Origin of the sequence: Amycolatopsis sp. NPDC051102 (assembly GCF_040682815.1) — a bacterium.
Taxonomy (GTDB): domain Bacteria; phylum Actinomycetota; class Actinomycetes; order Mycobacteriales; family Pseudonocardiaceae; genus Amycolatopsis.
The window spans coordinates 115133-170891 of record NZ_JBFBBT010000010.1 but is presented as its reverse complement, the minus strand read 5'-3'; the positions used below and the strand labels follow the sequence as shown (position 1 = coordinate 170891).

The following is a 55759-nucleotide window of genomic DNA, read 5'->3' as shown; positions in this document are numbered from 1 at the left end:
TCGACGTGATCGGCCCGCTCACCGAACCGGGCCCCGACGCCTTCCACGTCGTCGTCCCGTCCTTGCCCGGCTTCGGGTTCTCGACGCCGTTGAGCGGCCCCGGCTGGGAGCTGGCCCGGACGACGGACGCGTTCGCCGAGCTGATGACCCGCCTCGGCTACGACCGGTTCGCCGCGCAGGGCGGCGACATCGGCGCGGGCGTCACCGGCCGGCTCGCGGCGCTGTACCCGGACCGCGTCGTCGGCACCCACGTCAACAGCGACCGCGGCACGATTGCGCTGGCCGGCGAGCAGCTGCCGATGCCGGACCACCTGTCCGAGGCCGAACAGTCCGAACTGGACACCGCCCGGGCGGAATGGCGGGCCGGCCGCGGTTACCTGGACATCCAGTCGCACAAGCCGGAGACGATCGTGGCCGCGCTCACCGATTCCCCGGTCGGGCAGCTGGCCTGGATCGCGGAGAAGTTCGAGGCGTGGACCGGCCCGGACGGCATCGACCGCGACCGGCTGCTGACCAACGTGAGCCTCTACTGGTTCACCCGCAGCGGCGCGAGCGCGGCCCGGTTCCTCTACGAGGCGGCTCACTCGGGGCACGGCTGGCTGGCGCCGTCGGACGTCCCGGCGGGCTGGGCGGTGTTCAACAGCTCGCCGGTGGTCCGCCGGATCATGGACCCGGAGGAGAAGATCGCGCACTGGTCGGAGTTCGCCTCGGGCGGCCACTTCGCGGCGATGGAGGAGCCCGAGCTCCTCGTGGCCGACATCCGCACGTTCTTCCGCGGCCTGCGGCCGTGAAAGTCCGCGCGCTCAACCGGGCGCTGCTCGCGCGGCAGCACCTCCTCGACCGGGCCGCGCAGCCGGTCGCCGCGGTGCTCGGGCACCTCGTCGGAATGCAGGCACAGGCCCCGCTCGCACCGTACGTCGGGTTGTGGACACGGATCTCGGGCTTCCGGCCGGAAGAACCGGCCGCGTTGATCACCGGGCGTGCCGCCGTGCGTGCGTCGCTCATGCGAGGGACGGTCCACCTCGCCCTCGCCGAGGACGCGCTGATCCTGCGGCCGCTGATCCAGCGCGTCGTGGCGAGCGGCTACACCGGGCACTTCGGCGGCCGGATCGGCGACGCCGACCTCGGCGCGGTGGCGGCCGCCGGGCGGGCGTGGCTCGAGGAACGGCCGCGCACCCGGCGGCAGCTGCGGGATCTCCTCGCCGAACGCCGGCCGGAGCACGACGCCGAAGCGCTCTCGTACGCGGTCGGCTACTTCGTCCCGACGGCCCAGCTCCCGCCCCGCGGTGTCTGGGGCTCGACCGGTCCGGCCGTGCTCACGACCTTGGACGGCTGGCTCGGCCGCCCCTTGGCCGAAAAGCCGCCGATCGAGGACGTCGTACGGCGCTACCTGCGCGCGTTCGGCCCGGCGTCGGTCGCCGACGTCCAGGCGTGGTCGGGGCTGACGAAGCTGCGGGAAGTCGTGGAGCCGATGGAACTGCGGACGGTGCGCGCGGAGTCCGGCGAGGTGCTGTACGCGGGTGCTCCCGCCCGGCCGGCGGGTCCCGCTGCCGCCCGGCAACGGCGCATCGCGGGGAACGCTGCTGGTGGACGGCTTCTACCGCGCGGACTGGCGGTTGCACGGCACGGGCCTGGAGGTCTCGCCGCACGATCGGCTCTCGACGGCGGAGCGGGCGGAGATCGAGGACGAGGCCGCGCGGCTGCTGGAGTTCCTCGACGCGAGGGACCGGCCGGTCCGGATCACCGGGAGCTGACCGCGGCGCCCGGCCGGGCCGGATTCACCGAAAGCCGGCCGCCGGACCTCTGCGCTGGGCCAGAATCGCCGGTGTGCAGTTCGCCATCCTCGGGCCGGTCGAAGCCCGCCGTGCCGACGGGACCCCGGTCGCCCTCGGCGGGCCGCAGCTGCGCGGGCTGCTCGCCTTGCTCGCCCTCGATGCCGGGCGGGTCGTCAGCGCCGAGCGGCTCATCGACGGCCTGCACGGCGAGCACCCGCCCGAGGGCGCGGCCGAGGCCCTGCAGTCCCAGGTTTCGCGCCTGCGGCGGCGGCTGCGGGACGGCGGCGCGCCCGACGGCCTGGTCGAATTCACCCCGGCCGGGTACCGGCTGGCCGTCGATCCCCAGGACGTCGACGTCCACCGGTTCGAACGGCTCACCGCGCAGGCTCGCGAGACGCCCGACCCGGCCGGGGCCCTGGAGCTGCTGGACGAGGCCCTCGCGCTGTGGCGGGGGCCGGCGCTCGACGGGCTCGCCGACCCGCCGCGCGCGGCCCGGCTGGCCGAACTGCGGCTGGCCGCGACCGAGGACCGCGTCGAAGCCGCACTCGCTCTCGGCCGGCACGACCGGCTCGTCGCCGAACTGTGGGAACTCGCCCGCGAACACCCGCTGCGCGAACGGCTCTCCGCCCAGCTGATCCGGGCCCTGCACGGCAGCGGGCGGTCCGCCGAAGCCCTGGCGGTGTTCGCCGGGATCCGGGAACGGCTCGCCGACGAACTCGGCGCCGACCCGTCGGCCGAGCTTGCGAACGCGCACGCCGCGGCCCTCCGGGCCACCCCCGTCCCGGCGCGCCGGGTGCCGGTGCCGCTCACCGGGTTCGTCGGCCGCGTCGAACTCGACCGCCTCACGACGGCGTTGCGCGAAGCCCGGCTCGTCACGCTCACCGGACCGGGCGGCGCGGGCAAGACGCGGCTGGCCGTCGAAGCCGCGGCCCGGGTGGCAGGCGAAGTCTGCTTCGTCGAACTCGCGGCGACCACCGACGTCCCGCGTGCCGTCCTGGCCGCCTTGGGCCTGCGGGAACAGGGCGTGCTGACCCCGGGCGCGCCCGCCGACCCGGCCGACCGCCTCGCCGCCGGGCTCGCCGACCGGCCGCTGCTGCTGGTCCTCGACAACTGCGAACACGTCGTCGCCGAGGCCGCCCGGCTGACGCGGCGCCTGCTGGGGGAGTGCGCCGGCCTGCGCGTCCTGGCCACCAGCCGGGAGGCGCTGGGCCTGACCGGCGAGACGCTGGTGCCGGTCGGCGCCTTGCCCGCCGACGCCGCGGAACGGCTGTTCACCGACCGGGCCGCGGCGGTCGCCCCCGGCGAGGCACCCGCCGCCGGCGCGGTCACCCGGATCTGCGCCGCCCTCGACGGCCTCCCGCTGGCCATCGAACTCGCCGCCGCCCGGCTGCGGACGCTGTCCGCGGACGACGTCGCCGCCCGGCTCGGCGACCGGTTCGGCCTGCTCTCGCGCGGCGACCGGACCGCCGAACCGCGGCACCGGACCCTGCGCGGTGTCGTGGAGTGGAGCTGGGACCTGCTCGACGCGGACGAACAGCTCCTGGCGGGCCGGTTCGCGGTGTTCGCCGGCGGCGCTCGGCCGGCCGCCGTCGAACGCGTCTGCGATGTTCCCGACGCGGTGCTCACCGGGCTGGTCGAGAAGTCCCTCGTCGAGTTCGACGGCCGCCGGTACCGGATGCTGGAGACCATCCGCGCGTTCTGCGCCGAGCGGGGCGACGACCGGCGCGCGGCGCACGCGAAGTACTTCCTGGACTTCGCGTGCACCCACGAGCCGAAACTGCGGGGCGCCGACCAGCTGACGGCGCTGGCCGAGCTGACCGCCGAACACGCCGACCTGCACGCGGCCCTGCGCTGGAGCGCCGCCGAAGCCCCGGAAACCGCGTTGCGGCTCATCGCGGCCCTGTCCTGGTACTGGTGGCTGCGCGGGGTGCGCAGCGAGGCGACGCCGATTGCGGACGCCGTGCTCGCCGCCGTCGGCCCCGAGCCGCCGCCCGGGCTGGCCGAGGAGTACGTCCTGTGCGCGATCCACGCGTCGGCCACCGACGTCGCGATCGAGCCGATCCTGCAGCGGCTCGACGGGCCGCTGCGGTACCCGTACCTCTTCCTGCTGTGGGCGTTTTCCCCGCGTACCAAAGCCAAGGAGGGCGAACGGCTGGCCGCGTTGCTCGGCTCCGACGCCTGGTCACGCGCGTTCGCGCGGATCGGCGACGGCCTCGGCGCGCAGTACGGCGGCCGGATCGCCGAAGCCGAAGCGCACTTTTCGGCGTCACTGGACGCCTTCCGCGTCCTGGGTGACCGCTGGGGCGAGGCGAGCGCGCTGGAGAAGCTCGCCGAGTTCGCGGACTGGCGCGGCGACCACCCGCGGTTCCGCGCGCTGATGGACGAGTCCGTCCGGCTGGCCGGCGAGCTCGGTGCCACCGAAGACGCGGCCGACCTGCTGTGCCGCCGCGCCGACGGCGTGCTGCGCGCCGGCGACGCCGAGGCGGCGCAGGCCGACTACGAAACCGCCGCCGAGCAGGCGCGCGCCGCGGGCACGCCGTTGACACTGGCCCGCGCCCGCGGCGGGCTGGGGGAGATCGCGCGGCGCGCGGGCGACCTGACGACGGCGCGGCGCTGGTACTCCGCGGCGCTCGCCCTCGCCACCGACCCGGTGACCGGCGGCGAGACCCGCATCCGGCTGCACACCGGCTTCGGCTGGACGGCGGCCGCCGAGGGCCACCTCGACGAGGCGACCGAACTGCACCAGGAAGCGCTCGCCACGGCGTTGGAGCACACGAACCTGCCCGGTGCCGCCCAGGCGATCGAAGGACTGGCCGGGGTGCTCGCCGGCCGCGAGGAGGACGAACGCGCGGCGTTCCTGCTCGGCGTGGCCGTCGGGCTGCGCGGCGCGCCCGTCACCGGGGACGCCGACGTCGCCGGGGTGGCCGGGCGTGTCCGGGCGCGCATCGGCGCCGAGGCGTACGCCAAGGCGTTCGGGCGGGGCCGGGAAATGCCGCCTGAGCAGGCGGTCGAGGAGGTCGGTCAGCGGCGGTTCGCGCTCGGTTCGTGAGCGGTCAGCGGCCTCGCCGATGCTTCGCGGCATGACGAAGAACATCCTGATCTCCGGCGCCAGCGTCGCCGGCCCCGCCCTCGCCTGGTGGCTGCACCGCCACGGCTTCCACGCCACGGTCGTCGAGCGCGCCCCGAGCCTGCGCGAAGGCGGGTACAAGGTCGACATCCGCGGCGTCGCGGTCGACGTCGTCCGCCGGATGGGCCTGCTGGCGGAGGTGCACGCGGCGAGCACGGACATGCGCGGCGCGGCGTTCGTGGACAAGCGCGGCAAAGAGCTGGCCACCCTCGACGCGGACACGTTCGGCTTCCGCCACGGCGACGACACGGAGATCCTCCGCGGCGACCTGGCCCGGATCCTGTACGACGCCACCCGCGGCGACACCGAGTACCTCTTCGGCGACTGGATCACCGGGCTCGACCAGCGCCCCGACGGCGTCGAGGTGACGTTCGCCCACGCCGCACCCCGCCACTTCGACCTGGTGGTCGGCGCGGACGGCCTGCACTCGGGCGTCCGGGCGCTGGCGTTCGGCCCGGAGGAGGACTACCTGCGCCGCTTCGACGCGTACATCTCCATCGCGACGGTCCCCAACAGCTTCCAGCTGGACCGCTGGGAACTCCTGCACTCGGCGGCCCCGGGCAAGATGGTGAACGTCTACAGCACGGCCCGCTCAGCCGACGCGAAGGCGGCGTTCTGGTTCACGGCGCCGCCGATGCCCTACGACCGCCGTGACGTCGAGGGCCAGAAGGCGATCGTGGCGGACCGGTTCGCGGACCTGGGCTGGCAGATCCCGGCCCTGCTGGAGGCCATGCGCGAAGCGGACGACTTCTACTTCGACCCGGTGTGCCAGATCGTCATGGACAGCCTGTCGACCGGCCGGGTGGTCCTCCTCGGCGACGCGGGCTACTGCGCGTCCCCGGCCTCGGGCCAGGGCACCAGCCTGGCCTTGGTCGGCGCGTACGTCCTGGCGGGCGAGCTGGCAGCGGACTTCTCCGAGGCGCTGACCCGCTACGAGTCTTCGATGCGGCCGTTCATCGAGAAGAACCAGGCGCTGGCGAAGACGGCGTTGCGCGGGATCATCCCGCAGTCCCGGGCGTTCGCGTGGTTCAACACCCGGATGATCAGGCTGATGCCGTACCTCCCGGGCCGCAACCGCGTCCTGGAGCAGATGTCCCGCCCGATCCGCGAAGCGGCGAACGCCTTGGAGCTGCAGGACTACGCGGCTAGTGCAGGGGATCGTGCCCCCAGTTCATGAGCGAGTGCCGCCAGGTGGTGTCCTTGACGTCTCCCGACGGCCGCTGCGCCAGGTGCCGGTGCACGTACCCGACGACCTTGCGCATGTGCGCGAGATCGTCCCCGGTCAGGTCGTCCTTCTTCTTCCGCAGGATCTCCGCGATGCGCCGGCCGGACTTGTGCCCGATCGACTCGCTGTCCTTGTGCTGCCCGGCCGCCTTCGACTCGTCCGTCTCGAGCCAGTCGTCGAGCTGCTTGGCGGTCATGTTGACGCTGCCGGCGAACTCGCGGCGCGTTTCCTCGTCGTCCATCCGGGACGCTTACCCGCGGTGATCACCGATAACCCACCGCAGCCCGCAGGTCAGCATCGGGAGGGTGAACTCGCCGTCCGCCGTTTCCGGTGCACCGGCGAGAAAAGCCCGGATCCGGCGGAGCGTGTCCGCGCGCTCCGGTTCCGGCATGACCAGCACGCCGGCCCGGGTGGTCAACGCCGCCACCAGGGAATCGGCCGTGCGGCGCTGGCCGTGCGGGAACTCGGCCCGCTCCGGCTCACCGAAGCCGTCGGTCCCGCGCAGGAGCCCGGCTGTTTCGGCGCGCCAGCCGGTCGGTGTGTCCCGCGGGCCGATCACCGCGCTTCCGGCGGCGCGCGCCAGCCCGGCCACCCAGCCGACCCGGTCGTCCACCACGTTCCACAGCCCGGCCAGGACTCCGCCCGGCGCCAGGACCCTGGCGATCTCGGGGCCCGCGACGGCCATGTCGAACCAGTGCAGGGCGTTGCCGGCCACCACCGCGTCGACGGACGCGGCGGGCAGCGGGATCGTCTCCGCGCTGCCCGGCCGGGCGCGGACATCCGGCTGGGTCCGGCGCAGCTGCGCCAGCATCGCCGGGTCCGGCTCGACCGCGGTCACGTCGAGGCCCAAGGCCACCAGCGTCGCGGTGAGCTTGCCGGTTCCGGCACCGAGGTCGAGCACCCGCCGGCCCGGTGCGGGGGCCAGTGCCCAGCGCACCGCGGCGGCCGCGTAGTCCGGGCGGTGCTCGGCGTAGGCGGCCGCCGCCACGCCGAACGACGAGGCGTGCCGGTGCCGCTCGTTCTGCTCCACGCGGTCACCGTATCGGGGCGGCGGCCCGAAGTCGCCGGTGATCGCGCGGATTCGCGGGTACCCGGCCCGCCATGAGCAAGGAATTCAAGAAGGGCGACCGCGTCCGCTGGGACGCCGGCAACCAGAGTTCGGTCGGCACGGTCGAAGAGAAGATCACCAAGGACACCCACGCCGGCAAGCGGGACGTCAAGGCGTCCCCCGACAACCCCCAGTACCTGGTCAAGAGCGAGAAGTCCGGGAAGACCGCCGTGCACCACCCGGACAAGCTCCACAAGGCCTAACGCGCCGCCCGGACCTTCTCCGCGACCTCCGCCAGCTCCTCCCGCGACCGGACCCGCCAGTCGGCGCTCAGCACGAAGCCGTCGCCGGGGAAGCGGGGGATCACGTGCAGGTGGACGTGGGGGATCTCCTGGCCCGCCGCTTCTCCGTCGGCCAGGAACAGGTTGATCGCCTCGCAGCGCAGGTCCGTGCGGCGCAGCGCCGCCGCCAGTTCCTGGGCGATGGTGAACATCCGCGCGCCCGCCGGAGCCGGCAGCGCTGCCAGGTCCGCGTGGTGGGCGCGGGGGAGCACCAGCAGGTGACCGGTCGTCACCGGGCGCAGGTCGACGATCGCCACGAACTCCGCGTCCTCGTGCACGAACGCCGCCGGGGCCCGGCCCGAGGCGATCGCGCAGAAAACGCATTCTCCGGTCGGTGTGGTCGCCGGCATGCGGGGAGGTCCAGCCATGCGGGTGACCCTATCGGCCGCCCAGCCAGTGGTGCAGGGCCCACCACGACCGCACCGCGTCGAGGACGCGGCCGCCGCTGTTCTCCGCCAGCGCCACCGGGGTCAGCTCGGCCAGCCGGTCGAGGCGGTAGCGGACCGTGTTCGGGTGCAGGTGCAGCGCGTCCGCCGTCGGGCGCAGGCGCTGACCGTGGTCCAGGTAGGCCAGCGCGGTCGCCGCCAGCTCGCGGTGGAACGCGTTGGCCGGGTCGAGCGCGCCGAGCAGGTCGGTCGTGAGCAGGTCCCCGAGCAACGGCTGGGCCGCCAGGGCGACTTCGCCCGCCAGCGACGGGAGGTCGTGGTAGCCGGGCCCGGCGATCCGCGCGGCCGCCGTGCAGAGGCGGTGCACCTCCCGCAGCTCCGGCAGCGCCGCCGGCGGCGCGACGACCAGCAGGGCGCCGTCGGCGAGCGCCACCCCGCCGGGCGGCCGGGCGGCGAGGCCGGTGAGCCTGCCCTCGACCAGCCCGTACACCCCGCCGAACTCCAGCAGCGCCTGCTCGAGCGTCCGGGCGCGCGCCGGGTCGCTGACATCGGACACCACGCACGAGTACCGGCCTTCGGGACGCAGCCCGGCCTGCCGGAGTTCTTCGGGCGTGGGCGGGTGCCCGGCGAGCAGCAAGGTGCGCAGCAGCTGGGTCCGCGCGTCCCGCACCGTGCGGGACAGCTGGAGCTCGGCGGCGTGGTAGCCCTTGACGATGTGCCGTTCCAGCGCGCCGGTGTAGCGCTCGGCGTCCAGGACCGTCTCCAGGATGACGTCGTCGGGCAGGCCCGCGGCGCGGGCGCGTTCGACGGCGAAGCGGGCCGCGAGCGTGCGGCCGGCCTGGACCCCGCGCAGCAGTTCGGTGAGCGGGACGCCCTGTGCGGCGCGGTCGGCGCCCAGGGCCTCGGCGGTGGTGTAGTCCGCGGAGTCGGGGTTCGTCGTGGCGCGCAGCGCGGCCGACAGCAGGAACCGGACGTGCCGCCGGTTCTCGGCCTCCGGCAGCCGCGCGACGCCGGGTGACTGGCTCCGCGCGGCTTTCACCAGCTCGTCGACGACGGTGTCGTCCGCGGCCATCTCGTCCAGCACCTGCCGGAGCAGCGGCGAGGCCGGCACGGCACCCTCCCGTTGTGGCCGGGCCACAACACCGCGCCGCGGTGTTGGGCGAGCGGCCCTACCGGAGCGGCTCCGGTGGCCGGTTATCGTGACAATACCGGACAGTAACCCCGTTTCCCCGCGAAATCCACCGCACCTCTTCAGTGTCGAAAGGTGTCTCCCCGTGCACGATTCCCGTCGAAAGCGGTCGTACCTCTCCCGGCTGGCCTGCCTCACCGCGTCCGTCGCCCTGCTGGCGACCGGCGCCGCGGTGCCGGCGACCGGCGCCGCCCTGCGGGAGGTGATGTTCGTCGGCAACAACTGGGACGGCACGGCGGACGTCATCCAGTCCCGGGGCTCCTTCGCCCGCATCGCGCGGGTGAACATCATCCCGGACAAGGACCAGCGCCTGGCGGAGATCTACCTCAACCCGGTCAAGCTCGCCTTCTTCCTCGGCATCCGCAACGGGCCCGGCGAAGGGCACGACCAGTTCGTCGACGACATGTACACCACGCCGGACGGCGGTTCGGTGGTGGCGTCGCGGCCGAGCTTCGCCGACGTCGTCTCGATCAACCTCACCACGGGCCGGATCAACTGGCGCTTCCCGGTGTCGGGCTTCCGGTCCGACCACATGGCGGTGTCGCCGGACGGCCGCCGCGTCGCCGTCTCCGCGTCGACGTCCAACACCGTGCACGTGCTGGACATCGTCACCGGGCAGCAGGTCGGTTCCTTCGCCACCGGCGACAAGCCGCACGAGAACGTCTTCACCGACGGCGGCCGCTACATCTGGAACATGTCGATCGGCGAGGTCAACACCGACCTCGACGACCCGGGCTGGGACTTCACCAAGGGGGACCGGCACATCACCGTCGTCGACGCCTCGACGTTCCGCCAGGTCAAGGTGATCGACATGCGCCAGCGGCTCGACGCGTTCGGCCGCAGCGACCTCTCGGACGCCGTGCGCCCGGTCGCCTTCACCCCGGACGAGTCGAAGCTGTACTTCCAGGTGTCGTTCTTCAACGGCTTCGCGGAGTACGACGTCGCCACCGACAAGATCACCCGGGTCAAGGAACTGCCGAAGAACCCGGCCACCAGCGACGACCGCAAGACCTTCGTCAACGACTCGCGCCACCACGGGATGTCGATGAACCCGGCCGGCACCAAGCTCTGCATCGCCGGGACCATGGACGACTACGCCACGGTCGTCGACCGCGCGTCCCTGCAGCAGGGCACGCTGGTGCCCGCGGTGAAGCCGTACTGGGCGACGGTGAGCGGCGACGGCAGCGCCTGCATCATCTCCGAGGCCGGCGCCGACCAGGTGACCGCCATCGATTTCGCGACCGGGCGGAAGCTGGTCTCGGTGCCGGTCGGCGACCACCCGCAGCGGGTCCGCCTCGGTCACGTCCCCGAAGGCTGGACGGGTCCCACCGGGTCCTGAACTTCAGGAGACGGCGAAGGCCGCGGTCAGCCAGCCGCGGACTTCGTCGTCCACATCGGACACCGCGCGCAGGCTCAGCCGGTGCCCGACCCGCGGCCCGCTCGCCCAGCTCGCCGGGGCGATGCGGGCCGTTTCCACCGGCCGGGGCAGCCACAGGTACACCAGGACGTCCCGCGACCGCGGGCGCAGCTCGGCCAGCTTCCGGTCGCGCTTGAGGAACACGCCGACCTTGACGGCGTCCTCGTGGACGTCGCCGAGGCTCCGCAGGTGCGCGAGGACGGCGTCGTAGACCGCCCGCTGCCACGGCGGCTTGCCGGCGAAGGTCTCCTCGACGGTGCAGCCCGGCACGCAGGTGTGCCCCTGGCCGGCGCGCGCGAACTCGCGGTCGCAGCGCGGGCACGTCCACCGGGTCGGCATGCCGTCCAGGATGGCACTCACAGCGGCGCGGCGCCGAGCGCCGGGATGGCGGCAGCCGCGTGCACCAGCCGCCGGGCCGCGGGCCACGCAACCGAGGGCTTCCGGCCGGCCGGCCGCGTCGCTACCGGGCCGGCGGCACGATGCCGTACTCGTGGATCTTGCGGTAGATCGTCGCCCGTGAGATGCCCAGCAGCTTCGCCGCCCGGACCTTGTTGCCGTCCGCGTCTTCCAGGCACCGCACGATGGCGTCCCGCTCGATCGACTCGAAGCGGTTGAGCGGCCGCCGCGTCACCGCGTGGAACTCGGCCGGGAGGTCGCCGGGGCGGATGGTGCCGGCCCGGCGGCGCTGGGCCACCTTGCGCAGCACCTGGTGGAGCTGGCCGGTGTTGCCCGGCCACTCCGCCCGCATCAGCAGGTGCAGCGCCGCCGCCGAGCACGTCAGCCGTCCGCCGTAGCCGAGTTTGCTCAGCACCAGCGGGACGAGTTCCGCGAGGTCCTCGACGTGGTGGCGCAGCGGCGGCACCCGGACCGTCCGGGGGAAGAACTTCAGCAGCTCGGCCAGCGCCGGCTCGGTTTCGGCCTCCGGCACGAGCGTGACGACCACCCACGGCGCGTCCGGGGCCTCGCGCAGCTGCCGCAGGACCGCGGCCAGCGCGTCGGCGGCGGGGGCGTTCAGGCGTTCGGCGTGCCGGATCACCAGCGTGCGGACCGGGGCTTCGGCGTGTTCGCGCCGCAGCGCGGCCCAGTCCGCGCCGAGGGCCGCGTCGACGGTCAGCAGCCGGGCCGCCGGGTGGTGGCGCTGGTGGAGGCCCTTGGCCAGGGTCAGCTTCCCGGTCCCGGGCTCGCCTTCCAGCGCGACCCACTCGCCGCGCTGGTGGCCCGTGTCGAGGTCGTGCCCGCAGCGCAGCCACAGCGGCGCCGAGCCGACGACGCCGGGCAGGTACATCGGCAGCATCGGCGTCGGGACGGCGAGGGTCTCCTCGGCCTCGATCAGCTTCACCGACAGCACGCCGCCCGCGGTGTCGGACTCGCGCCGGCCCGCGACGCGGCGGCAGAACACCCGCACCCGCAGCCCGCTGGAAAGGGACAGCGTCGCCGGGGTCCGCCGTCCCTCGGCCAGCGCCTCGGTGGCGTGGCCGAGCAGCACCGACTGGTCCGCCGGGTCGAGCAGCTGCCGAGCCCGGTCGTTCATCATCACGATGTCCTCGTTGAACGCCAGCACGATGCCCGTCCACCGCCGGCAGGTCTGCAGGTAGGCCTGGAACAGCAGCATCTCCCGCAGGTCGCTGTGCCGCAGCAGGGCCTGGCGGATCTGCTCGGCCGTGGACCGCGCCAGCGCGACGAGCAGCCCGCCCGCGTCCTTGTACCAGCAGGTGAGGTCGACGGCGCCGACCTTCTTGCCCGAGATCGGGTGGTGGATCGGGACCCCGGCGCACGCCAGGTTCTCCAGGTGCTCGGCGTAGTGCTCGTGCCCGAACACCGCCGTCGGGCGGCCGTCCTCCAGCGCGGTGCCGATGCCGTTGGTCCCGACCGACTGCTCGCCGTAGCTGAACCCGGGCACCAGCTCGACGCGCTCCAGGTGCCGGGCCAGGTCGGCGTCGCCGGTCCGCTGGGTGAGCACGACGCCGTTCGCGTCGGTGAGGATGAGGCTGATCGGCTGGCCGTCGAACTGCTCGCCGAGCTTGTCGAGCACCGGTTCGGCGCCGCGCATGAGCGGGATGTCGAGGTTCTGGTCGCCCAGGTAGAGCGGGTCGATCCGGTCGGCTTCGACCTGGAACTCCCGCGACCGCCGCCACGAGGCCAGTATCGTCGGCCGGACCGTGTCCGCGGGGACCGTTTCGGCGGTCAGGAACCGCACCCGGGAGCGGGCGAGCTCGTCGCCGGCGACCAGGGCCGTCTCGTCCACGTGACCTCCACTTCCCCGCGGCCCACGTGGGTGCGGGCACACCCGTTGTGCCGCCCGTCCAGGGTAAGCCGTGCGACGGCCGGACCGGTGTCTCAAATTGAGACGCTCTCCGCGGGCCACCGGCGGTGCGATGGACGCATGGCCGCCGAGACGTACAACCCCTGGACGATCGTCAACCTGGTCTTCACGCACCTGGCCGAGCAGGGCCTGCACCCGGCGCTCGGCGCGTCGGGCGACCCCGGCGAACCCGCCGCTGCGCTGCTGCGCGCGTTCGGGATCGTTCCGACGGTCGAGGGTGACGCGCGCGTGCAGGCGGGGATCCACGACGAGCTGGCCGGGCTGCGCGCGCGGCTGCTCGACACGCCCTGAACAGCGGTTCTGTCTCAGATTGAGACCCGCGTCCCCCGCGGATGCCCGCCTAATGGTCAACGCAGGAGGACGCCCCGGGCGGCGAGCTCAGGAGATAAGGAGTTGGTCCATGAGTCGCCAGAGTGTGGCGAAAGCCCACCAGAAGATCCAGGAACTGTCGTGGGAACCGGCGTACCACACCCCGGTTTCGCACTACGGGACCGACTACACCTTCCGGAAGGCCAAGAAGAAGGACCCGTTGAAGCAGGTCCTCCGCTCGTACTTCCCGATGCAGGAGGAAAAGGACCACCGGGTCTACGGCGCCGAGGACGGCGCGATCCGCGGCAACATGTTCCGCCAGGTCCAGGAACGCTGGCTGGAGTGGCAGAAGCTGTTCCTGTCGATCATCCCGCTGCCGGAGATCTCCGCCGCGCGGGCGATGCCGCTGCTGTTCCGCACGGTGCCGAACCCGGAACTGCACAACGGCCAGGCGATCCAGATGATCGACGAGGTCCGGCACTCGACGATCCAGCAGAACCTCAAGCGCCTGTACATGCAGAACTACATCGACCCGGCGGGGTTCAACTCGAGCCTGCGCAACTTCCAGAACGACTACTGCGGCACGATCGGCCGCCAGTTCGCCGAGGGCTTCATCACCGGTGACGCCATCACCGCGGCGAGCATCTACCTCACCATCGTCGCCGAAACGGCGTTCACGAACACGCTGTTCGTCGCCATGCCGGCCGAGGCCGCCGCCAACGGCGACTACCTGCTGCCCACGGTGTTCCACTCCGTCCAGTCCGACGAATCCCGCCACATCAGCAACGGCTACGCGACGCTGCTGATGGCGCTGTCCGACGAAAGCAACCACCAGCTGCTCGAACGCGACCTGCGGTACGCGTGGTGGAACAACCACGCCGTCGTCGACGCCGCGATCGGCACGTTCATCGAGTACGGCACCAAGGACCGCCGCAAGGACCGCGAAAGCTACGCGGAAATGTGGCGCCGCTGGATCTACGACGACTACTACCGCTCCTACCTCGTCCCGCTCGAGAAGTACGGCCTCGTCATCCCGCACGACCTCATCGAAGAAGCGTGGAACCGGATCTGGAACAAGGGTTACGTCCACGAGGTCGCGCAGTTCTTCGCCACCGGGTGGCTCGCCAACTACTGGCGCATCGACCCGATGACCGACGAGGACTTCGAGTGGTTCGAGTACAAGTACCCGGGCTGGTACGACAAGTACGGGAAGTGGTGGGAGAACTACAACCGCCTCGCGACGCCGAACGGGCACCACCCGATCGTCGCCGAGGACGTGGACTACGTGTACCCGCACCGCTGCTGGACCTGCATGGTGCCGTGCCTCATCCGCGAGGACATGGTGGTCGACGAGGTCGACGGCCAGCACCGCACGTACTGCTCGGAAACGTGCCGCTGGACCGACGCCGAGGCGTTCCGGCCCACCTACCAGGGCCGCAACACCCCGAACATGGGCCAGCTGGTCGGCGCCCGCGAGTGGGAGACGCTCTACCACGGCTGGAACTGGGCCGACGTCGTCTCCGACATGGGCTTCGTCCGCGACGACGGCAAGACCATGGTCGCGCAGCCGCACCTGGACCTCGACCCGAAGAAGATGTGGACGCTCGACCACCTGCGCCGGATGCCCGAGGTGCAGTCGCCGAACGTGCTGCTCAACCAGATGACCGCCGAGCAGCGCGCCGCGTTCGTGGCCGACTACAACCGCCAGGGCCCGGCCGGGCGCCCGGCACCGCAGGCCTGACGGGCAGGGTCCGGCATGAACGAAAAGCACCGCGTCCGGTTCGAGCCGGTCGGGATCGAGATCGACGTCGCCGAGGACCAGACGATCCTGCGCGCCGCCGCCGAGCAGGGCGTCATGCTCATGCACGGCTGCAAGGAAGGGCAGTGCGCGGCCTGCAAGTCGTTCCTCCTCGACGGCGACGACGTCGAACACGACCGGTACTCGACCTTCGCGCTCCCCGACTACGAAAAGGAGGAAGGCTTCACGCTGCTGTGCCGGGCCCACGCCTACGAAGACCTGACCATCGAACTGCTCAACTACGACGAGGAGATGATCCAGTCCGGCCTGCCGATCCAGGAGGCGGAGGTCGAGGTGGTCGCCAACGAGAACGTGACGCACGACCTACGGCACCTGGTCGTCCGGCTGGACCAGGACCTGAAGTTCTTCCCCGGCCAGTACCTCGACTTCGCCATCCCGGGGACCGAGGAGACGCGGTCGTTCTCGATGGCCAACACCTCGGCCCGCGACGGGCTGCTCGAGTTCGTCATCAAGATCTACCCCGACGGGCTGTTCTCCCGGTTCCTCGACGCCGAAGTCGCGGTCGGCGACCGGCTTCGGGTGACCGGCCCGTTCGGGGTGTTCACCTTGCGGGACAACCCGGGCAAGGACCTCGTCTTCGTCGGCGGCGGCGCCGGGATGGCGCCGATCCTGTCCCTGCTGCGGTCCATGGCCGAGCGCGGCATCGACCGGAAGGCGACCTTCTACTACGGCGCCCGCCGCCGTCACGACCTCTGCTTCGAGGCGGAGCTGCGGGCGCTGGAAGAGAAGCTGCCGAACTTCCGTTACGTACCGGCGCTTTCCGAGCCGGGTGACGACGACTGGACCGGCGAGACCGGGTTCGTCACCGACGTCCTGCGCCGGGCCGGCGTCGACCTCACCGGTGCCGACGCCTACGTCTGCGGGCCGCCGCCGATGGTCGAGGCGGCGCTGGAGCTGCTGCCCGCGCTCGGCGTCGACGGCAAGCGCGTCTTCTACGACAAGTTCACCACCACGGGCGAAGGGTAAGGAACCCATGACAGCCACCCATGAACGCAGCGTGCCCAAGCCGACGTTCACCGACGCCGAGGCGGGCGCGAAGGTCTTCCCGGACTCCGCCGCCCGCCAGTACAACTACTTCACTCCGGCCAAGCGCAAGCAGAGCCACTACGAGGACGTCACCGTCGAGGTCCAGCCCGACCCGCGGCACTACCTGTCCCAGGGCTGGCTCTACGCCTTCGCCGACGGCCAGGGCGGCTACCCGCTGGAGTGGACGGCGCTGAAGGCGTGGGGCTCGGACCGGCCGCTGCCCGAACGCGGCCCGGGCTCCGGCGGCAAGGGCTACGACTGGCCGGCACTCGGCTGGCACGAGTTCCGCGACCCCAACGAGGAGTGGGAGCTCACTCTCTACCGGTACAACGCGAACGTCGTCCGCCAGCTCAACCAGAACATCGACGCCGCGCGCCAGGCCAAGGCGTTCGAGCAGTGGAACCGCAACTGGGTCGACTTCGTCGCCAAGCACGTCGGCGCGTGGATGCACGTCGACCACGGCCTCGGCCTGTACCTGTTCGCCAACGCCAACCGCCGTGCCCCGACGAACATGCACAACAACGCGATCTCGGTCAACAGCATGCATCGCATCCGCGCGGCGCAGGACCTGGCGCTCTACAACCTGACGCTCGCCGAGGAGATCGAGGGCTTCGACGGCACCGCCCACCTCTCGACGTGGAACGAGGACCCGGCCTGGCAGGGCGTGCGGGAGACCGCCGAGCAGCTGACCGGGATCTGGGACTGGGGCGAGGCGATCTTCGCCGCGAACGTCGTCTTCGAACCCTTGGTCGGCGAGCTGTTCCGCAGCAACCTGGTGCAGCAGGCCGCGCCCGCGAACGGCGACTTCGTCACCCCGACGCTGATCGGCGCCGAGGAGTTCGACTTCTCCGAACGCGACCTCCGCTACACCAAGCCGCTGTTCCACCTGCTGATCAACGACAAGGAGTTCGCCGACCACAACAAGGCGCTGCTGCAGAAGTGGCTCGCGGACTGGGTGCCGAAGAGCATCGCCGCCGCCCGCGCGCTGCAGCCGCTGTGGTCGCAGCCCGACGCCAAGCCGATCCGGTTCGAGGACGGTCTCGACCGCGTGAAGAGCCGGTTCGCCGGCATCCTGTCCGAATTGGGCCTCAAAGCACCGGAGGAGCTGGGCCAGTGACTGTCTTCAAGACCGCGGAAAGCCCGTTCAAGGCGGACAACACCGCGTCGAACATGTGCGGGTTCACCCTGATGAACAACCAGGTGGGCGCGATCATCGCGGAAGTCATGGCCGCCAAGGAGAACGTGACCGTCACCCCGCTGCCGTCCATGATCCGCGTCGACGCCCGGGGCCGGACGGACCTCGTCTACGCCGAGGTCGACGAGGCCGCCGGCGAGGAGGAGGGCTGGTTCAACGCGGCCGAGTTCGAGGAGAGCATGTCCACCCACTACGGGCGCATGATCCACGAGGACGACCGCACGATCATGTTCGCCAACCCCGAAGACGCGGCCGAATACCTCGACTTCGACCTCAAGCCCGTTCGCTAGGCACCAGCACTCGATCCGCTCAGGAAGGATCACCCATGTACGAAAAAGACGGCGAAAAATACTTCGTGGTGGACGCCCACACCCACTTCTGGGACGCGAGCCCGGAGAACTGGGTGGAGGGCCAGGAGGAATACGCCAAGGGCTGGATCGAGTGCTTCCACGCCTACCAGGGGCTCGGCCCGAAGGAGACGCACTGGCCGATCGACCGGTTCCAGAAGTACTCCGAGGAACTGATGATGCACGACCTGTTCGAGGTCGGGCACGTCGACAAGGCCATCTTCCAGCCGACCAACCTGCGGCAGTGGTACAAGACCGGGTTCAACACCACCGAGAACGACGGCGCGCTGGCCGAGAAGCACCCGGACAAGTTCCTCGTCAACACCACCTTCGACCCGCGGGAAGGCGACGCGGGGATGAAGGCGTTCGAGGAGCGGGTCAAGCGGTACAACTGCAAGGGCGTCAAGCTGTACACGGCCGAGTGGCGGGGCGGCTCCCGCGGCTGGAGCCTCAAGGACCCCGCGGCGGCTCGTTACCTCGAGAAGTGCGAGCAGCTCGGCGTCAAGAACGTCCACATCCACAAGGGGCCGACGATCTGGCCGCTGGACAAGGACGCCTTCGACGTGTCCGATGTGGACCAGGTGGCGACCAGCTTCCAGGGCCTCAACTTCATCGTCGAGCACGTCGGCCTGCCGCGCATCGAGGACTTCTGCTTCATGGCCACCCAGGAGCGGAACGTCTACGCGGGGCTCGCCGTCGTGGTCGGCGGCCTGATGCACGCCCGCCCGAAGTTCTTCGCCAAGGTCATGGGCGAGCTGATGTTCTGGCTCGGCGAGGACAAGCTGATCTTCGGCGCGGACTACGCCATCTGGGAACCGAAGTGGCAGGTCGAGGGCTTCGTCGACTGGAACATGCCCGATGACGACGAGCTGTCGGACTTCGCGCCGCTGACCGTCGACCAGAAGAAGAAGATCCTCGGCCTGAACGCCGCCCGGCTCTACGACATCGACGTCCCCGAGGAGCTGAAGCTCGCGGACCCGAAGAACGTCGAGCCCGTCGGCGTGCCGAACCCGTGACCGCCGTGGTGACCGGCGCCCGCGCCGCCGTGTGGGCGGCGCTGGGCACCGTCCGGGATCCCGAACTGGACGAACCCCTCACCGACCTCGGGTTCGTGGCCCGCTGCGAGGTGAGCGACGCGGGCCACGCCGTCGTCCGGCTGCGGCTGCCCACGTACTTCTGCGCGCCCAACTTCGCGTTCCTGATGGTCGCGGACGCCTACGACGCCGTCGCCGGGGTGCCGGGCCTGACCGGGCTCGACATCCGGCTCGACGACCACTTCGCGTCCGACGTCATCAACCGCGGAGTGGCCGCGCGGCGGGGGTTCGTGGCGTCGTTCGACGGCGAGGCCGTCGACGAGCTCGACACGCTGCGGTACGACTTCGTCCGCAAGGCCGTCCTGGCCGGCACCGACCGCGTCTGCCGGTCCCTCGGCCGGGACCCGCGATCGCTGACCCTCGGCGACGTCCCGCCGAGCCCCGACCTGGACCGGCTGCGGGCCCGCCGCCGCGAGCTCGGCCTGCCCGCCGAGGACGGCGACCCGCTGCTGCTCGACCCGGCTACCGGTACGACCCCAGCCGACGCGAAGCGGTATCTCGCCTTTGCGCGGCTGACCCGCACGAGCATGGAGGCCAATTCGGGCGTCTGCCGCGGCATGCTGCACGCGCGGTACGCCCTGACCAGCGAAGAGGAGGGCACGGGATGAAGGCCGTGCGGCTGCACGAGTACCACCAGCACCCGGTGATCGAAGACGTCCCGGAGCCGCGCGCCACCGGCCCCTTCGACGTCGTGGTGAAGATCGGCGGCGCCGGCGTCTGCCGCACCGACCTGCACATCATCGAGGAGCAGTGGGCCGAGAAGTCCGGCGTCGAGCTGCCGTACACGATCGGCCACGAGAACGCGGGCTGGGTGCACGAGGTCGGCCCGGCGGTGACGAACGTCGAGGTCGGCGACACGGTCATCCTGCACCCGACGCCGACGTGCGGGCTGTGCCACGCCTGCCGCGCGGGCGACGACATGCACTGTCCCAACGGGAGCTTCCCCGGGATCAGCAGTGACGGCGGGATGGCGGAGTACCTGCTGACGTCGGCGCGGGCGTGCATCAAGCTCGACCCGGCGACCCGCCCGGAAGACGTCGCCGCGCTCGCCGACGCGGGCATCACCGCCTACCACGCGGTGCGCAAAGCCGTCCCGCAGCTGTACCCGGGCACCACCTGCGTCGTCAATGGCGCCGGCGGCCTGGGGCACATCGGCATCCAGTCGCTTCGCGCGTTGACGGCCGCTCGCGTGATCGTGGTCGACCGCAACGCCGACGCCCTCGAACTGGCGGCGACCCTGGGGGCCGACGAGACGGTGCTGGCCGACGGCAAGCAGGTCGAGGCCGTGCTCGACCTGACCGGCGGCAACGGCGCCGAGGTCGTCCTCGACTTCGTCGCCGAGCAGGGCGCCCAGCAGGACGCCTTCGCGATGACGCGGCGCGCCGGGTCGCACTTCGTCATCGGCTACGGCTCGAACATCGAGATCCCGACGATCGACATCATCTCCACCGAACGCAACATCATCGGCAACCTCGTGGGCACCTACAACGACCTGGCCGAGCTGATGGTGCTCGCCCAGGCCGGGAAGGTCACCCTGCACACGAAGAAGTACCCGCTGGACGCGGCGCTCGACGCACTGGCCGACCTCGACGCCGGGCGCGTGCGCGGCCGGGCCATCCTCACCCCCTAGGAGCAGCCATGGCGAAGGAACTGCGGTTCGGCTCGGACGCCCGCGACCTGCTGCTGGCGGGCGTCGACAAGCTGGCCGAAGCGGTCAAGTCCACGCTGGGCCCCAAGGGCCGCAACGTGATCATCGAGAAGATCACCGGTTCGCCGGTGGTCACCAACGACGGCGTCACCATCGCCCGCGAGATCCACCTCAAGAACCAGTTCGAGAACATGGGCGCGCAGCTGGTCAAGGAAGCGGCGATCAAGACCAACGACGTCGTCGGCGACGGCACCACCACGGCCACCGTGCTCGCCCAGGCGATCGTCCGCGAGGGCATGCGGGCGATCTCGGCCGGCGGCAACCCGGTGCTCGTCAAGCGCGGTATCGACCACGCCGTCGGGCTGCTGGTGGCGCACTTGGAGAAACAGGCCCACCCCGTGGTGTCCGAACAGGACTACGCGCGGGTGGCGGCGATCTCGGCCAACGACGACGACGCCGTCGGCGCGGTCATCGCCAAGGCGCTGCACACCGTCGGCGACGGCGGGGTGGTGACGGTCGAGGAGTCGCCGTCGATCGGGATGAGCGTCGAGTTCGTCGAAGGCTTCGAGTTCGACAACGGCTACCTCTCGCCGTACCTGGTCACCGACCCGGGCCGGCTGGAAGCGGTGCTCGACGACCCGTACATCCTGATGTGCGCGGAGAAGATCACCAAGGTGCAGCAGCTGATGCCGTTGCTGGACAAGGTGATGCGCGCGCCCAGGCCATTGGTGGTGATCGGCGAGACGGTCGAAGGCACGGCGTTGTCGATGCTGGTGCACAACCACATGAACGGCACGTTCCAGTCGGTCGCCGTCCGCGCACCGGGCTTCGGCGACCGGCGGCTGCACAAGCTGGAGGACCTCGCGGCGATCGTCGGCGGCGCGGTGCTCTCGCGGCAGTCCGGGTTCACGATGGAGACGATGACGCTGGAGCACCTCGGCCGGGCCAAGCAGGTCCGGGTCACCGAGAACCGCACGACCATCGTGGGCGGCGCCGGTTCGTCCGAGGCCGTCGAGTTCCGGGTCGGGCAGCTGCGGGCGGAGCTGGAGCGAGCGCAGTTCGGCGTCGACGAGGACGTCCTGACCGAACGGATCGGCGCCCTGACCGGCAAGGTCGCCGTCGTCCGCGTCGGCGCGGCGACCCCGGCCGAGCTGAAGGAGCTGCAGCACCGGGTCGAGGACGCCCTGTCGGCGACCCGGGCGGCGATGGCCGAAGGCATCGTGGCCGGCGGGGGAGCGGCACTGCTCCACGCCGAGAAAGCCCTGGAAGGACTCGGGCTCGAAGGTGACCAGGCCATCGGCGTCGAGATCGTGCGGCGCGCGCTGGCCGAGCCCGCGTTCCTGATCGCGCACAATGCGGGCCACCCGGCGCACGAGATCGTCGCCCGCACCCGCGAGCTCGGCAGCGACGAGGGCTTCGACGCCCTGCACGACCGGTACGGGGACATGATCGCCCTCGGCGTGGTGGACCCGCTGCGGGTGTGCCGCTCGGCCGTGCAGAACGGCGCTTCGGTGGCGGGCCTGCTGCTCACGACGAACTCGCTGATCGCCGAGGAACAGACCCCGTGGGGCGGCAGCCCGGCGCTGATGACCGAGTTCGGTCCGCTGGACGAGGGCCTGCACCAGCCTTCGCCCGACGCGAGCACGCCGCAGTCCCTCGGGATGGGCCCCTCCGTCGGCTGAGCCGGCGGAGTGCGGAGGTCTCCTCGCCGGCGTCCTGAGCCCCGGCGGGGAGACCTCCGGCCCGCCGGGGCTCAGCGAGCGAGCCCGTGGCGGGCCAGTTCGTGCCCGGCCAGCTTCGCGATGACGTCCCGGTCGCGTTCCCGCCAGCCGGTGGCCGGCTCGCCCACCGAAGCCAGCCGCCCCAGCGGCTGGGTGGCCAGGGCCCGCAGGGCCAGGAGGTCCAGGCCCTCGTCGCCGAGGGCCCGCAGCCGCGCGGCCGCGGTGGCGCGGCGGACGTAGTGCCAGCGCAGCGGCAACCACGACACCAGGAGCGTCAGCACGGGCAGGGCGATGATGACCGCCGCCAGCCACCAGGCCAGGTTCCCGACGGCCTCGATCTGCCACCGGCCCGCGTCCGTGAGCTTGCCGCCGACGTCCGAACCGCCGTGGAGGGCCTTGGCCAGCGCGTCCCCGACGAGCGGGATGCGGTCGGCGGAGTTCGCCGCGGAGTCGAAGGTGCCGCGCAGGCCGGTGCCGGCGTCGACGAGCCCGTCCCCGGGCGCCCGCAGCTTCATGACCTGGTCGTACACCGAGGTCCCGAGCCACACCGCGATGACGACGAGCAGCACGGCCAGTAGGTCGCTGACGAGCTGGGCGGTACGGCGGATCGGCCGTTCGGCGTAGAGCTGCATCGGGCACGCCTTTCGCGGTGGGGGAGCGCGGCCACGGCAACGTACCCGTGGCCTCGCCGGGCGAACCGCGCGGTCGTTCTATGACGACCGTCATAGTGTGTCCGGGGCCGGAGTGTGGTCCCCTGTGACTATGACCACTGTCATAGAGGCGGCTGACCGCGCAGGGGTCGCCGCCCTCGTCGCGGCGTGCTCACCGGACAGTCTCCGGCGCCGGTTCATGATGGGCGGCCCGGCTCGGCCGGCCGACGTCTTCCAGCGCTACCAGCGGTTCCTGCTCGCCGGACCACCGGACGGCGTCGCGCTGCTCGCCCACCGCGGCGGCACGCCGGTGGGGCTGCTCAACTTCGCCTCCCCGGCGCCGGGGGAGGCGGAGATCGGCATCCTCGTCGCCGACGCGTGGCAGCGGCAGGGGATCGGCAGCGCGCTGAGCCGGTGGCTGTGGGCGTCCGGGCGCTGGCCGGGCTGGACGGTGCGCGCCACGGTGCAGGCCGGCAACACCGGCGCCGAGGCGCTGCTGCTGCGCCAGGGTTTCCGGCCGGTGCCGTCCTACGAGCGCGGCGAACGCGACTTCGCGCTGGTCGTCCCGGACTGGGCTACCATGACGGACGTCATGAAGGAGGCAGCCGATGACGAGGACGCCGCGCGAGCGGATGGTGCTCAGCGCCGCGCAGCTGGTGCGGATCCAGGGTGTCGGGGCGACCGGCATGCGGGACGTGGTCGCCCACGCCGAAGCGCCCCGGGGATCCCTGCAGCACTACTTCCCCGGCGGTAAGGACCAGCTGATCGCCGAAGCCGTCGCCTGGGCCGGCGACTACGCCGCCCGGCGGGTGGCACGCGTCGCGGCGAAGATCGAGGACCCGACGCCGGGCAAGCTGTTCGCGGCCATGGCCGCCCAGTGGCGTGACGAGTTCACCCGGGACGGTTTCGACGGCGGCTGCCCCCTGGTCGCCACGGTCGCCGACACGGCCGCGACGAGCGACGGCCTGCGCGAAGCGGTCGGCAAGGCGTTCGACGGCTGGCAGCGCCCGGTCGCCGCCACGCTGGAACAGCTCGGCGTGCCACCGGCCCGCAGCACGCCGCTGGCGGTGCTGATGCTGAGCGCGCTGGAGGGCGCGATCGTCCTGGCGCGGGCCCACCAGGACGTCGCCCCACTCGACACGGTGGTCACGGAACTGCGGCCTCTGCTCGACGGAGCGGTGGACAAGCGCCGCCGTCGCGCCTAGAGATCGCGGAAGAACTCCCGGATGTCGTCGACGAGGACATCCGGCGCCTGCAGCGACGCGAAGTGGCCACCGGTGTCGTACTCCCGCCAGCGAGTCACGGTGTTCGACAGCTCGGCCAGGCCGCGGATGGCGTGGTCACCCCGGAAGTTCGCGACGGCGGTCGGCACCCCGGACGGCGCCGGCCGCTGACCCCAGCTGTCCGTGGCCTCGAAGTAGAGGCGTGCGGCCGAGCCGGCGGTGCGGGTGAGCCAGAAGATCGTCACGTCGGTCAGGATCGCGTCCCGGCTCACCGGGGTCTGCTCCGTGGCGGCAGGATCCCAGTCGACGAACCATTCGAGGTTCCACGCGAGCTGCCCGGCGGGGGAGTCGTTGAGGGCGTAGGCGAGGGTCTGCGGGCGGGTGGCCATCTGCGTGGCGTAGCCGGAGTGGGCGTACCACCAGGTCTGGTTCTCCAGCGCCCGCTTCCGGTCCGCTTCGGACAGTCGCTCGAGATCCCCGGGAGCGGTCGGCACCCCGGCATTGGCAACGGCGTTGACGTGCACCCCCAGCACGGCATCCGGAGCGACCCGCCCGAGTTCGGGCGAGACGATGCTGCCGAAGTCGCCACCCTGGGCCCCGTAGCGTTCATAGCCGAGCCGGCGCATGAGTTCGGCCCAGGCCAGGGCGGTCCGGCGCGTGTTCCAGCCGGTTTCCTTTGTGGGGCCCGAGAATGCGAAGCCCGGAACGGACGGTGCAACGACGTGGAAGGCATCGGCCGGGTCCCCGCCGTGCTTCCGCGGGTCGGTGAGCGGACCGATGATGTGCCGGAAGTCGGCTGTGGTGCTCGGCCAGCCGTGGGTGAGGATCAGCGGGGTGGCGTCCGGTTCCGGGGAACGGACGTGCAGGAAGTGGATCCGCTGGCCGTCGATGGTCGTGGTGAACTGGGGGAAGGCGTTGAGCTCGGCTTCCTGGGCTCGCCAGTCGAAGGTGTTCTGCCAGTAGTCGACGAGGTCGGTCAGGTAGGTTTCGCTGACGCCGTATTTCCAGCCTGCGTTGGGGAGTTCGCCTGGCCAGCGGGTCCGGGACAGGCGGTGGTGGAGTTCGTCCAGTTCGGACTCGGGGATGTCGATGTGGAAGCGGTCCATGGTCGTGAGTGTTCCTGCTAAGTAGGACGTCCCTTGTCCTACTTCTTCCTTCTTCGGCTTCGCTGGTTGCACCCGTTCGTGTGATGATCAGGTGTTCGATCGTCGGTATTGTCGAGGTATGGCCCCGAACGTGATGCAGGAAGCCGAGGCGGTGGCGCTGGCCGACCGTGTCGGTGAGCTGCTCACGGCCATCCGGTCTGCTGAGGCTGAGCTGGGTGCGGTGTTGGTGGAGATCGAGCAGCGCGGGGTTATGGAGCTGTTCGGCTACCGTTCCGTCGCACGGCTTCTCGAGCATCTCGCGGATGTGCCGAAGGCGGCGGCGGAACGGGCGGTGCAACGTGCCCGGGCTCTCAATCCCGGCCGCGCTCTCGACGGCACCCCCATTCCCGCCCTGGCCCCGGCCACCGGCGCCGCGGCTCTGTCTGGTCGCCTCAGTACCCCGATGATCGACGTGATCGTCGGTGCCCTCACCGACATCCCGCCCGAGCACCGCGACACCGCCGAGGATCACCTGTTGTCTTTCGCCGCCGAGGCGGGGCACAAGCAGGTTGCTGCGCTCGGTGCGCGGATCCTGGCCCACCTCGACCCTGACGGCCCCGCACCCGAGGACACTGAACCGGCCACCCCGACCCGGGAACTGTCGCTGCGGCGGAAGAGATCCGGGATGTGGGAGCTGCACGGCAGGTTCGATGATGAGACCGGTACCCGCGCCAGTGCCCTGCTGGATGCGTTGGCGCAGCGCCGCACCACCGACGAGGGTCCGGATCTACGGTCTCCGCAGGAACGCTACGGCGACGCTTTCTCCGACACTCTCGACTTGGCGTTGAACTCTCCGGACTTGCCGATGCAGGCGGGGGAACGCGCCCACGTCCTGGTCGCCGTCTCCCTCGATGACCTCAAAACCGGGGTGGGTGCGGCGACGTTGGGCGACACCGGCCGCATCTCCGCCGCCGAGGCGCGGATCCACGCCTGCGACAGCATGATCATCCCCGCGGTGCTGGGCGAGAAAAGCGAACCCCTCAATCTCGGCCGCCTCCGCAGGTTGATCTCCGCCGGCCTGCGCCGCGCCCTGTACCTCCGCGACCGCGGGTGCGCCTTCCCGGGCTGTCACCGCCCACCGCGGCATTGCCAGGGGCATCACATCCGGCACTGGGCCGAGGGCGGCCCCACCGATCTGGGGAACTTGGTGTTGATGTGCGCCTACCACCACCGGCTCCTGCATCGCTCCGGCTGGGAAGTCCGCATCGCTGCCGACGGCCTCCCGGAGTTCCTGCCACCGCGCTTTCTGGACAAACTCCGAAAACCCAGGCGCAACAACCTGCACCAACCGCTGCCCTTCGCAGCCTGAAGACGGGAAAGGCCCGCAGCCCCACGGCTACGGGCCTACACCCACACCCCACCGGGCGCAGCAAAGGCCAACAGCCACCCCGCCCGACATGGCTCACGCGCACCGTCCTCGAGGAACCCGCCCGCGCCACTTGTCGTGTGCGGCAAGGCCACCGCACAGCAAAAGGCCACCAGTGGCCAACAGCCCGCCGGACATGACCCCGCGCGCCATACCCAGGGAACCCGCCAGCGCCACCTGCCGTGCGCAGCAGAGGCCGTCGCGGCGAATAGCCACCCAGGCCGACCGCAAGCCGCAGCAGAATCTCCCCGCCAGCCCATTCGTCGAGCTCCCGGCCACGTGATCTGCCCGATTCCCAGCTCAATCGCGTCGAAGAGCGATCCCGCTCGTTCTCCCCGCGTCAGCGGCGTAAACCGGGCCACCGGCCATCAGCAGCAACCGCGACCAGCGGCCAGCAGGCACCCCGACCCGCAAGCCGCAGCGGAATCTCCCCGCCAGCCCATTCGCCGCGCTCCCGGCCACGTGATCTGCCCGATTCCCAGCTCAATCGCACCGAAGAGCGACCCCGCCCGTTCTCCCGCGTCAGCGGCGTAAACCGGGCCACCGGCCGGCAGCAGCAACCGCGACCAGCGACCAACACCCCCCGACCGCAGGCCAGCAGCAGAACCTGCTCCGAGCCACCCACCGCACCCCGCGGCCCGTAAAGCCACGCCACCCGTTCGAGGGGACTGACTTCCCTTGCCCAACCTGTCCAGGGATTGTGGTCTTTCGGGCATCCGGGCGACGGTCCCGACGCGGGCCGGTCGTGCACTGCTACTGTTCGTGGGGAACTTGCTTGAAGGCTTGACGAAAAGGATCCGGCGAGGGGAAATGGCGGAGCGGTTCGAGTTCGTCCTCGAGGTCTTCGAAGCCCTCGTTGTCGGCCGGGCGACCGGGGGGGATGTGCAGCGTTACCCCCTTCGTGCCGGTCATCTGCCCAGTGATCCCGTGCGGTTCGTGCGGGTTGCCCGGCAGGTCTATGACGCCCTTGAAGAACGGCGGCTCTCCGTCTCCGGTGAACTTCACCCCGGGGTGCGGACCGCCTTCGAACTGCTCGCCGAGCCCCGGGTGTCGGTCGCCGTCAGCGGGATCGATGGGCTCGGGGCCGATGTGGCCGTTCTCGTCGTCACCGATGGTGCTCAGGCGCTCGGGATCACCCAGGCTCCGGACACCGATGACCTGCTCTTCTCCCTCTTCGCCGACGAGGACCTCGTCGAGGTCGTCACCGGGGTGCTTCCGCCCGCTCCCGCCGCCACCACCGGGCGGCACGTCGTGCACCGGGCTGCCGGGCGGGAGGTTTCGGCCATGACCGCCAAGCGGATCGCCGAGGCCGAATTCGACGAAGAAGAGACCGATGCCTTCGGGATGATCGAGGTCAAGGCCGTCGTGCGGCCCGGGCGGCGGGCGCCGGCGCCGAAGTCCTCCGATGTCGCCGTGCTCGAACGGGTGCTTGCCGAACCGCGGCTCGGGGGTGGGCACATCGCCGTCAGTGCGCAGGGGCGGCGGGGGGAACGGCTGGCCGGTGAGCCGCTGAGCTGGCTCGACACCGCCGATGGCCGGTACCTCGTGCACACCCGGACCGGGGAGTCCGGGGAGCTGACCGCCGAATACGTGCCGGCCGGGCGGGCCGATCTCGCGCGGGCCATCCGCGACGCGATCGCCGCCGTCTACTGATCGGGGAGGACCAGATGACGACCGATGAGACCGCCGCGACGGTCCAGGCTGTCCAGGCCACCAAGCAGCTCCAAGCCGCCACGACCCCCGAGACGAAGGCCGTGGCCGCGCTTCGGGTCGGGCTCGCCGGGGCGCAGCTGAAGCGGCTCGCCCAGAGCGGTGGCTTCGCCATCGACGACACCACCGGCAACCAGCTGATCGAGGCGCTCGAAGGCGTGCTCGAGTCCCTCGAAGCGCGGTGGGCCGCCCTGCAGCGGCTGCACGACGCCCCGGCCATGAGCCGGACCGCCACCGGGCAGTGGGTCTCCGCGCACATGGTCAGCACCGCCGCCGACGAGCACGGCCTGGTCACCCAGCTGCAGGCCGCGCGGCAGGAGTTCCCCACCTACATCGAAGCCATCAAGCTGGCCAAGCAGAACTACAAGTCCCGGGAAGAGACGACGCAGAAGACGTTGACCTCGCTCCCGACCGCCGACCAGAGCTGAGGGAGACCGTGGCACCCACCGCCGAGTCCGTCTCGGACCCGTCGTCGCCGGACTACGACCCGCGCAGTCCGCTCTACGACGTGACCGCCGATTCGTCGTCGAAGTACTACGTCGGGCCGCTGACCACGGACCACTCGCCCTCGGGCGACCAGATCCGCGAGATGGCCACCAGGCAGGTCGACGACGAGATCCGGCGCGGCTGGCTCGGGCCGGTCGTCGACCCGGTGCTGCGCGACAAGAAGATCCAGGAGCTCTACCAGCAGCACCTCGACGACGCCAAGCACGGCCTCGACGAGGGTCTCACCATGCGTGAGAACGGCGGCGCGCCGCGCACGCTGTGGACCAACGCCAGCCACGAACAGATGAACGAAGCCATCACGCAGGACGCCAACCCGGCGACCGTCGCGGAAACTTCGGAAGAATGGGTGCGCGTCGGCAACGACCTCGGCACCCACCAGAAGACCCTCGCCGACGCGATCAACGCCAGCACCAGCAACTGGCAGGGCGGCGCCGGTGACGCCGTCCGCGAGCACCTCGCCGGCGTCGGCAAGTGGCTGGGCGCGACCGCGCAGGGCGCCACGCTCGCCGGCCGCCAGCAGGAGATCCACTCCCAGGCGCTCAACGAGACCCAGCGGCAGATGGCCGCGAACCCGCCGGTCCAGTTTGACCTGCAGTCGACCAACCAGCGCCTGATGTCGATGACCGACCCGGTGCAGTACGCGGCCGCCGCGGGCGAGGCCATGCAGACCTACCGGGCGCAGCAGGCCGCGCGGGAACACGCCGCGCAGATCATGACCCAGTACGACGAGACCATCGGCGGCGCGGTCGCCACCCCGCGCTTCCCGGCCCCGCCGAAGCTGCCGAGCGCGACCGCGCGCACCGCCGGCTCGTCCGCCATGGGTGGCTCCGGCGCCGGGGGCGCGCAACCGCTGATGGCACGGACCGCGATGGACGGCGTGACCCCGCAGACCCCGCTCGACGCGAACGCGGCGGCCCTGGGCGGCGCCGGTGCAGGTGGCGGTGCGGGCATCCCCGGCGGCGGCTCGGGCGCCGGCGGCAGCGGCTTCTCCGGCAGCGGCTTCTCCGGCAGCGGCATCCCGGGCGACGGCAGCGGCTCGGGCAGCGGGTTCTCCGGCAGCGGCATCCCGGGTTCCGGCGGCTCCGGCAGTGGCATTCCAGGCAGTGGCATTCCGGGCAGCGACATCCCGGGCAGCGGCTTCTCGGGCAGTGGCATCCCCGGTGGCGGCAGCGGCGGCGCCGGTGGTGCGGGCTTCACGCCGCCGAACTTCGACGCCCCCGGCGGCCCCTCCGGCGGCAACTTCAGCGGTGCCGGCATCCCCGGCTCGTCGCTGCCGCACTTCGACGACTCGACGACGTCGTCCGGCTTCACGCCCTCCGGCATCCCGGGCGGCGGGGGCACCGGCGGCAGCGGGTACACCCCGCCGTCGATCCCGAACATCCCGGACATTTCCGGCGGGGGCGGCGGGACCGTCCGCGGCGGCAGCCCGATCCCCGGGTTCACCCCGCCCGGCATCGACCCGATCACCGGCCTGCCCACCGGCACCGGTCCGGGTGGCATCCCCGGCGGGGGCACCGGGACCGGCAAGATGCCGACCATCGGGCGCCTCGGCGGGATCAACGGCGAAAGCATCGCGAGCCGGCTCGGTGGCATCGGCGGCGGTGGCGGTGCCGGGGGCGGGTCCCTCGGCGGCATCGGCGGTGGCGGCGCCGGTGGTGGTGCGGCCGGTGGCGGCGTGCGGGGCACGGGCGCGGGCAGCCTGAGCGGCGGTGCCGCTTCCGGCGCGGCCGCGGAAGCCGAAGCGGCGGCGGCGCGCAACGCGATGTCGGGCCGCGGTGCGGCCGGCGCGGCCGGCTCCCCGGGCATGGGCGGCATGGGTGCCGGTGCCCGCGGCGGCAAGAAGGACGACGACAAGGAACACAAGTCGGCCGACTACCTCGAGAGCGACGACCCGAACTTCTTCGCCGGGGAGCAGGTCGTGGCACCGCCGGTGATCGGCGACTGGAAGAACCAGGATTGGAAGTGAGCGCATGACGGCCGCCGGCTTCGAGGTCGAACCGGACGACTTGGTCGCGCACGCGAGTCACGTCGAGAGCCTGGTCGAACGGCTCGGCACCGCGTCCCAGGCGGCCGACACGGCCATGTCCGACCACGCCTACGGGCTGCTGTGCGCGTTCCTCCCGCCGATCATCCGGCCGACGAACGAGCAGGCGAAGGAAGCGCTGACGGCGTCGGGCGAAGGCGTGCGGGGGCTCGCCGACAACGTCAGGACGGCCGCGCAGTCCTATCGCGATGGCGAAGAGGGCAACGCGCAGCCGTTCGAACGTCAGCTCGCGGCGTCGTCGCCGCGCGCGGTGGAAGCGAGGACGAACGCATGACCGGCCCGAACGGCCTGGGGGACCTGATCCGGGACCCCGACGAGACCATCCGCCGGATGGACGACTGGGCGGCCGGGTTCGCGGCGAAGGCGCAGCGGTACCAGGCGGCGCAGGAGCAGACCGAACGGCTGCGGCTGACCGCGACCAGCGCCGACGGCGCGGTCAGCGTCACCGTCGGCGCGGACGGCACCGTCACCGACCTGACGTTCTCGAACAAGGTCAAGTCGTTCCCGCTCGAAGAGCTGTCGCGGCAGATCCTGACGACGATGCGGCGCGCGCAGGCCGGCATCGCCGACCGCGTCGCCGGGGTGATGGCCGAGCAGCTCGGCGACGAGGACCGCGAAACCCGCGGTGCGCTGCTGGACAACCTGCGTGGCCGGTTCCCGAACCCGGACGAGCCGGACGAGCAACCGCCCGTACCGCCGGCTCCGGTGCCGCCGGCCCCGGCGGGTGGCGCGGCGTCCCCGCCCGCCCAGGGCACCCCCCAGGCGCCGCCGCGGCGGCGCACCGACTCCGACGATGAGGACAACAATCCGTGGTGAACCCATTGGTCGCCGAGACCAAGGATTCCACGAAGGCGTATTCGGGTGTTTCGCTGCTGGAGTCGGCGAATGATCTGAAGTCGGCCATCGAAAGTGGCGACTGGGCGTCGGTGGCCCTTGGTGCGGTCGGGACGGCGCTGGATGCGCTGTCGATGGCGATGGACCCCTTCGGTGCGATCCTCGCCGCCGGGGTGGGCTGGTTGATCGAGCATGTGGGGCCGTTGAAGGAGGCGTTGAACGGGCTGACCGGCAACGCCGACGAGATCGCCGCGCAGTCGGAGACGTGGAAGAACGTCGCGACCGAGCTGGGCAGTGTCGGGGAGGACTTGACCGGGATGGTCAAGGCCGACACCGCGTCCTGGACGGGGAACGCGGCGGATACCTATCGGCAGCGGGCGCAGGACACGGTGACGTTGCTGGAGACGGCGCAGAAGGGCTGTGAGGGCGCTTCCAGCGGCGTCAAGACCGCCGGCGAAGTGGTCGCGGCGGTCCGCGCCTTGGTGCGGGACATCATCGCGGAGCTGGTCGGGCATTTGATCAGCTGGGCGTTGCAGGTGGTGTTCACCCTCGGGATCGGGATGACGTGGGTGGTGCCGCAGGTGATCAACGCGGTGGCCAAGACGGCGTCGAAGATCGCTGATCTAGTGAAGCGGCTGGTCACGGCGTTGAAGGCGCTGATTCCGCTGCTCAAGCGGGCCGGGGATTTGTTCGCGGATGCGGCGAAGGCGTTGAAGAACATCAAGCCGGGTAAGGCCGCGCCGCCGCCGAAGCACGCCGACATCAAGAGCGGCCCGAAAGACATCGGCCCGCCGAAGGGCAAGGGCGGCCCGGACGCCCCGCCGCCGAAGACGGACCCGCCGCCAAAGGGCGGCGGCGACGGCAACACGACCCCGTCGGGTGCGCACGGCGACGGCAGCACCACGCCTTCCGGCGCCAAGGGCGGCGGGGACACGCCGCCGAAGACGGACCCGCCACCCACCTCGAAGGGGCCGGACGAGACCCCGAAGTCCCCGGACCCGGCGCCGCCCCCGGCGTCGAAGGGCCCGGACGGCGGCACCGCGCCGTCCGGGACGGGCAAGGGGCCCCAGGCCCCGCCGAAGCTCAAGGACAGCAACCCGAAGCCGGACGAGCACACGACCCCCGCCGCGGACCGGTCGCTGTGCGGCGACCCGATCGACGTCGCCACCGGCGCCGTGCTGCTCGAGCAGACGGACATCGAGCTGCCCGGTGCGCTGCCGCTGGAGTTCGGCCGGACGCACCTGTCGAGCTACCGCGCGGGCCGCAGCTTCGGTCCCACTTGGACGTCCACAGTGGACGAACGGATCGAGGTGGAGCCGGACGGCCTGCACCTCGCCCTGGCCGACGGGACGATCCTGCGCTACCCGGTGCCCCGCGGCATCGAGCCGGTGCTGCCCGAGCACGGCCCGTACCTGGCGCTGCGCCGGGTGCGCCACGGCTTCGTCGTCGGTGCCCCGCAGCACGACCGGATGCGCTACTTCGCCGCCAAGCCGGGGGAGACCACCCTGCCGCTGCGCGCGATCGTCGACGGCGCGGGCAACCGGGTCGTGGTCCGGCACCGCGACGGCGTGCCCGTGGGGATCGAGCACTCCGGCGGGTACCGCCTCGAACTCGACTCGGCCGACGGGCTGATCACCGCCGTGCGCGTGGCGGGGGAGCCCGTCCCGCTGGCCGAATACCGCTACGACGAGCGCCGGCGGCTGGTCGAGGTCACCGACGCGGCCGGGACCCCGCAACGGTTCACCTACGACGCCGACGGCCGGATCGTCCGCTGGGAGGACGTCAACGGCCGCTGGTACGGCTACTCCTACGACTCCGAAGGCCGGTGCGTGCAGGCCCGGGGCGCCGAGGGCTACCTCGACGCCTCCCTGTCCTACGAGCCCGGGCTGACCACGGTCACCGACTCGCTCGGCGCCGTCACCCGCTACCGCCTCGACGAGCGGCTGCGGGTGATCGGCCGGACCGACCCGCTCGGCGGCACCACCAGCACCGAACTGGACCGCTTCGGCCGGGAGATCGCGCGCACCGACGAGCTCGGGCACGTCACCCGCTGGGAGCGCGACGGGGCGGGCAACGTGACCACCGTGGTCCGCGCCGACGGCACCCGGATGGTCACCGAGTACGACGAGGGTGGCCGCCCCGCCTCGGTCACCGGGCCCGACGGCGCCGTCTGGCGCTACGAGCACGACGAGCGCGGCCGCCTGGTCCGCGACATCGACCCGACCGGGGCCGCGACGAGCTACACCTACGACGAGGCCACCGGCACGATGGCCACGGTGACCGACGCCCTCGGCGGCGTCACCCGGTTCGAGGCGAACGCGGCCGGGCTGCCGGTCGCGATCACCGCGCCGGACGGTGCGGTGACCCGCTACTCCTACGACTCCCTCGGCCGGCTCGCGAGCGTCACCGATCCCACCGGCGCGACGACGCGCACCGTTCACAACGCGGCCGGCGACCTGGTCGAGCAGGTGGACCCGGACGGCGCCGTGCACCGCTTCGGTTCGACAGCGGTGGGCCACACCGACGAGCGGACCGACCCGCGCGGCGGCGTCAGCCGGATCTCCTACGCCCAGTTCGACCTGCCGGTCAGCGAGCAGCGCCCGGACGGCGGCGTGCTGCGCTACGGCTACGACACCGAGCTGCGGCTGACGTCGGTCACCAACGAGGCCGGGCTGGTCTGGCGCTACGAGTACGACCCGGCGGGCCGGCTCGTCCGCGAGGTCGACTACAACGGCCGGTCCCTGGACTACGCCTACGACGCCGCGGGACGGTTGATCCTGCGCGGCAACGGCGCGGGGCAGACGATCGCGCTCGAGCGGGACGCTCTCGGGCGGGTGATCCGGCGCCGCAGCGGCGACGAGGTCGCCGAATTCGCCTACGACGCGGCCGACCGCGTCGTCCTGGCCCGCAACGCCCACAGTGAGCTCCGGTTCGCCTACGACGCGCTGGGCCGGGTGGTCAGCGAGTCGGTGAACGGCCGGGCCGTGCTGTCGGCCTACGACGCGCTCGGCCGCCGGACCCACCGGCGCACCCCGACCGGTGCGGAAGCGGTGTTCGCCTACGACGCCCGCGGCCGCGCCACTTCCCTGGCCACCGGCGGGCGCACGCTGCAGTTCGGCTACGACGCCGCCGGCCACGAGACCGCGCGCCGGCTGGTCACCCGGTACGGCGTGGCTGCCGAGCTCCACCAGGCGTGGACACCGGCCGGCCAGCTCGCGGTCCAGACCGTGCGGCGCGGCGAGGCCACCGTGCAGCGCCGCGAATACGGCTACCTGCCCGACGGGTACCTGGCCACGGTCACCGACCTGATCTCCGGGCCCCGCAGCCTCGAGGTCGGTCCCGCCGGCCGGGTGCTGGCCGTCCGCGGCGCCCGCTGGCAGGAGAGCTACGGATACGACGTGGCGGGCGCGATCACCGCGGCCGACTGGCCGGGTGCGCCGGAGGCGAGCGGCCCGCGCAGTTACCAGGGCACGCTGCTCACCGCGGCCGGCGCGACCCGGTACACCCACGACGCCGAAGGCCGCGTCGTGTCACGGGAGCGGGGCGGCCGGCGCTGGGAGTACCGCTGGAGCGCGGAAAACCGGCTCACCGCCGTCCGCACGCCCGAGGGGGTGATCTGGCAGTACCGGTACGACGCCGTGGGCCGCCGGATCGCCAAGCAGCGGCTGGACGCGGCCGGCGTCGTCGCCGAGCAGGTCGAGTTCTCCTGGGACGGCACCCTGCTCGCCGAACAGGTCCACGGCGTTCCCGGCGGGCCGCTCGTGGCCACCGTCTGGGACTGGGCGCCGGACGCCGAGCGCCCGCTCGCGCAGACCGAACGCGTGCTCGGCGACGGCACCGACCGGTTCCACGCCGTGCTGACCGACCTCGTCGGCTCCCCGGCGGAACTGCTGGACGAAACCGGCGCGCTGGCCGGGCACCAGCACACGGCCCTGTGGGGCGCGCTGGTCTCCGCGGGCGGCCACGCGGGCACGCCGCTGCGGTTCCCCGGCCAGTACCACGACGCGGAGACCGGGCTGCACTACAACCTGCATCGCTACTACGACCCGGAGACCGGGCGGTTCGTCTCGCACGACCCGCTCGGGCTGGCCCCGGACCCGGACTCGCTGGCCTACGTCGGCAACCCGACGGCGTCGATCGACCCGCTCGGCCTGGGGAAGGTGACCCCGTGCGCCGCGTCGGGCTCGGGCGGCGGTGGCGGCGGGAAGAAGCCGGACCGCTTCCACCCGTACAGCAAGCCGAACTCGGCCCCGAACAAGGGCAAGCGGCGCGCGCACAAGTACCCGGAAGGCAGCTACGGCGACAAGGACTTCGAGCGCAAGCGGCTCGAGGACAAGTTCGGCTCCAAGATCGACGGCAACAAGACCCACCAGTCCGAGCACACCGCGGGCTTCGACGTGCTGAACGACAACGGCGCCCCCGGCAAGGTGCCCCGGAAGGAGGGCCGGGACCTCGAGAACAACGCGTGGGCGTACTACGAGGAACACGGTGCCCACCGCGCCCACCCGGGCACCGGCACCAGCCACGCCACGCACGATTCGGGCTGGAACGCGCCGACCTACCGGCGTGACCAGCGGGCCGCGATCGAGAACAACGACCCCAACACCGCCGTCCAGCTCAACCAGCTCGGGTACGCGCACCAGCCGGGCTTCCAAGGCAACCACGCCGATCCGGTGATCCGGAACCGGATGGACATGGCCGACGACTCGTACCACCGGATGGTGAACGACGTCCACGCCGGCGGCGAAGGCATGCGCTACAACCCGCGGCCGGGCGCGGCGGTGCCCGACGGTGGCGCGTCGGTGCCGGGCACCGGGCACGTGACGACCCGCCCGCTGAGCGACGCCGACGCCTTCGAGCTGCACGAAGCCCGCAACGCGGCGCGCACCGGCAACTGGCCCGGCGACGACGCCTGGCAGCGGTACTACCCGGACCCGACGCCGGAAGACTGGGCGCGGCTGGAACGGGGCGACTTCGATCCGCCGCAGCTGCCGCCGATCAAGCCCGGCAGCCCGATGAACCTCGACTGAGACGCCCCGGCGCCCGCGTCACGACCCTGAGCAGTCCTTTCGGGGTCTCGACAGCGGGCGCCCGGGCGGGCGACACTGGGCCGATGACCGGCCTGATCACCGGAAGCCGTGTCCGGCTGCGGCCTGCCGCCGCCCCGGACGCCGCCCGGTTCGAGGAGATCCTGTCGCACCCCGAAGTCGCCCGCTGGTGGGCCGACGCCGAGGAGCCGGTGGCCGCCCAGGTGTCCTACCTGCTGGACCCCGACGAAGGCACCACGACCTACGCCATCGAGCTCGATGACGTGCCGAACACCGTGATCGGTATCGAACTGGCCTTCGAAGAGGCGGATCCGCAGTACCGCCACGCCGGGATCGACATCGCGGTGCACCCGGACTTCCAGGGCCGCGGTCTCGGCTCGGACGCCATCCGCACGCTGGCGGAACACCTGTTCACGGTGCGCGGGCACCACCGGCTGGTGATCGACCCCGCGGCCGGCAACGCGGCGGCGATCCGGCTCTACTCCTCGCTCGGCTTCCGGCCGATCGGCACGATGCGGTCCTACGAGCGCGGCCCGGACGGCAGCTGGCACGACGGGCTGCTGATGGACCTGCTCGTGGACGACCTGGTTCCCGCGGCCGCACTAGCCGGTTCGTGAGCGGCCCCGCGGTCGCGGCCCGGCCTTTGCGGCGGGTCGCCGTGGCGAGCGCGGTGGGGACCACCATCGAGTGGTACGACTACTTCATCTACAGCACGGCGACGGCGCTGGTGTTCGGCAAGCTGTTCTTCACGACGCTGTCGCCCGCGTCCGGGACGCTCGCCGCCTTCGCGACGCTGGGGGTCGGGTTCCTGGCCCGCCCGGTCGGCGGCATCCTCTGGGGCCACTTCGGCGACCGCGCCGGCCGCAAGGCGATGCTGGTGCTGTCCCTGCTGCTGATGGGCGTGGCGACCGTCGGTGTCGGGCTGCTGCCGACGTACTCCGCGATCGGCGTCTGGGCGCCGATCCTGCTGCTCGTGCTGCGCTTGCTGCAGGGGCTGAGCGCGGGCGGCGAATGGGGCGGCGCCGCGCTGATGGCGGTCGAGCACGCGCCCGAGGGGCGCCGCGGGCGGTACGGCGCGTTCTCGCAGATCGGCGTCCCGGCCGGGTTGATCCTGGCGCAGCTGATGTTCTTCGTCCTCGGCCGCGCGCTGACCGACGCGCAGTTCGCCGCCTGGGGCTGGCGGGTGCCGTTCCTGGCGAGCATCGTGCTCGTCGGTGTCGGCCTGGTGATCCGGCTGCGCATCGAGGAAAGCCCGGTGTTCTCGCAGCTGCGGGCGGCGGAAGCGCGCAGCAGCCGGCCGATGGTCGACGTGCTGCGTGAGCGGCCGCGGGCGTTGTTGGTGGCCTCGGGCAGTTTCATCGCCAACACCGCGATCGGCTACATCTTCCTGGCCTACCTGCTGTCCTACGGCACTTCGGTGCTCAAGATCAACCGCACCACGCTGCTGGTCGTGGTCATCGTCGGCAGCGTGACCTGGCTGGTCAGCATCCTCGTCACGGCGGCGTGGTCCGACCGCGTCGGCCGCAAACCGGTGTACCTGGCCGGATCGGTGCTGCTGGTGCTCTGGCCGATCCCGTTCTTCCTGCTCGTCGACACGAAGGCGACGGCGTGGCTGCTCGTGGCGGTGATCGTGCTCAACATCGGGCTCGGGGCCACCTACGGGCCGCAGTCGGCGTTGTTCGCGGAGCTGTTCGAGCCGCGCTACCGCTACAGCGGCGCGTCGTTCTCCTACGCCGTGGGCGCGGTGCTCGGCGGTGGTTTCGCGCCGTTGATCGCGACGGCGTTGCAGACGTCCACGGGCACTTCGCTTTCGGTGTCGCTCTACCTGGTCGCCGTGGCGGTGCTGAGCCTGGTCGCGGTGCTGTTCATCCCGCGCGATCAGAGCCGGTCGAGCCGGACGGCGGCCCCCATCCGCTCGTAACCGGCGTCGCCCGGGTGGAGGTGGTCGCCGGAGTCGTAGGCCGGCAGCATCCGGAGCGGATCGGCCGGGTCGCGGACCGCCGCGTCGAAGTCGACGACGCCGTCGAAGACCCCGCCGGTGCGGATGAAGCTGTTCACCGCCTGGCGGGTCGCTTCGAGGGTGTCGTCGTAGACGCGCCAGCCCTTGAACGGCGTCAGCGTGCCGCCGAGGACGCGGATGCCGCGCGCGTGCGCCTGCGCGACCAGCTGGCGGTAGGCCGACGTGATCGCGGCCGGGTCGGTCTGGTGCGGGTCCTGCTGGATGTCGTTGATGCCCTCCAGCACGATCAGCGTCCGCACGCCGCCGACGCTCAGCACGTCGCGGTCGAAGCGGGAAAGCGCGTTCTGGCCGGCGCCGGAGCCGGGTACGTCGAGCAGCAGCCGGTTGGCGCTGATGCCCGCGTTGAGCACGCCGTAGCGGCCGTGCAGCCGGTCGGCGAGGTAGTCCGGCCAGCGGTGGTTGGCGCCGGTGGCCGAGCCGACGCCGTCGGTGATCGAGTCGCCGAGCGTCACGATCGAAGCTTCGGCACCGCCCTGGACGTCGACGCCGGAAACGTAGTGCCAGACGGACGTCTGCTCGGTGTAGGGCGCGCCGGACTCGCTGGCGGCGAAGTCGCCGTTGCGCGTGAAGTACGACGTCTGCGCCGCCGCCGGGTGGTAGGTCACCGGCCCGGACTTCGCGGGCACGTACGTCGTCACGAGGAGGTTCGCGTCGGCGGGGATCCGGAGGCCGACCGGATCGCTCAGCGCCTCGGCGCCGGCGGGGACGACGACGCCCGGGGCGCCGCCGAAGGTCAGCGACCGCAGGGTGCCCGGCACGGCGTCCGGTCCGGTGCTTTGGACCGCCACGGTGACGTGGCCGAAGATCAGGGGAGCGGCGCCGAAGGCGTTCGACAGGTGGACGCGGGCCCGGCCGCCGCCGGTGCTGGTGTGCACGACGTTGCGGATCGAGTAGCCGGGGTAGCCGTCCGGGGTGTTCGGCACCGCGGCCGCGGGCGCCGCGGCCCAGGTGCCGACCCAGCCGCCCACCGCGTGCTGGGCGAGCTCCGGGAGAGCGCTTTCTGGATTCGCGCTGCCGGCCGTCGTGAAGAGCCCGAGTCCCGCCAGTACGGCCGCGCTCACGGCCACGAAACGTCGCATGTCCTCCACCGTCGCCCGCGATCCGCGGATCGGCGACCGCTGATCAGGTGAGGTGCCGGACAAGATCCCGGACAGCGCATCCGGGGAGAAGGGGGCGGGCCCGTCCGGGATTCTGGGGATGCCGGACGGGCCCGCGCGAGGTGGCCGTTGCCGCGACGGCCGCTCGCCGGGGTACCCGGTCCCGACCGGGCGGAGGCTGGCCCGGATCGTTGCGTCGTGGTGACCCCGGAGGGCGTGTGCGAGACGCCCTCACCCAGAGCACGGCCGCCGGTGCGCGGTGGTTCAGCGCGGCTCCGGGTTTTTCCGGGTGGGTCAGGCCGCGGCGGCCGGGAACCCGGTCAGGGCGCGGCGGCCCGCGTCGGTGAGTTCGGCGGGTGCCCACTGGCCGGGGGCGACGAGCCGGGTGGCGCGGACCAGGCCGGCGTGGGCGAGGGCGTGGGCGGTGTTCTGGTCGCAGCACGACAAGCCGTCGACGCGGAGGTCGGGTTCGCAGCTGCAGCGGAGCTCGGCTCGGCCTTCGGCGACCGCCTTGAGCATGGCGATCGCGCGACGGCTCAGCGCGTTCGGGAGGGTGGACATCGGTCTGGCCTTTCGGTGCGGCTGGTTCCGGGGCGAGTGCTGCAGCTCGTCACCTAGGGATACGCGGCGAACATACGGGCGGTTCACCCCCCATCACTCCGGTTGGCCCCTTGACAGGGCAGAGGTCACCAAGCAGTCTCAGTCATCGGATGAATCACTTCTAACAACGGCAGAAAACTCGTCCCCAGGTTGAACTCTGCCGTCATTCCGCCGTAGTCATCCGATCCCTGGAGGTTTCGTGCCGACCTTCCCCCGCCGCCAAGCCCTCGGCATCGCCCTGGGCGGGGCCGTCGCGCTCAGCGCGGCCGGCCGCTCGCCCGCCGGCGCCGCCGCCATCCCCGTGGACGCCGCTCCCGACGCCCCGGACACCCCGATCGTCCCGCCCCCGCCACCCGTCCCCGTCCCGCTGGACGCCTGGTTCGACAACGACGGCATCGACAGCGCGTCGGCCACCGGCGGCGACTTCGACGGGTCCGGTTACACGTTCCCGGCCGAGCACCTGCCGGCCGGGCGGACCGTCACCGCGGGCGGCGTCCCGTTCGAGCTGGGCTCCGCGGCCGCCGGCGCGAAGAACGACATCGCCGCCACCGGCCAGCGGATCGACCTGCCGAAGGGCCGCTACTTCGTCGCGTACTTCCTGGTCGCCGCCAGCTACGGCGCGACCGGCGGCGCGGCGACCGTGCACTACGCCGACGGCAGCACGAGCACCGGTTCGCTGTCCGGCCCCGACTGGTACACCGGCACTGGCGCGCTCGTCTCGCCCTTCCGGTACGCGCCCGGCGGTGTCGTCGACGACAACCCGGTTTCGCTGGCCACCGGCCAGGTCTGGGTCGACCCGGCCCGCGAAGCCGTGGCGCTGACCCTGCCCACGACGGCGAAACCGGCGCCGAACGTCGCCAGTCTGCACGTCTTCGCGCTCACCCTGCAGCCGGTGGCCGTGGGCCGCTCGGCGCTGATCCTGGACGGCCGTTCGACGGCGAACCTGCTCACCGACGGCGGGCCGCAGGCCGCCGAGGCGACCATCGTCAACGCCGGGACCGTCTGGCTCGGCGCGGGCGACCGGGTGAGCGTCACCGTCGACGTCCCCGGCGGGCACACGACGGTGCCCGCGGCCATCCGCGCGCTGGCGCCGGGGGAGCAGGCCACGGTCCGGCTCGGCCTCGCGCCGAACGCGTCCGTGCCGCCCGGGACCACCACGAACGGCCAGATCCGCGTCACGGCCGGGCGCGGCACGCTCGCCACCCAGCAGGTGCCGGTCACCCTCGGCGTCCCGGACTTCCGGCCGACGGATGCCTCGCTGTCGACGCACCGCGCGCCCTACTGGTTCGACGACGCCAAGTTCGGCATCTTCATCCACTGGGGCGTCTACGCCGTGCCCGCCTGGGCGCCGGTGGGACAGCAGTACGCCGAGTGGTACTGGCAGAACCAGCAGGACCCGAACGGGCCGACGTACGCCTACCACCGGGAAAAGTACGGCGAGAACTTCACCTACGACGACTTCATCCCGATGTTCACCGCGGCGAAGTTCGACCCGCGCGCCTGGCTGCAGCTGATCGCGGACGCGGGTGCGGAGTACTACGTCCTGACGTCCAAGCACCACGACGGCTTCGCGTTGTGGGACACGAAGGTCAGCGACCGCAACTCCGTCAAGCTCGGCCCGAAGCGGAACATCATCGCCGAGTTGTTCGCGGCGTCCCGGAAGTACACGCCCCAGCTGCGCAACGGCCTGTACTTCTCGCTGCCGGAGTGGTTCAACCCGGACAACCCGTGGATGGGGCACGCGCCGCGCAACCCCTACACCGGCGCGTCCCTGCCGTACACGGGTTACACCGCGGGCAAGGACTTCGTGCGCGACTACCAGGCGCCGCAGGTGCTCGAGCTGATCTCGGAGTTCGACCCGGACGTGCTGTGGTTCGACATCGGCGGCGTCAACGACAGCCGGACCGTGCTCACCGAGTACTTCAACCGCGCGAAGAACCGCAAGCGCCCCAAGGACGTCACCTACAACGACCGCGGCGGCATCCCGGACCACGACTTCACGACGCCGGAGTACACGACGTACCCGAACACCGTGGTGGCGAAGTGGGAGGCGAGCCGCGGCCTCGACCCGTTCTCCTACGGCTACAACCGCGCGACGCCCGACGCGAAGTACATGACGGCGGAGGAGGTCGTCCGGACGCTCGTCGACATCGTCTCGAAGAACGGCAACTTCCTGCTCGACATCGGCCCCGACTTCGACGGGACGATCCCGGCCGTCATGCAGCAGCACCTGCGGGACGCGGGCGCGTGGCTGAAGGTCAACGGCGAAGCGATCCACGGCACGACGTACTGGTCGCGGATGGCGCAGCTCGGCGACCTCCGGTTCACGGTCAAGCAGAACGAAGCGTTCTACGTCCACTCGCTGACCGCGCCGGGCAGCCGCGTGGTCGTCGACGCGCCCGTGCCGATCCGTGCCGGCGACCGGGTGAGCATGCTCGGCCACCGGGGGAACCTGCACTGGACGGTGGAAAACGGCTCGCTGGTGATCGACGTCCCGGCCGCGGCCCGCCAGGCCGGCCGCTACACGTGGGTGTTCAAGATCGCCTGGAGCTGACCGGCCGTTCCACCAGCGAGGCCAGTTCCCGGGGGACCGGTCCGGGATGGACGACGCCGAGCGACCGGGTGGCCCGCGTCATCGCCACGTAGAGGTCGTTGGGTCCGTGCGGGCCGGCCGCGAGGACGGCGGCGGGGTCGGCGATCACCACGGAGTCGAACTCCAGTCCCTTGGCCTCGGCCGGGGTCAGCGCCACGATGTCGTCCACCGGGTCCGGCGGCCGCCGCAGTGACAGGGCGGCCGCCAGTTCGCCGGCCGCCGGCGCGATGATGGCCAGCTTTCCCCCGGTGCGCTCGCCGGCGAGCTCGGCGAGCGCACCGGGGACGTCGTCGGCGGCCCACCGCCACGGCGGCTCTCCGCTCGCCCGCACCGAGGTCGGTGGCCGCACCGCCGGGTGGTGGACGGCCAGCACCTCCGCCGCGGCCGCCACGATTTCCCGCGGGGTGCGGTAGCCGACGGTCAGCTGCGCGATCCGGTGCGGCCGCGGCACCTGCTCCCACGACGTGGCCCCCGCCGCGCTCCCGGTCTGGGCCAGGTCCCCGACGACGGTCATCGACCGGGACGGGCAGCGGCGCAGCAGCATCCGCCAGTCCATTTCGGACAGTTCCTGGGCCTCGTCGACCACCACGTGCCCGAACACCGGCACGCTCGCGCCGAGCAGCGCGGCGGCCTCGTCCAGCAACGGGATGTCCGCGGCGCTCCACGGCCCCTCGACCACGTCCGCCGGGGTCAGCGGCGGCCACAGCCCGTCGAGGACGTCGCGGACGCCGGTGTCGGCGAGCAGGGCCGTCCGCAATGCCTCCCGGTCCACTTCGTCCAGCAGCGTGCGCGGGCCGTCGTCGTCCTCCGGGCCGAGCACCACGCCCGCGGCGGCCAGCGCCCGCAGCCCGGCTTCGTCGAGGCGGCCGTCCGCACTGCCACCGTCGAGCGCCTCGCCGGTCTCGGTGAACACCACCGCCTCCATCCGGTCGGCCAGCTCCCCGGTCAGCGTGGCGACGACCGCCCGGTGGAACACGAGGCGGGCCTGGTTGTGCGGCAGGCCGGTCTCCCTGGCCGTCCGCACGGCCCGGCGGAGCGTCGCCGGATCCAGCCGCAGCACCTGCTGCTCGAACTCGACGTCCACGGCGTGCTCGGGAACGCGCACCGTGGCACGGACCCGTTCGGCCAGCCGGGTGGCCATGTCCGCCCGGCCCTTGCGCGCGGCGTCGCCGTCGGTGTCCACCCGGGTGACGACGACGCCGGGCACGAGGTCGGGCACGGTTGCCGTCACCACCCGGTTTTCGCCGAGGCCGGGCAGCACCTGGCCGATGTAGCCGAGGAACACCCGGCTGGGACCGAGCACGAGCACCCCGCGGGTGCGCAGGTGTTCGTGGGTGTAGAGCAGGTAGGCGACCCGGTGCAGGGCGACGGCGGTCTTGCCGGTGCCCGGGCCGCCCTGCACGACCAGGACGCCCCGGGCGTCGTCGCGGACGATCCGGTCCTGCTCGGCCTGCAGCGTCGTGACGATGTCCCGCATGCGCCCGGTGCGCTCCGCCGTCACCGCGGCGAGCAGCGCGGCCTCGCCGACCAGCCCGTCACCAGGCGCGTCGGGATCGAGCAGTTCGTCGTCGAGCGCGACGACGGTGCGGCCCCGGGTGGTGATCCGCCGCCGGCGGACGACTTCGCCCGGCACGGCGGCGGTCGCGGTGTAGAAGGGCCGGGCGGCGGGCGCGCGCCAGTCCACCAGCAGGGGTTCGCCGTCGTCCGCGAACAGCCCGATCCGTCCGATGTGGACGCGCCGGCCGCCGGTCAGGTCCAGCCGGCCGAAGCACAGCCCGTCCTCGGCCGCCGCCAGCCGCGCCACCTCGGCCCGCCACACATCCGTCGCGTGGCCGCGGGCAAGCGCGGCGGCGGCCTCCTCCCGAAGCGCGTCGAGGCGGGCGTGGAGAAGGTCCAGGTGCTCCTGCTCGGCGGTGAGTTCGTGCATGCCGGAGAGCGTGCCCGCGATCGCGCGGAAAGTGCAGTCTTGTTCTTCTTGACAGCGTCAGCCGCGCCCCGAACCGCTCAATCGGCACGCCCGGGGGAGCGCTCCGAGGAATTCGGCGCCCGCGTCGGCGACCAGCTCGTCGAGGGTCTGCGCGCGGCGGATCGGCGTGAACTCGACGTCACCGCGCGGCGACACGGTGAACCCGTACACGGCCGGCCGGGGGAGCGTGTTGTACGCGTAGTGCGCACCGAAGTAGTACGCGCCGGTGTCGTGGGCGACGACGAGATCGCCCGGCTCCAGCAGGGGCAGCGGCCGCTCGCGGGCGAGGAGGTCGCCGGCGAAACACAGCGGCCCGGCGATGTCCTGCGGCACCTCGGGCCCCGTCTTCGGGACGCCGGTGGCGTCGAACGCGCCGATCCGCAGCGGCCAGTGCGCCGGCTGGAGCACCGTGCGCGCCGCCACCTGGGCGCCCGCGTGCGTCACCGCGATGTGCCGGCCGCCGGCGACCTTCGTGTACTCCACCGCGCTGACCAGGAAGCCGCTCTTCGCCAGCAGGGACCGGCCGAACTCGGTGACGAACGTGTAGCGCCCGTCGGCCAGGGACGGCACCCGCGCCAGCAGCGTCGCGACGTAATCGGCGTAGGCCGGGGCGGGTTCGTCGGAGGTGAAGTCCACCGGCAGCCCGCCGCCGAGGTCGAGGCTGGTGACCTGCCGGTAGCCGGCTTCGGCGTTGATCTCTTCGGCGAGTTCGTGCACCGCGGCGACGCCGTCGGCCATCAGTTCCGGCGGGCAGCCCTGCGAACCGACGTGGACGTGCAGCCGCGTCAGCCACGGCCGGCGGGCGAACGCCTCCCGCAGCAGCGCGCGGTTTCCGTTGTCCCGCAACGGGATGCCGAACTTCGACGCCGCGGTGGCGGTGCTGGTGCCGTCGATCCGGCCCGCCCCGACCTGCGGGTTGATCCGCACGCCCAGCACGGATCGCGGCGGTGCCGCGCCGACCAGCGCGTCGAGCCGGGCGAGCTCCTGGAAGTTGTCGGCGTTGACCGCCGTGCCCTCGGCGAGGGCGTGGGCGAGTTCGGCGGTGGTCTTGGCGGGGGAGTCGAGCACCAGCCGCGGGCCGCGGAGGCCGGCGGCTTCCGCCACCGCCGTCTCGCCCGGGCTCGCCACTTCGGCGTCGATCCCGAGGTCGCCGAGGAACCGCAGGACGGGCGCGAGGCCGCACGCCTTGGCGGCGACGGTGTGCTGGACGCGCCCGAGCGGCGCGAACGCCGCCGTCAGGTCCTCGACGGCTTCCCGGACGCCGGCGAGGTCGACGAACCCGGCCATCGGGGCGGCCAGGCCCCGGTCCGCCGCGGCGGCGACGGCGAGCAGTTTGCGGTCGGTGCGGGTCAGGGGCGCGCTGGTGGTGGTCACCGGTCCAGCACAGCAGCGCGCGGGGCGGCCGGTCCAAGACTTCGTCCCGATGAAATCATAGGCCGCCCCTATAATCGCTGGGTGGACCTGCGCCGATGGCACTACTTCGCCGTGCTCGCCGAAGAGATGCACTTCACGAAGGCGGCCGCGCGCCTGTTCGTCTCGCAACCGTCGCTGAGCCAGCAGATCCGCGCCTTCGAGGCGGAACTGGGCGTCACCCTGCTCGACCGCACGGGCCCGCGCTTCGCGCTGACCGAGGCCGGCCGCGTCGCCGCGGCCGAGGCCCGCGACCTGCTCGGCCACCTGGAGCGGGCCCGCGGCGCGATCGCCGCGGCCGGCCGGGGCGACGCCGGGCGGCTGCGGATCGCCTACACGCGGTCGGCGCCGGGCCCGCTGGCCGGCGACCTCGTCGCGGCCTACCGGCAGCGGCACCCGGGCGTCGAACTGGCGCTGGAGACGGGCTGGACGAGCCTGAACCTGGCGCGGCTGGCCGCGGGCGAGATCGACGCCGGGTTCGTGCGGCCACCGGTGACCGCCCCGGGCATCGAGGTCGCGGTGGTCGGGTCGGAGGAGGTCCTGCTCGCGCTGCCGTCGGCGCACCCGCTCGCCCGCCGCCGCGGCCGGCTGCGGCGCGCCTGGATCGCCGCCGAGCCGGTGGTGTTCTGGCCGCGGGAAAACGGGCCCGGCCAGTACGACGCGATCAGCGGCCAGGTCTGGCCGGGCGGGCTGCCGCCGATCGTCCGCGAGGAGCCCGAGGACGAGCAGCTGATGCGCGCGGTCGCCGAAGGCGCGGGCATCGCGGCGGTCCCGGAACACCGGGCCCGGGCGCTGCGCCGCCGCGGCGTCGCCCTGCGGCGGCTGGAGGACCCGCCCCCGCGGATCGACCTGGGCCTGGCCTGGCGGGCCGGCTCGGCGTCACCGGTGGTGCGGGCGTTCGTGGCCCTGGCGGCCGGGCGCTAGTTCCCGCCGAGGGCCGAGCGCACCGCCGTGACGACGTCGGGGTGGCCGAGCGGCAGCGGCGGCGGCACCCGGTCGTCCGGGCGATCGCTGCTCGACGCCACGACCCGCACCTCCGTGCCCGCTTCCCGCAGCTTCGTGACGACGTCGTCGTGTTCGGTCAGCCAGGCGTCGTTGGCCGCCGAGGCGTCGCCGGACGGCAGGAACGCGTCCGATGCCGGGTCGACCAGCAGCAGGTGCGTGGCCGCGCCCGGGTGGCGTTCGACGAGCTGCAGGGCTTCCGCCGCGAAGGGGCCGCTGGCCACCACGGCGATGTCCGGGTCGCCGGGGCTCGCGTCGCCGAGGATGTCGTCGGCTTCGGTCAGGGCGCCGCCGGCGGGTACGCGGCACCAGATGACGGCCCGCTCGTCCGCCACCGGCCGCCAGGTCGCGGGCAGCTCGTCGTGCTTCGCGGCACCCGCCGGGTCGAGCACGACCACCTTCGGTCCCGACGCGTCGCCCGCAGTCACCACGGACGGGCCTTCGGAGCGGGCGGGACGGGATTCGGCAGACATGCGGATCTCCTTACGGGGAAAGGTTTTCAGCGACGGGGGAGTTCCGGGGCGTCGGTGTCCAGCGGCACCGCGCCGGACCGGACGAGTCCCAATTGGACGGTCTGGCGGCCGGTCAGCGCCTCGAGGACCCAGTCGGCGGCCGTGCGGACCCGGTTCCCCGGCATCGCCATCAGGTGGTAGCCGCGCGTGACGGCCTTCGCCGGCCGCCCCGACAGGGGCACGTGCAACGGGTTCGCCGCGGCCGCGCCGGCTCCGAGGTCGACGACGAAGCCGAGGTCGTGGTGGCGGTAGGTGCCCGGGCGGCCGTACCCGAGCGACGCCGCGACGTTGCGCCCGGCGAGCTTGCCCTGCCGCTCGGCGTGCTGCGCGGTCATCGCGGTGTACTGGCCGGGTCGGGTGAGGTCGGGCACCGCGGCCGCGTCGCCGCAGGCGAACACGTCGTCGCGGCCCGGCACGTTCAGCTGCTCGGTGACGACCAGCCTGCCCTTCGCAGTCTCCAGCCCCAGCGCGGCCACCAGCGGGTCCGGCCGCACGCCGACGCACCACACGAGGGTCCGGGACGGCACGGCGTCGCCGTTGGTCAAGGTGACGCCCTTGGCGTCGGCGTGGTCCACCGAAGTCTTCATGAGCACCTCGACGCCGCGCGAGCGCAGTACGTCGCCGGCGGTCCGGGCGAGGCGCTCGTCCAGCTCGGGCAGCACCCGCTCCGCGAGGTCGAGCAGCAGCCAGCGGACCTTCTGCCCGGCCAGCTCGGGGTGCCGCTTGGCCAGCGCCGCGGTGAACGCCGGACCCTGCGCGGCCACCTCGGTGCCGGTGTAGCCGGCGCCGACCACCACGAACGTGCAGCGGGCGGCGCGCTCGGCCGGGTCGTCGGCCGCGGCGGCCAGTTCGATCTGCCGCGTGATGTGGTCGCGCAGGTAGAGCGCCTCCGGCACGCCGCGGAACCCGTGCGCGTGCTCCGGCACGCCCGGGATCGGCAACAGCTTGTTGACGCTGCCCGCGGCCAGCACCAGCCGGTCGTACCCGATCCGGTGCTCTCGGTCCTCCGGGTCGGTGTAGGAGACGCTCCGGGCGGCGAAGTCCACGCCGGTCGCCGAGCCGAGCAGCAGGCGGACCCCGGGCAGCGTCTCGGGGAGGGAGACCGTGACCCGCCGCGGGTCGAGGATCCCGGCGGCCACCTCGGGCAGCAACGGCAGGTAGAGGAAATAATCGGTCGGGTTCAGCACGACGATTTCGACGTCTTCCCCTGCCGCTTTCCGCAGGCTTTTCGCCGTGTGGTAACCGGCGAACCCGCCGCCCACGATCACGACACGCATGGATCCCCTTCCCGGGCCGGACATTCGTCCCGAACGGATTACCCGAGGCCGGAGCGGGGAAACCCGCGGGGTTGACCTCACAGCTCAGGGGCGTACGGTCATGGGTGTTGGCTGTTGTTCAGACACGTGCTCCGGTCAGCGCCCCCGCACTCTGAGAAAGGGAGCGCCATGGACGCCTGTTTCGGCACGATCTTCGAACCTTCCGGCCTGACCGTCACCACGACCGAACGCCCCGGTGGGATCCGCGTCCTCACCCTGGTGGGCGACATCGACGCCGCCACCGTCGGCATCCTCGACGAAGCCCTCGCCGCCGGCGGGCGGCTGGTGGTCGACCTGACGCGGGTGGCCTTCCTCAGCTGCGCCGGTGTCCGGTCGCTGCTGGAGGCGAACACCCGCGCCGAAATGACCGTCGTGCTCGGCGGCCACGCGGTCACCCGATCGCTCGAAGCCACCGGCGCCGACGTGCTGCTGACGATCCACCCCCAGGTCGGTGCCGCGCTCGTCGGCATGGGCCCGGGGCTCGGCCGGGAGGCGTGAGCCTCCCCGCCGTCCACTGTGGTCAGTCGTCGCCGGGCCAGTCGCCGGTGGCCTTGCGGTAACCGACGGCACCGGCGCGTTCGGTAGCGGCCTTGACGGCACCGAAGATCGCCCCCTGCACCGCCGCCGCGATGACCACCTGCCGCCAGGTGTAGTCGCGGTCGGTGGCGTCGGGGGCGTCCTCTTCGCCGGCCACCCGGCTCCAGACCTGCTTGAAGACCTGCCCGGCGAGGATGCCGCCGAGGGCACCCACCACCCAGCTCAACGGCTTGTAGAGCGCTTTGTTCACGAATTCCTCCGGCGCAGGATCAGGCGGATCAGGATCAGCAGGCCCAGCACGCCGGCGAAGACCGGCACCGGGTTGGCGCGCACGGCGTCGGCGCCCTGGCGGAACTTGACCGCGGTCGGCTCGTTCGTCACGTCGGCGACCTTCGCGGTCGCCTGGTCGAGCTTTTCGTCGACGTTCTCCTTGACCCGGGCCTTGACGTCGAGCTTGTGCCCGAGCGCCTCCAGGGTCTCGGTGAGCTCCTCCCGGGTGGTGTCCCGGTCGAGCCGCGCCTCCTCGGCGTTCTTGGGGAAGTCCCCGCTCATGTCCGCACTCCCTGCTTCACCGTGTCGACGTCTTCGCGGACGCCGGTGATCGCTTCCTCCGGCACCGGCGGCACTCCCTGCGACACTTCCTTCTTGCCGACCAGCGCCGCGATCCCGGCGATCACGAACAGCGCGACCGCGACGAGCACCGCCGCCAGCCAGCCGGGCACCACCAGCGCCAGCGCCAGCACGGCCGCCGCGACCAGCGTGCCGGCCCCGAGGAACGCGAACAGGCCCGCCGCGCCGAACAACCCGGCGCCGAGGCCCATCTTCTTGCCCTTGCGCTGCAGTTCGAAGGCCGCGAGCCGCATCTCGTCCCGGACCAGCCGCTTGACCTCGTCGGTCAGGTCGGTCACCAGTTCGCCGACCGAGCGCTCGGACGCGGGCTTCTTGTTCACCTCTTCGATCACGGAACACCTCCTTGCCTGGCCGCCGTGTACCCGGCCCGGACGGAGATCAATCGCGCCGGGTTTGGCCCTCCTGACACCGGGTAGCCGTTTTGTGACCACACCGACGAGGAGGAGTGCATGAGCACGATCACCGAAATCGTGGACGTGGAAGTCCCCGTTTCCACCGCCTACAACCAGTGGACGCAGTTCGAGGAATTCCCGCAGTTCATGGAAGGCGTCGAACAGATCCGCCAGCTCGACGCCACCCACACCCACTGGGTGACGCGCTTCGGTGGCGTGACGCGCGAATTCGACGCGACGATCACCGAGCAGCACCCCGACGAGCGGGTCGCCTGGACGTCGGACTCCGGTCCGGACCACGCCGGCGTCATCACCTTCCACCGGCTCGACGACTCGCACACCCGGGTGACCGCGCAGATGGACATCGACCCGGAGGGCTTCGCCGAGAACGTCGCCGACAAGCTCGGCGTCCTCGACCGGCGGGTGAAGGGCGATCTCAAGCGCTTCAAGGAGTTCATCGAGCAGCGCGGCCGCGAGACCGGCGGCTGGCGCGGCGATGTGGACCGCCCGGGGAAGTAACCCGGACCGGGTGAGATCCGGCGGCGGGGCGGGTGGATCCCGCCCCGCCGCGTTTCGCGTCCGGGCGGCCTCGGGTACGCCGCGAGCATGACGACCACCACTGCCGGCGTTCCCGCACTGGACCTGAACAACGGCGTGCGCATTCCGCAGCTCGGCTTCGGCGTGGCCGGCATCCCGCCCGAGGAGACCACCCGGGCCGTGCGGGCGGCGCTGGAGGCGGGCTACCGCCACTTCGACACCGCGCAGCTCTACCGCAACGAGGCGGCCGTGGGCGCCGCGATCGCCGAGTCCGGCCTGGCCCGCGAAGAGGTGTTCGTCACCACGAAACTGGCGAACGACGCGCACGGCCACGACAACGCGATCACCGCGCTGGAGGGCAGCCTCCGCCGGTTCGGGTTCGACCACGTCGACCTCTACCTGATCCACTGGCCGTTGCCGGCCAGGGACAACTACGTCCGGACGTGGCTGGGCTTCGACGACCTCCTGCGGGCGGGCAAGGCCCGCGCGATCGGCGTGTCGAACTTCCTGCCCGCGCACCTCGAGCGGCTCGCCGCGGAGACCGCCACCGTGCCGGCGGTGAACCAGATCGAGCTGCACCCGGCGTTGCAGCAGGCCGGCCTGCGCGAGTACCACCGCGGGCACGGCATCGCCACCGAGGCGTGGAGCCCGCTCGCCCGCGCAGAAGTCCTCGGCGATCCGGTGCTCGCCGGCCTGGCGGAGAAGCACGGGCGGACGGCCGCGCAGGTGGTCCTGCGCTGGCACGTCCAGCTCGGGAACATCGTGGTCCCGAAGTCGGTCTCGCCCGCGCGGATGCGGGAGAACCTCGACGTTTTCGGCTTCGCGCTCGACGAGGAGGACATGGCGGCGATCGGCCGGCTCGACGCGGGCCGGCGCACCGGGCCGGACCCGGCCACCTTCACCGCGTGACCGCGGCGTTTCCCTGCGCGACCTGCCGGGTATTCCTCCGGCAAGGTCCCCCAGGAAGGAGCGTCCGCATGACCACGAACGCGTATCTGTCGTTCCTCGCGATCGGTATCGCGCTGGTCCTCGTCGACGGACAGATCATCTACCGCAGCGGCCGCCGGTACCTGGAAAACTCCTACGGCGACCCGGCGGCGGGCGCCTCGATGACGCGCCTGGTCACGGTGCTGTTCCACCTCGCGACGCTGGGGGTGCTGGCGCTGATCTCGACCGTCAACCTGGGCGGCAGCGACCTGCCCGGCGTGGTCGGGCGGATCGGTGTGCTGCTGCTGATCCTCGCCTTGGCCCACGCGATCACCCTCGGCGTCCTGGCCCGCATCCGCGGTGAGCAGGAGGTCGAGGCGGTCGTCCAGCGCGGCCCCCGCCAGCGGGTGGAGCCGGAGCAGGGCACCACGGTCACCCCGGTGGCGGGGCAGGACGGCCGTTACCCGGCCGCCGGTCCCGTGCCGCTGGAGAACCGGTCCCCGTACACCGCGCCCTGACGGCGTAGGGACGTTCGAGGGCGGCACTTCCCCGGGGAAGTGCCGCCCTCGGCGTGCGTCCGGGCTCAAGAGGCGGGCAGGTCGACCTCGGCGGGCCGGGTGGTGAGCGCCTTCGCCAGGTCGGCGAGCTTGACGTTGAGGTCCTGGGACGCGCGGCGCAGCACGTCGAAGGCCTCGTCGGCGGTGATGCCGCGCCGCTGCATCAGGATGCCCTTCGCCTGGCCGATGACGTCGCGGCCGTCGACCGCGCGGCGCAGGTGGGCCGCCTCCAGCTCGCCCGAGGCCACGGCCTGGGTGTGGGCCAGCGCGAGCGACGCGTGCGTCGCCAGCAGCAGCGCGATGTCGATCGCCGGGCCGCCGAACGCGCCGCGCGTGCGCGAGTAGACGTTGAGCGCACCCGACAGCCGCGGCGGGCGGGCGTTCGGGAGCAGGGCGGTGGCCAGCAGCGAGTGGTAGCCGTGCCGGGCCGCGGCCGGCCCGAACGCCGGCCAGCGCGGGTCGCGCCCGAGGTCCTCGGACCAGCCGACGGCCGGGCCGTCCGGCCGGGCCGACTCGACGCACGGGCCTTCGCGGTGGTCGTACTGCACCTGGTCGAGCTGTTCGGCGACCGGGTCCGTCCCGACCGGCGTGTGGTACGTGCCGTCGGAGTCACGCAGCGTGACGCTGACGAGGTCGGCGCCCGGGATGAGCGCCGCCGCGGCTCCGACGACGAGCTTGAGGACCCCGCCGACGGTCGGCGTCGCGTCGAGCAGGATCCGCGTCAGGTCGGCGAACTGCCGCGCCAGCGGACCCGGCGCCGGCTCGCCCTCCTGGCCGAACCAGGCCCGTTCCCGGGCCCACTCTTCTTCGCCGACGCTCATCGGTGCTCGCTGCCTTCCGTCGGGGTGGCGGACCTCCCATTCAACCCGATGCCGGCGCGTTCAGGGCGGCCCGGGCCCGGTCGACGAAGCCGGGGCCCGGCCAGAGCTGGTCGGCCTGCGGCACCCGGTCGGCCAGGTCCGGGTGGGGGAGGGTCGCCGCGGCCGCCCGGGCTTCGAGCACCTCCCGGCCCAGCTCGGCCTGCCGGCCGGGGGAGCAGGTGCGCCCGATCTCCCGCACGGCGGCGGGCCCCTCGTCGCGCACGTGCCGCCGCAGGGCGCGGATCAGCCCGCCCAGCAGGCGCTCGAACCGCGTCTCCTGCGGCCCGATGCCCTCCAGCTGCCGCATCAGGCGGTCCGCCTCGGCGAGGTCGCCGGCGCCGTCGAGGAACGGCTCTTCGGCGACGGCGTGCCGGACCACCTCCGCGATCAGGTGGTCGGCGAGGTCCTTGCGGTTCTCCGGGCTGCCCTGGCCGAGTTCGAGCTCGGTGCAGAGCCGGTCGAGCTCGCGGTGGTCACCGGCGAGGACGGTCGTCAGGTCGGTTGCGGACGGGCTGCCGTTCATGCACTCTCCTGGTCCGGACGCGGGTTTTTCCCCGGGATACCCGCTGCTCGGGTGCCGAATCCCGTGTCGGCGCCGGGCCGGCCGGGTACCCGTCGGGTGAACCCGGCTCCCGAGGAGGACGACCATGGCCGCGCCGGCATCGGTGCCCGAACGTGAACGCAAGTACGAGATCGTCGCCGGCAGCGGGGTACCGCGCCTGGTCGGCGTCGGCGGTGTCACCACCCAGGACGACCCGCAGGAGCACGTGCTCGACGCGTCCTACTACGACACGGCGGACTACCGCCTGGCCCGCGGCGGGATCACCCTGCGGCGGCGCGTCGGCGGCCCCGACGCCGGCTGGCACCTCAAGCTGCCGGTCTCGGCCGACGAGCGCCAGGAGATCCAGCTCCCGCTCGGCGGCGACCCGCACAAGGTGCCCGGCCGGCTCCGGCGCCTGGTGCGGGCGTACACGCTGGGGGAGAAGCTGGTGCCGGTCGCGCACCTGCGCACCGACCGGTTCGCCCACCGGCTCGCCGACGCCGGCGGGCGCACGATCGCCACCCTCACCGACGACCACGTCACCGGGGAGGCCGGCGGCGCGACCGCGCGGCTCGACGAGTGGCGTGAGCTGGAACTGGAGCTCGATCCCGGCACCGACCCCCGGCGGCTCGGCGAGTTCGACCGCGCCCTGACCGAAGCCGGGGTGACGGCGGCGCCGTGGCCGTCGAAGCTGCGCCGCCTGCTCGGCGACCGGCTGCCGGCACCGCCCCGGACCGGCAAGAAGGCGTCGGCGGGCGACATCGTTCTGGCGTCCCTGCGCGAGCACTACGGCCGGTTGCGCCGCGCGGACGTCGGGGTGCGGCTGGACGTCGACGACTCCGTGCACCAAATGCGCGTCGCCATCCGGAAGCTGCGGAGCACGCTTCGCACCTTCGGCTCCGTCGTCGACAAGAAGGCCACGGCGTCGCTCGCGGCCGAGCTCAAGTGGCTCGGTGGGCAGCTGTCGCCGGCGCGCGACACCGAGGTCACCGAGGAACGGCTGCGCGAGCAGCTCGACGGCGTGCCCTCGGAGCTGGTGTTCGGGCCGGTCCGCCAGTTCCTCACGCGGTACTTCGCCCGCGAAGCCGAGGAGGGGCGGACGCGCGCGATGGCGGCGCTGACCGGCAAGCGCTACCTCGAGCTGCTGCGCGCGCTGGACACCGTGCTGGAGGAACCGCCGCTGACCGCGCAGGCGCGCAAGCCCGCGAAGGCCGGCCTGCGCAAGTCGCTCCGGAAGGCGGCCAGGAAGCTGAGCCGTGCCGAGGCGGCGGCTCGCGGCCTGTCGGGCGACGAGCTCGGGACCGCGCTGCACGCCGTCCGCAAGAAGGCGAAGCAGGCCCGCTACGCGGCCGACACGGTGAAGCCGGTGTACGGGAAGAAGCTGCGGGAGTGGCGCAAGAACGTCAAGGCCGTCCAGGAGACGCTGGGTTCGCACCAGGACACCGTGGTCGGCCGGGACGTCCTGCACCACCTCACCGTCGCCGGGCACGGCGAGGGGCAGAACACGTTCGTTTTCGGGATGCTGTACGCCCGGGACGCCGGCCGGGCGGCGGAACTGCGGGGGACGTTCGCGCGGGAGTGGCGGCGGCTGCGCAAGGGCGGTCGTCCCGGCTGGCTCGGCTGAGCGGCCGGGACGGGAGGCGGCCCGCCGGGCCGCCTCCTAGCCTTCGCCGGTGAGCTTCCCGCGCAGCTGCTCCAGGGTCTGGGACAGCAGCCGGGAGACGTGCATCTGGGAAATGCCGACC

The 55759-nt window shown here is 72.4% G+C and carries 52 protein-coding genes and 1 pseudogene (2 of these 53 cut by a window edge); 33 read left to right on the top strand and 20 right to left on the bottom strand.

Going from position 1 to position 55759, the window contains the following annotated elements:
- The 4 genes and pseudogenes from AB0M93_RS26945 to AB0M93_RS26930 form a co-directional block, all read left to right on the top strand.
- Positions 1 to 791, top strand: partial view of an epoxide hydrolase family protein gene (locus tag AB0M93_RS26945; protein ID WP_364277531.1) — the 3' portion only. 337 nt of this gene lie to the left of the window's left edge; the window shows 791 of its 1128 coding nt (coding positions 338-1128); its start codon lies beyond the left edge, outside the window; it ends in the stop codon at positions 789 to 791.
- A gap of 95 nt (positions 792 to 886) precedes the next feature.
- Positions 887 to 1754, top strand: a pseudogene (locus AB0M93_RS26940) (crosslink repair DNA glycosylase YcaQ family protein).
- Between the two features lie 73 nt (positions 1755 to 1827).
- Positions 1828 to 4824 carry a BTAD domain-containing putative transcriptional regulator gene (locus AB0M93_RS26935; protein WP_364277528.1) on the top strand — a complete coding sequence of 999 codons (2997 nt, stop codon included), beginning with the start codon at positions 1828 to 1830 and terminating at the stop codon, positions 4822 to 4824.
- Positions 4825 to 4855: 31 nt separating this feature from the next.
- Positions 4856 to 6079: an FAD-dependent monooxygenase gene (locus AB0M93_RS26930; RefSeq protein WP_364277525.1), complete on the top strand. Its 1224-nt coding sequence runs from the start codon at positions 4856 to 4858 to the stop codon at positions 6077 to 6079.
- Here AB0M93_RS26930 and AB0M93_RS26925 read toward each other — a convergent pair.
- Entirely contained in the window at positions 6048 to 6368 is a 321-nt protein-coding gene (locus AB0M93_RS26925) for a DUF3140 domain-containing protein (protein WP_364277521.1), read from the bottom strand. The genes AB0M93_RS26930 and AB0M93_RS26925 overlap by 32 nt on opposite strands.
- A 9-nt stretch (positions 6369 to 6377) precedes the next feature.
- Positions 6378 to 7157, bottom strand: coding sequence for a class I SAM-dependent methyltransferase (locus AB0M93_RS26920; RefSeq protein ID WP_364277518.1), 780 nt, complete (start codon positions 7155 to 7157; stop codon positions 6378 to 6380).
- Between the two features lie 71 nt (positions 7158 to 7228).
- Here AB0M93_RS26920 and AB0M93_RS26915 point away from each other — a divergent pair, with 71 nt between their 5' ends.
- A complete protein-coding gene (locus AB0M93_RS26915; RefSeq protein WP_364277515.1) occupies positions 7229 to 7438 on the top strand; it encodes a DUF2945 domain-containing protein in 210 nt (69 codons plus the stop codon).
- On the opposite strand, the gene AB0M93_RS26910 is transcribed toward AB0M93_RS26915, so the two are convergent.
- Positions 7435 to 7884, bottom strand: a complete 450-nt coding sequence (locus tag AB0M93_RS26910) for an HIT family protein (protein WP_364277512.1) — start codon at positions 7882 to 7884, stop codon at positions 7435 to 7437. The two genes, AB0M93_RS26915 and AB0M93_RS26910, sit on opposite strands and share 4 nt — an antisense overlap.
- A 10-nt stretch (positions 7885 to 7894) precedes the next feature.
- Entirely contained in the window at positions 7895 to 9013 is a 1119-nt protein-coding gene (locus AB0M93_RS26905; RefSeq protein ID WP_364277509.1) for a helix-turn-helix domain-containing protein, read from the bottom strand.
- A 283-nt stretch (positions 9014 to 9296) separates the two neighbouring features.
- Here AB0M93_RS26905 and AB0M93_RS26900 point away from each other — a divergent pair, with 283 nt between their 5' ends.
- A complete protein-coding gene (locus AB0M93_RS26900) occupies positions 9297 to 10430 on the top strand; it encodes a YncE family protein (protein ID WP_364278026.1) in 1134 nt (377 codons plus the stop codon).
- Positions 10431 to 10433: 3 nt separating this feature from the next.
- Here AB0M93_RS26900 and AB0M93_RS26895 read toward each other — a convergent pair whose 3' ends face one another.
- Together AB0M93_RS26895 and AB0M93_RS26890 are read right to left on the bottom strand one after the other, a co-directional pair.
- Positions 10434 to 10847, bottom strand: a complete 414-nt coding sequence (locus AB0M93_RS26895; protein WP_364277506.1) for a DUF5655 domain-containing protein — start codon at positions 10845 to 10847, stop codon at positions 10434 to 10436.
- Between the two features lie 121 nt (positions 10848 to 10968).
- Positions 10969 to 12753, bottom strand: coding sequence for a helix-turn-helix domain-containing protein (locus tag AB0M93_RS26890; RefSeq protein ID WP_364277503.1), 1785 nt, complete (start codon positions 12751 to 12753; stop codon positions 10969 to 10971).
- Between the two features lie 138 nt (positions 12754 to 12891).
- Between AB0M93_RS26890 and AB0M93_RS26885 the strand changes: the two genes are divergently transcribed.
- From AB0M93_RS26885 to groL, 9 genes are all read left to right on the top strand, one after another.
- Positions 12892 to 13122: a hypothetical protein gene (locus tag AB0M93_RS26885; RefSeq protein WP_364277501.1), complete on the top strand. Its 231-nt coding sequence runs from the start codon at positions 12892 to 12894 to the stop codon at positions 13120 to 13122.
- A gap of 109 nt (positions 13123 to 13231) precedes the next feature.
- On the top strand, positions 13232 to 14881 hold the full coding sequence (locus AB0M93_RS26880; RefSeq protein ID WP_363994068.1) for a methane monooxygenase: 1650 nt from the start codon (positions 13232 to 13234) through the stop codon (positions 14879 to 14881).
- Positions 14882 to 14896: 15 nt separating this feature from the next.
- On the top strand, positions 14897 to 15925 hold the full coding sequence (locus AB0M93_RS26875) for a 2Fe-2S iron-sulfur cluster binding domain-containing protein (RefSeq protein ID WP_364277498.1): 1029 nt from the start codon (positions 14897 to 14899) through the stop codon (positions 15923 to 15925).
- A gap of 7 nt (positions 15926 to 15932) precedes the next feature.
- A complete protein-coding gene (locus AB0M93_RS26870) occupies positions 15933 to 17102 on the top strand; it encodes a toluene hydroxylase (RefSeq protein ID WP_364277495.1) in 1170 nt (389 codons plus the stop codon).
- Positions 17099 to 17470 carry a propane 2-monooxygenase effector subunit MimD gene (mimD, locus tag AB0M93_RS26865; RefSeq protein WP_364277492.1) on the top strand — a complete coding sequence of 124 codons (372 nt, stop codon included), beginning with the start codon at positions 17099 to 17101 and terminating at the stop codon, positions 17468 to 17470. The genes AB0M93_RS26870 and mimD overlap by 4 nt, the downstream gene beginning before the upstream one ends.
- A 35-nt stretch (positions 17471 to 17505) precedes the next feature.
- A complete protein-coding gene (locus AB0M93_RS26860) occupies positions 17506 to 18543 on the top strand; it encodes an amidohydrolase family protein (protein ID WP_364277490.1) in 1038 nt (345 codons plus the stop codon).
- Positions 18540 to 19229, top strand: coding sequence for an iron-sulfur cluster assembly protein (locus AB0M93_RS26855; protein ID WP_364277487.1), 690 nt, complete (start codon positions 18540 to 18542; stop codon positions 19227 to 19229). Before AB0M93_RS26860 ends, AB0M93_RS26855 begins: the two co-directional genes overlap by 4 nt.
- Positions 19226 to 20251: an NAD(P)-dependent alcohol dehydrogenase gene (locus tag AB0M93_RS26850; RefSeq protein ID WP_364277484.1), complete on the top strand. Its 1026-nt coding sequence runs from the start codon at positions 19226 to 19228 to the stop codon at positions 20249 to 20251. Before AB0M93_RS26855 ends, AB0M93_RS26850 begins: the two co-directional genes overlap by 4 nt.
- 8 nt (positions 20252 to 20259) lie before the next feature.
- Positions 20260 to 21951, top strand: coding sequence for a chaperonin GroEL (gene groL / locus AB0M93_RS26845; RefSeq protein ID WP_364277481.1), 1692 nt, complete (start codon positions 20260 to 20262; stop codon positions 21949 to 21951).
- Positions 21952 to 22022: 71 nt separating this feature from the next.
- Here the strand turns inward: groL and AB0M93_RS26840 are convergent, their stop codons facing one another.
- On the bottom strand, positions 22023 to 22622 hold the full coding sequence (locus AB0M93_RS26840; protein WP_364277478.1) for a hypothetical protein: 600 nt from the start codon (positions 22620 to 22622) through the stop codon (positions 22023 to 22025).
- Between the two features lie 130 nt (positions 22623 to 22752).
- On the opposite strand from AB0M93_RS26840, the gene AB0M93_RS26835 reads away from it, so the two are divergent.
- Both AB0M93_RS26835 and AB0M93_RS26830 read left to right on the top strand, forming a co-directional pair.
- Positions 22753 to 23394 carry a GNAT family N-acetyltransferase gene (locus AB0M93_RS26835; RefSeq protein WP_364277475.1) on the top strand — a complete coding sequence of 214 codons (642 nt, stop codon included), beginning with the start codon at positions 22753 to 22755 and terminating at the stop codon, positions 23392 to 23394.
- Positions 23336 to 23845 carry a TetR family transcriptional regulator C-terminal domain-containing protein gene (locus AB0M93_RS26830; RefSeq protein ID WP_364278023.1) on the top strand — a complete coding sequence of 170 codons (510 nt, stop codon included), beginning with the start codon at positions 23336 to 23338 and terminating at the stop codon, positions 23843 to 23845. Before AB0M93_RS26835 ends, AB0M93_RS26830 begins: the two co-directional genes overlap by 59 nt.
- On the opposite strand, the gene AB0M93_RS26825 is transcribed toward AB0M93_RS26830, so the two are convergent.
- Positions 23842 to 24969 carry an epoxide hydrolase family protein gene (locus tag AB0M93_RS26825; protein ID WP_364277472.1) on the bottom strand — a complete coding sequence of 376 codons (1128 nt, stop codon included), beginning with the start codon at positions 24967 to 24969 and terminating at the stop codon, positions 23842 to 23844. The genes AB0M93_RS26830 and AB0M93_RS26825 overlap by 4 nt on opposite strands.
- Before the next feature lie 118 nt (positions 24970 to 25087).
- Between AB0M93_RS26825 and AB0M93_RS26820 the strand changes: the two genes are divergently transcribed.
- The 9 genes from AB0M93_RS26820 to AB0M93_RS26780 all read left to right on the top strand — a co-directional run bounded on the left by AB0M93_RS26820 (position 25088) and on the right by AB0M93_RS26780 (position 38438).
- Positions 25088 to 26317, top strand: coding sequence for a DUF222 domain-containing protein (locus tag AB0M93_RS26820; protein ID WP_364277469.1), 1230 nt, complete (start codon positions 25088 to 25090; stop codon positions 26315 to 26317).
- Between the two features lie 867 nt (positions 26318 to 27184).
- Complete coding sequence (locus tag AB0M93_RS26815; RefSeq protein WP_364278020.1) at positions 27185 to 28027, top strand: ESX secretion-associated protein EspG; 843 nt, start codon at positions 27185 to 27187, stop codon at positions 28025 to 28027.
- Positions 28028 to 28041: 14 nt separating this feature from the next.
- Positions 28042 to 28512, top strand: coding sequence for a hypothetical protein (locus AB0M93_RS26810; protein ID WP_364277466.1), 471 nt, complete (start codon positions 28042 to 28044; stop codon positions 28510 to 28512).
- 8 nt (positions 28513 to 28520) lie between these two features.
- Complete coding sequence (locus AB0M93_RS26805; protein WP_364277463.1) at positions 28521 to 30557, top strand: hypothetical protein; 2037 nt, start codon at positions 28521 to 28523, stop codon at positions 30555 to 30557.
- A gap of 4 nt (positions 30558 to 30561) precedes the next feature.
- On the top strand, positions 30562 to 30909 hold the full coding sequence (locus AB0M93_RS26800) for a type VII secretion target (RefSeq protein ID WP_364277460.1): 348 nt from the start codon (positions 30562 to 30564) through the stop codon (positions 30907 to 30909).
- Positions 30906 to 31451 carry a YbaB/EbfC family nucleoid-associated protein gene (locus tag AB0M93_RS26795; protein WP_364277457.1) on the top strand — a complete coding sequence of 182 codons (546 nt, stop codon included), beginning with the start codon at positions 30906 to 30908 and terminating at the stop codon, positions 31449 to 31451. Before AB0M93_RS26800 ends, AB0M93_RS26795 begins: the two co-directional genes overlap by 4 nt.
- Entirely contained in the window at positions 31445 to 36499 is a 5055-nt protein-coding gene (locus tag AB0M93_RS26790; RefSeq protein WP_364277454.1) for an RHS repeat-associated core domain-containing protein, read from the top strand. The genes AB0M93_RS26795 and AB0M93_RS26790 overlap by 7 nt, the downstream gene beginning before the upstream one ends.
- Positions 36500 to 36582: 83 nt before the next feature.
- Entirely contained in the window at positions 36583 to 37134 is a 552-nt protein-coding gene (locus AB0M93_RS26785; protein ID WP_364277451.1) for a GNAT family protein, read from the top strand.
- Positions 37131 to 38438 (top strand): MFS transporter, encoded by a 1308-nt coding sequence (locus AB0M93_RS26780; protein WP_364277448.1) that lies wholly within the window; start codon positions 37131 to 37133, stop codon positions 38436 to 38438. Before AB0M93_RS26785 ends, AB0M93_RS26780 begins: the two co-directional genes overlap by 4 nt.
- On the opposite strand, the gene AB0M93_RS26775 is transcribed toward AB0M93_RS26780, so the two are convergent.
- Both AB0M93_RS26775 and AB0M93_RS26770 read right to left on the bottom strand, forming a co-directional pair.
- Complete coding sequence (locus AB0M93_RS26775) at positions 38396 to 39616, bottom strand: SGNH/GDSL hydrolase family protein (protein ID WP_364277445.1); 1221 nt, start codon at positions 39614 to 39616, stop codon at positions 38396 to 38398. The genes AB0M93_RS26780 and AB0M93_RS26775 overlap by 43 nt on opposite strands.
- Positions 39617 to 39928: 312 nt before the next feature.
- Positions 39929 to 40195 (bottom strand): hypothetical protein, encoded by a 267-nt coding sequence (locus AB0M93_RS26770; RefSeq protein WP_364277442.1) that lies wholly within the window; start codon positions 40193 to 40195, stop codon positions 39929 to 39931.
- A 238-nt stretch (positions 40196 to 40433) separates the two neighbouring features.
- On the opposite strand from AB0M93_RS26770, the gene AB0M93_RS26765 reads away from it, so the two are divergent.
- On the top strand, positions 40434 to 42788 hold the full coding sequence (locus tag AB0M93_RS26765) for an alpha-L-fucosidase (RefSeq protein WP_364277439.1): 2355 nt from the start codon (positions 40434 to 40436) through the stop codon (positions 42786 to 42788).
- Here the strand turns inward: AB0M93_RS26765 and AB0M93_RS26760 are convergent.
- Positions 42769 to 44754 carry a UvrD-helicase domain-containing protein gene (locus AB0M93_RS26760; RefSeq protein ID WP_364277436.1) on the bottom strand — a complete coding sequence of 662 codons (1986 nt, stop codon included), beginning with the start codon at positions 44752 to 44754 and terminating at the stop codon, positions 42769 to 42771. The genes AB0M93_RS26765 and AB0M93_RS26760 overlap by 20 nt on opposite strands.
- A 57-nt stretch (positions 44755 to 44811) precedes the next feature.
- Entirely contained in the window at positions 44812 to 46167 is a 1356-nt protein-coding gene (locus AB0M93_RS26755) for a diaminopimelate decarboxylase (protein WP_364277433.1), read from the bottom strand.
- 81 nt (positions 46168 to 46248) lie between these two features.
- On the opposite strand from AB0M93_RS26755, the gene AB0M93_RS26750 reads away from it, so the two are divergent.
- The gene (locus AB0M93_RS26750; RefSeq protein ID WP_364277430.1) at positions 46249 to 47127 is read left to right on the top strand and encodes a LysR family transcriptional regulator; all 879 of its coding nucleotides are present in this window, start codon (positions 46249 to 46251) and stop codon (positions 47125 to 47127) included.
- Here AB0M93_RS26750 and AB0M93_RS26745 read toward each other — a convergent pair.
- Complete coding sequence (locus AB0M93_RS26745) at positions 47124 to 47678, bottom strand: hypothetical protein (RefSeq protein ID WP_364277427.1); 555 nt, start codon at positions 47676 to 47678, stop codon at positions 47124 to 47126. The two genes, AB0M93_RS26750 and AB0M93_RS26745, sit on opposite strands and share 4 nt — an antisense overlap.
- A 26-nt stretch (positions 47679 to 47704) precedes the next feature.
- Positions 47705 to 48994, bottom strand: coding sequence for an NAD(P)/FAD-dependent oxidoreductase (locus AB0M93_RS26740; RefSeq protein WP_364277424.1), 1290 nt, complete (start codon positions 48992 to 48994; stop codon positions 47705 to 47707).
- A gap of 168 nt (positions 48995 to 49162) precedes the next feature.
- Between AB0M93_RS26740 and AB0M93_RS26735 the strand changes: the two genes are divergently transcribed.
- Entirely contained in the window at positions 49163 to 49531 is a 369-nt protein-coding gene (locus AB0M93_RS26735; protein WP_364277421.1) for an STAS domain-containing protein, read from the top strand.
- A gap of 22 nt (positions 49532 to 49553) precedes the next feature.
- Here AB0M93_RS26735 and AB0M93_RS26730 read toward each other — a convergent pair whose 3' ends face one another.
- The 3 genes from AB0M93_RS26730 to AB0M93_RS26720 are packed head-to-tail and all read right to left on the bottom strand — an operon-like array spanning position 49554 to position 50532.
- Entirely contained in the window at positions 49554 to 49820 is a 267-nt protein-coding gene (locus AB0M93_RS26730) for a DUF4235 domain-containing protein (RefSeq protein WP_364247189.1), read from the bottom strand.
- Positions 49817 to 50122 carry a DUF3618 domain-containing protein gene (locus AB0M93_RS26725; RefSeq protein ID WP_364277418.1) on the bottom strand — a complete coding sequence of 102 codons (306 nt, stop codon included), beginning with the start codon at positions 50120 to 50122 and terminating at the stop codon, positions 49817 to 49819. The genes AB0M93_RS26730 and AB0M93_RS26725 overlap by 4 nt, the downstream gene beginning before the upstream one ends.
- The gene (locus AB0M93_RS26720; protein ID WP_364277415.1) at positions 50119 to 50532 is read right to left on the bottom strand and encodes a phage holin family protein; all 414 of its coding nucleotides are present in this window, start codon (positions 50530 to 50532) and stop codon (positions 50119 to 50121) included. The genes AB0M93_RS26725 and AB0M93_RS26720 overlap by 4 nt, the downstream gene beginning before the upstream one ends.
- Positions 50533 to 50649: 117 nt before the next feature.
- Between AB0M93_RS26720 and AB0M93_RS26715 the strand changes: the two genes are divergently transcribed.
- The 3 genes from AB0M93_RS26715 to AB0M93_RS26705 all read left to right on the top strand — a co-directional run bounded on the left by AB0M93_RS26715 (position 50650) and on the right by AB0M93_RS26705 (position 52574).
- Positions 50650 to 51111: an SRPBCC family protein gene (locus AB0M93_RS26715; RefSeq protein WP_364277412.1), complete on the top strand. Its 462-nt coding sequence runs from the start codon at positions 50650 to 50652 to the stop codon at positions 51109 to 51111.
- A gap of 87 nt (positions 51112 to 51198) precedes the next feature.
- A complete protein-coding gene (locus tag AB0M93_RS26710; RefSeq protein ID WP_364277409.1) occupies positions 51199 to 52038 on the top strand; it encodes an aldo/keto reductase in 840 nt (279 codons plus the stop codon).
- A 68-nt stretch (positions 52039 to 52106) separates the two neighbouring features.
- Complete coding sequence (locus AB0M93_RS26705) at positions 52107 to 52574, top strand: hypothetical protein (RefSeq protein WP_364277406.1); 468 nt, start codon at positions 52107 to 52109, stop codon at positions 52572 to 52574.
- 65 nt (positions 52575 to 52639) lie between these two features.
- Here AB0M93_RS26705 and AB0M93_RS26700 read toward each other — a convergent pair whose 3' ends face one another.
- Together AB0M93_RS26700 and AB0M93_RS26695 are read right to left on the bottom strand one after the other, a co-directional pair.
- Entirely contained in the window at positions 52640 to 53434 is a 795-nt protein-coding gene (locus AB0M93_RS26700) for a GAF and ANTAR domain-containing protein (RefSeq protein ID WP_364277403.1), read from the bottom strand.
- A 40-nt stretch (positions 53435 to 53474) separates the two neighbouring features.
- Complete coding sequence (locus AB0M93_RS26695) at positions 53475 to 53996, bottom strand: hemerythrin domain-containing protein (protein ID WP_364277400.1); 522 nt, start codon at positions 53994 to 53996, stop codon at positions 53475 to 53477.
- Positions 53997 to 54120: 124 nt separating this feature from the next.
- Between AB0M93_RS26695 and AB0M93_RS26690 the strand changes: the two genes are divergently transcribed.
- Positions 54121 to 55638, top strand: coding sequence for a CYTH and CHAD domain-containing protein (locus tag AB0M93_RS26690; protein WP_364277397.1), 1518 nt, complete (start codon positions 54121 to 54123; stop codon positions 55636 to 55638).
- A 36-nt stretch (positions 55639 to 55674) separates the two neighbouring features.
- On the opposite strand, the gene AB0M93_RS26685 is transcribed toward AB0M93_RS26690, so the two are convergent.
- Positions 55675 to 55759, bottom strand: partial view of a SigB/SigF/SigG family RNA polymerase sigma factor gene (locus tag AB0M93_RS26685; protein ID WP_364277394.1) — the 3' end only. The gene runs 707 nt beyond the window's last position; the window shows 85 of its 792 coding nt (coding positions 708-792); its start codon lies beyond the right edge, outside the window — the gene reads right to left on this strand; it ends in the stop codon at positions 55675 to 55677.

Bases quoted from the DNA above. Each gene is read 5' to 3' on its own strand.
- AB0M93_RS26715 (WP_364277412.1), top strand. From the start codon at position 50,650: ATGAGCACGATCACCGAAATCGTGGACGTGGAAGTCCCCGTTTCCACC.
- AB0M93_RS26735 (WP_364277421.1), top strand. From the start codon at position 49,163: ATGGACGCCTGTTTCGGCACGATCTTCGAACCTTCCGGCCTGACCGTC.
- AB0M93_RS26795 (WP_364277457.1), top strand. From the start codon at position 30,906: ATGACCGGCCCGAACGGCCTGGGGGACCTGATCCGGGACCCCGACGAG.
- AB0M93_RS26725 (WP_364277418.1), bottom strand. From the start codon at position 50,122: ATGAGCGGGGACTTCCCCAAGAACGCCGAGGAGGCGCGGCTCGACCGG.
- AB0M93_RS26835 (WP_364277475.1), top strand. From the start codon at position 22,753: ATGACCACTGTCATAGAGGCGGCTGACCGCGCAGGGGTCGCCGCCCTC.
- AB0M93_RS26690 (WP_364277397.1), top strand. From the start codon at position 54,121: ATGGCCGCGCCGGCATCGGTGCCCGAACGTGAACGCAAGTACGAGATC.
- AB0M93_RS26840 (WP_364277478.1), bottom strand. From the start codon at position 22,622: ATGCAGCTCTACGCCGAACGGCCGATCCGCCGTACCGCCCAGCTCGTC.
- AB0M93_RS26695 (WP_364277400.1), bottom strand. From the start codon at position 53,996: ATGAACGGCAGCCCGTCCGCAACCGACCTGACGACCGTCCTCGCCGGT.
- AB0M93_RS26815 (WP_364278020.1), top strand. From the start codon at position 27,185: ATGGCGGAGCGGTTCGAGTTCGTCCTCGAGGTCTTCGAAGCCCTCGTT.
- AB0M93_RS26710 (WP_364277409.1), top strand. From the start codon at position 51,199: ATGACGACCACCACTGCCGGCGTTCCCGCACTGGACCTGAACAACGGC.
- AB0M93_RS26745 (WP_364277427.1), bottom strand. From the start codon at position 47,678: ATGTCTGCCGAATCCCGTCCCGCCCGCTCCGAAGGCCCGTCCGTGGTG.
- AB0M93_RS26810 (WP_364277466.1), top strand. From the start codon at position 28,042: ATGACGACCGATGAGACCGCCGCGACGGTCCAGGCTGTCCAGGCCACC.
- AB0M93_RS26880 (WP_363994068.1), top strand. From the start codon at position 13,232: ATGAGTCGCCAGAGTGTGGCGAAAGCCCACCAGAAGATCCAGGAACTG.
- AB0M93_RS26930 (WP_364277525.1), top strand. From the start codon at position 4,856: ATGACGAAGAACATCCTGATCTCCGGCGCCAGCGTCGCCGGCCCCGCC.
- AB0M93_RS26800 (WP_364277460.1), top strand. From the start codon at position 30,562: ATGACGGCCGCCGGCTTCGAGGTCGAACCGGACGACTTGGTCGCGCAC.
- AB0M93_RS26760 (WP_364277436.1), bottom strand. From the start codon at position 44,754: ATGCACGAACTCACCGCCGAGCAGGAGCACCTGGACCTTCTCCACGCC.
- AB0M93_RS26910 (WP_364277512.1), bottom strand. From the start codon at position 7,884: ATGGCTGGACCTCCCCGCATGCCGGCGACCACACCGACCGGAGAATGC.
- AB0M93_RS26915 (WP_364277515.1), top strand. From the start codon at position 7,229: ATGAGCAAGGAATTCAAGAAGGGCGACCGCGTCCGCTGGGACGCCGGC.
- AB0M93_RS26775 (WP_364277445.1), bottom strand. From the start codon at position 39,616: ATGCGACGTTTCGTGGCCGTGAGCGCGGCCGTACTGGCGGGACTCGGG.
- AB0M93_RS26770 (WP_364277442.1), bottom strand. From the start codon at position 40,195: ATGTCCACCCTCCCGAACGCGCTGAGCCGTCGCGCGATCGCCATGCTC.
- AB0M93_RS26825 (WP_364277472.1), bottom strand. From the start codon at position 24,969: ATGGACCGCTTCCACATCGACATCCCCGAGTCCGAACTGGACGAACTC.
- AB0M93_RS26860 (WP_364277490.1), top strand. From the start codon at position 17,506: ATGTACGAAAAAGACGGCGAAAAATACTTCGTGGTGGACGCCCACACC.
- AB0M93_RS26785 (WP_364277451.1), top strand. From the start codon at position 36,583: ATGACCGGCCTGATCACCGGAAGCCGTGTCCGGCTGCGGCCTGCCGCC.
- AB0M93_RS26900 (WP_364278026.1), top strand. From the start codon at position 9,297: ATGTTCGTCGGCAACAACTGGGACGGCACGGCGGACGTCATCCAGTCC.
- groL (WP_364277481.1), top strand. From the start codon at position 20,260: ATGGCGAAGGAACTGCGGTTCGGCTCGGACGCCCGCGACCTGCTGCTG.
- AB0M93_RS26705 (WP_364277406.1), top strand. From the start codon at position 52,107: ATGACCACGAACGCGTATCTGTCGTTCCTCGCGATCGGTATCGCGCTG.
- AB0M93_RS26700 (WP_364277403.1), bottom strand. From the start codon at position 53,434: ATGAGCGTCGGCGAAGAAGAGTGGGCCCGGGAACGGGCCTGGTTCGGC.
- AB0M93_RS26885 (WP_364277501.1), top strand. From the start codon at position 12,892: ATGGCCGCCGAGACGTACAACCCCTGGACGATCGTCAACCTGGTCTTC.
- AB0M93_RS26850 (WP_364277484.1), top strand. From the start codon at position 19,226: ATGAAGGCCGTGCGGCTGCACGAGTACCACCAGCACCCGGTGATCGAA.
- AB0M93_RS26820 (WP_364277469.1), top strand. From the start codon at position 25,088: ATGGCCCCGAACGTGATGCAGGAAGCCGAGGCGGTGGCGCTGGCCGAC.
- AB0M93_RS26925 (WP_364277521.1), bottom strand. From the start codon at position 6,368: ATGGACGACGAGGAAACGCGCCGCGAGTTCGCCGGCAGCGTCAACATG.
- AB0M93_RS26895 (WP_364277506.1), bottom strand. From the start codon at position 10,847: ATGCCGACCCGGTGGACGTGCCCGCGCTGCGACCGCGAGTTCGCGCGC.
- AB0M93_RS26870 (WP_364277495.1), top strand. From the start codon at position 15,933: ATGACAGCCACCCATGAACGCAGCGTGCCCAAGCCGACGTTCACCGAC.
- AB0M93_RS26875 (WP_364277498.1), top strand. From the start codon at position 14,897: ATGAACGAAAAGCACCGCGTCCGGTTCGAGCCGGTCGGGATCGAGATC.
- AB0M93_RS26740 (WP_364277424.1), bottom strand. From the start codon at position 48,994: ATGCGTGTCGTGATCGTGGGCGGCGGGTTCGCCGGTTACCACACGGCG.